General features: G+C 71.1%; 53 protein-coding genes, 2 pseudogenes and 2 riboswitches (2 of these 57 cut by a window edge). Of the genes and pseudogenes, 17 read left to right on the plus strand and 38 right to left on the minus strand.

Annotation, left to right across the window (positions count from 1 at the left end; genetic code table 11):
- From ACH4G3_RS39630 to ACH4G3_RS39640, 3 genes are all read right to left on the minus strand, one after another.
- Nucleotides 1-63, minus strand: the start of a protein-coding gene (locus ACH4G3_RS39630) for a cysteine desulfurase family protein (RefSeq protein ID WP_397629002.1). The gene continues 1,107 nt to the left of window position 1, outside the view; the window shows 63 of its 1,170 coding nt (coding positions 1-63); it begins with the start codon at nt 61-63; the stop codon falls past the left edge of the window.
- Nucleotides 64-212: 149 nt separating this feature from the next.
- Complete coding sequence (locus ACH4G3_RS39635) at nt 213-479, minus strand: DUF4190 domain-containing protein (RefSeq protein ID WP_397629003.1); 267 nt, start codon at nt 477-479, stop codon at nt 213-215.
- Between the two features lie 59 nt (nt 480-538).
- Entirely contained in the window at nt 539-706 is a 168-nt protein-coding gene (locus tag ACH4G3_RS39640; RefSeq protein WP_010041793.1) for a hypothetical protein, read from the minus strand.
- Nucleotides 707-822: 116 nt separating this feature from the next.
- On the opposite strand from ACH4G3_RS39640, the gene ACH4G3_RS39645 reads away from it, so the two are divergent.
- Nucleotides 823-1,461: a TetR family transcriptional regulator gene (locus ACH4G3_RS39645; RefSeq protein ID WP_397629004.1), complete on the plus strand. Its 639-nt coding sequence runs from the start codon at nt 823-825 to the stop codon at nt 1,459-1,461.
- A gap of 47 nt (nt 1,462-1,508) precedes the next feature.
- Here ACH4G3_RS39645 and ACH4G3_RS39650 read toward each other — a convergent pair.
- Nucleotides 1,509-1,993 (minus strand): annotated as a pseudogene (locus tag ACH4G3_RS39650) (WYL domain-containing protein); the annotation flags it as partial.
- Here ACH4G3_RS39650 and ACH4G3_RS39655 point away from each other — a divergent pair.
- Nucleotides 1,932-2,270: pseudogene (locus ACH4G3_RS39655) on the plus strand (TIGR03086 family metal-binding protein); the annotation flags it as partial. The pseudogenes ACH4G3_RS39650 and ACH4G3_RS39655 sit on opposite strands and share 62 nt — an antisense overlap.
- A gap of 131 nt (nt 2,271-2,401) precedes the next feature.
- Here ACH4G3_RS39655 and ACH4G3_RS39660 read toward each other — a convergent pair.
- Entirely contained in the window at nt 2,402-3,262 is an 861-nt protein-coding gene (locus tag ACH4G3_RS39660; protein WP_397629005.1) for a thioesterase family protein, read from the minus strand.
- A gap of 135 nt (nt 3,263-3,397) precedes the next feature.
- Here ACH4G3_RS39660 and ACH4G3_RS39665 point away from each other — a divergent pair, with 135 nt between their 5' ends.
- The gene (locus tag ACH4G3_RS39665) at nt 3,398-4,633 is read left to right on the plus strand and encodes an alpha/beta hydrolase (RefSeq protein ID WP_397629006.1); all 1,236 of its coding nucleotides are present in this window, start codon (nt 3,398-3,400) and stop codon (nt 4,631-4,633) included.
- Here the strand turns inward: ACH4G3_RS39665 and ACH4G3_RS39670 are convergent.
- The 9 genes from ACH4G3_RS39670 to ACH4G3_RS39710 form a co-directional block, all read right to left on the minus strand.
- Entirely contained in the window at nt 4,524-5,198 is a 675-nt protein-coding gene (locus tag ACH4G3_RS39670; protein WP_082320062.1) for a trimeric intracellular cation channel family protein, read from the minus strand. The genes ACH4G3_RS39665 and ACH4G3_RS39670 overlap by 110 nt on opposite strands.
- Before the next feature lie 64 nt (nt 5,199-5,262).
- Nucleotides 5,263-6,402, minus strand: coding sequence for an ABC transporter ATP-binding protein (locus tag ACH4G3_RS39675; RefSeq protein ID WP_397629007.1), 1,140 nt, complete (start codon nt 6,400-6,402; stop codon nt 5,263-5,265).
- On the minus strand, nt 6,399-7,481 hold the full coding sequence (locus tag ACH4G3_RS39680; RefSeq protein ID WP_397629008.1) for an ABC transporter ATP-binding protein: 1,083 nt from the start codon (nt 7,479-7,481) through the stop codon (nt 6,399-6,401). The genes ACH4G3_RS39675 and ACH4G3_RS39680 overlap by 4 nt, the downstream gene beginning before the upstream one ends.
- Complete coding sequence (locus ACH4G3_RS39685; protein ID WP_397629009.1) at nt 7,478-8,488, minus strand: ABC transporter permease; 1,011 nt, start codon at nt 8,486-8,488, stop codon at nt 7,478-7,480. The genes ACH4G3_RS39680 and ACH4G3_RS39685 overlap by 4 nt, the downstream gene beginning before the upstream one ends.
- A gap of 91 nt (nt 8,489-8,579) precedes the next feature.
- Nucleotides 8,580-10,349 (minus strand): ABC transporter substrate-binding protein, encoded by a 1,770-nt coding sequence (locus ACH4G3_RS39690; RefSeq protein ID WP_397629010.1) that lies wholly within the window; start codon nt 10,347-10,349, stop codon nt 8,580-8,582.
- An 8-nt stretch (nt 10,350-10,357) separates the two neighbouring features.
- Nucleotides 10,358-11,356 carry an ABC transporter permease gene (locus tag ACH4G3_RS39695; RefSeq protein WP_397629011.1) on the minus strand — a complete coding sequence of 333 codons (999 nt, stop codon included), beginning with the start codon at nt 11,354-11,356 and terminating at the stop codon, nt 10,358-10,360.
- A gap of 353 nt (nt 11,357-11,709) precedes the next feature.
- Nucleotides 11,710-12,510 carry an enhanced serine sensitivity protein SseB C-terminal domain-containing protein gene (locus ACH4G3_RS39700; protein WP_397629012.1) on the minus strand — a complete coding sequence of 267 codons (801 nt, stop codon included), beginning with the start codon at nt 12,508-12,510 and terminating at the stop codon, nt 11,710-11,712.
- Between the two features lie 137 nt (nt 12,511-12,647).
- Nucleotides 12,648-13,436 (minus strand): enhanced serine sensitivity protein SseB, encoded by a 789-nt coding sequence (locus tag ACH4G3_RS39705; protein WP_397629013.1) that lies wholly within the window; start codon nt 13,434-13,436, stop codon nt 12,648-12,650.
- 67 nt (nt 13,437-13,503) lie between these two features.
- Nucleotides 13,504-14,172, minus strand: a complete 669-nt coding sequence (locus ACH4G3_RS39710) for an AAA family ATPase (RefSeq protein ID WP_397629014.1) — start codon at nt 14,170-14,172, stop codon at nt 13,504-13,506.
- 182 nt (nt 14,173-14,354) lie between these two features.
- Nucleotides 14,355-14,454, plus strand: a riboswitch (glycine riboswitch).
- Nucleotides 14,455-14,577, plus strand: a riboswitch (glycine riboswitch).
- Between ACH4G3_RS39710 and gcvT the strand changes: the two genes are divergently transcribed.
- The 5 genes from gcvT (at nt 14,568) to ACH4G3_RS39735 (ending at nt 19,749) form a co-directional block, all read left to right on the plus strand.
- Nucleotides 14,568-15,734 (plus strand): glycine cleavage system aminomethyltransferase GcvT, encoded by a 1,167-nt coding sequence (gcvT, locus tag ACH4G3_RS39715; protein WP_397629015.1) that lies wholly within the window; start codon nt 14,568-14,570, stop codon nt 15,732-15,734. (Overlaps the previous riboswitch by 10 nt.)
- Nucleotides 15,735-15,831: 97 nt before the next feature.
- On the plus strand, nt 15,832-16,209 hold the full coding sequence (gene gcvH, locus ACH4G3_RS39720; protein ID WP_020276709.1) for a glycine cleavage system protein GcvH: 378 nt from the start codon (nt 15,832-15,834) through the stop codon (nt 16,207-16,209).
- A 14-nt stretch (nt 16,210-16,223) separates the two neighbouring features.
- On the plus strand, nt 16,224-17,486 hold the full coding sequence (glyA, locus tag ACH4G3_RS39725; RefSeq protein ID WP_397629016.1) for a serine hydroxymethyltransferase: 1,263 nt from the start codon (nt 16,224-16,226) through the stop codon (nt 17,484-17,486).
- A 95-nt stretch (nt 17,487-17,581) separates the two neighbouring features.
- Nucleotides 17,582-18,949, plus strand: coding sequence for an L-serine ammonia-lyase (locus tag ACH4G3_RS39730; protein WP_397629017.1), 1,368 nt, complete (start codon nt 17,582-17,584; stop codon nt 18,947-18,949).
- Nucleotides 18,950-19,191: 242 nt separating this feature from the next.
- On the plus strand, nt 19,192-19,749 hold the full coding sequence (locus tag ACH4G3_RS39735; RefSeq protein WP_397629018.1) for a glycoside hydrolase family 25 protein: 558 nt from the start codon (nt 19,192-19,194) through the stop codon (nt 19,747-19,749).
- A gap of 7 nt (nt 19,750-19,756) precedes the next feature.
- On the opposite strand, the gene ACH4G3_RS39740 is transcribed toward ACH4G3_RS39735, so the two are convergent.
- The 3 genes from ACH4G3_RS39740 to ACH4G3_RS39750 all read right to left on the minus strand — a co-directional run bounded on the left by ACH4G3_RS39740 (nt 19,757) and on the right by ACH4G3_RS39750 (nt 22,947).
- The gene (locus tag ACH4G3_RS39740) at nt 19,757-20,980 is read right to left on the minus strand and encodes a beta-ketoacyl-[acyl-carrier-protein] synthase family protein (protein WP_397629019.1); all 1,224 of its coding nucleotides are present in this window, start codon (nt 20,978-20,980) and stop codon (nt 19,757-19,759) included.
- A complete protein-coding gene (locus tag ACH4G3_RS39745) occupies nt 20,977-21,285 on the minus strand; it encodes an acyl carrier protein (RefSeq protein ID WP_397629020.1) in 309 nt (102 codons plus the stop codon). The genes ACH4G3_RS39740 and ACH4G3_RS39745 overlap by 4 nt, the downstream gene beginning before the upstream one ends.
- A gap of 114 nt (nt 21,286-21,399) precedes the next feature.
- Nucleotides 21,400-22,947 (minus strand): MFS transporter, encoded by a 1,548-nt coding sequence (locus ACH4G3_RS39750; protein ID WP_397629021.1) that lies wholly within the window; start codon nt 22,945-22,947, stop codon nt 21,400-21,402.
- Between the two features lie 132 nt (nt 22,948-23,079).
- Between ACH4G3_RS39750 and ACH4G3_RS39755 the strand changes: the two genes are divergently transcribed.
- The gene (locus tag ACH4G3_RS39755; protein WP_397629022.1) at nt 23,080-24,285 is read left to right on the plus strand and encodes a cytochrome P450; all 1,206 of its coding nucleotides are present in this window, start codon (nt 23,080-23,082) and stop codon (nt 24,283-24,285) included.
- A 13-nt stretch (nt 24,286-24,298) separates the two neighbouring features.
- Here the strand turns inward: ACH4G3_RS39755 and ACH4G3_RS39760 are convergent, their stop codons facing one another.
- The gene (locus ACH4G3_RS39760) at nt 24,299-24,961 is read right to left on the minus strand and encodes an NADPH-dependent F420 reductase (RefSeq protein ID WP_397629023.1); all 663 of its coding nucleotides are present in this window, start codon (nt 24,959-24,961) and stop codon (nt 24,299-24,301) included.
- 78 nt (nt 24,962-25,039) lie between these two features.
- On the minus strand, nt 25,040-25,732 hold the full coding sequence (locus ACH4G3_RS39765) for a FadR/GntR family transcriptional regulator (protein ID WP_397629024.1): 693 nt from the start codon (nt 25,730-25,732) through the stop codon (nt 25,040-25,042).
- Between the two features lie 195 nt (nt 25,733-25,927).
- Between ACH4G3_RS39765 and ACH4G3_RS39770 the strand changes: the two genes are divergently transcribed.
- Nucleotides 25,928-27,640 carry a 2-isopropylmalate synthase gene (locus tag ACH4G3_RS39770; RefSeq protein ID WP_397629025.1) on the plus strand — a complete coding sequence of 571 codons (1,713 nt, stop codon included), beginning with the start codon at nt 25,928-25,930 and terminating at the stop codon, nt 27,638-27,640.
- Nucleotides 27,637-28,428, plus strand: a complete 792-nt coding sequence (locus tag ACH4G3_RS39775) for an ABC transporter ATP-binding protein (protein ID WP_397629026.1) — start codon at nt 27,637-27,639, stop codon at nt 28,426-28,428. Before ACH4G3_RS39770 ends, ACH4G3_RS39775 begins: the two co-directional genes overlap by 4 nt.
- A 64-nt stretch (nt 28,429-28,492) precedes the next feature.
- Here the strand turns inward: ACH4G3_RS39775 and ACH4G3_RS39780 are convergent, their stop codons facing one another.
- The 8 genes from ACH4G3_RS39780 to ACH4G3_RS39815 form a co-directional block, all read right to left on the minus strand.
- Nucleotides 28,493-28,705 carry an EF-hand domain-containing protein gene (locus ACH4G3_RS39780; protein WP_020271014.1) on the minus strand — a complete coding sequence of 71 codons (213 nt, stop codon included), beginning with the start codon at nt 28,703-28,705 and terminating at the stop codon, nt 28,493-28,495.
- A gap of 48 nt (nt 28,706-28,753) precedes the next feature.
- Nucleotides 28,754-29,668, minus strand: coding sequence for a MerR family transcriptional regulator (locus ACH4G3_RS39785; RefSeq protein WP_397629027.1), 915 nt, complete (start codon nt 29,666-29,668; stop codon nt 28,754-28,756).
- 45 nt (nt 29,669-29,713) lie between these two features.
- Nucleotides 29,714-30,349: an ADP-ribosyltransferase gene (locus ACH4G3_RS39790; RefSeq protein ID WP_397629028.1), complete on the minus strand. Its 636-nt coding sequence runs from the start codon at nt 30,347-30,349 to the stop codon at nt 29,714-29,716.
- 93 nt (nt 30,350-30,442) lie between these two features.
- Complete coding sequence (locus ACH4G3_RS39795; RefSeq protein WP_397629029.1) at nt 30,443-31,621, minus strand: YncE family protein; 1,179 nt, start codon at nt 31,619-31,621, stop codon at nt 30,443-30,445.
- A 108-nt stretch (nt 31,622-31,729) separates the two neighbouring features.
- Nucleotides 31,730-32,233, minus strand: coding sequence for an ATP-binding protein (locus tag ACH4G3_RS39800; RefSeq protein ID WP_397629030.1), 504 nt, complete (start codon nt 32,231-32,233; stop codon nt 31,730-31,732).
- 272 nt (nt 32,234-32,505) lie between these two features.
- Nucleotides 32,506-33,273 carry an enoyl-CoA hydratase/isomerase family protein gene (locus ACH4G3_RS39805; protein ID WP_397629031.1) on the minus strand — a complete coding sequence of 256 codons (768 nt, stop codon included), beginning with the start codon at nt 33,271-33,273 and terminating at the stop codon, nt 32,506-32,508.
- An 87-nt stretch (nt 33,274-33,360) separates the two neighbouring features.
- The gene (locus ACH4G3_RS39810) at nt 33,361-34,587 is read right to left on the minus strand and encodes a L,D-transpeptidase (RefSeq protein WP_397629032.1); all 1,227 of its coding nucleotides are present in this window, start codon (nt 34,585-34,587) and stop codon (nt 33,361-33,363) included.
- A 161-nt stretch (nt 34,588-34,748) separates the two neighbouring features.
- On the minus strand, nt 34,749-35,993 hold the full coding sequence (locus tag ACH4G3_RS39815; RefSeq protein WP_354746388.1) for a L,D-transpeptidase: 1,245 nt from the start codon (nt 35,991-35,993) through the stop codon (nt 34,749-34,751).
- A gap of 186 nt (nt 35,994-36,179) precedes the next feature.
- Here ACH4G3_RS39815 and glgX point away from each other — a divergent pair, with 186 nt between their 5' ends.
- Nucleotides 36,180-38,432 carry a glycogen debranching protein GlgX gene (gene glgX, locus ACH4G3_RS39820; protein WP_397629033.1) on the plus strand — a complete coding sequence of 751 codons (2,253 nt, stop codon included), beginning with the start codon at nt 36,180-36,182 and terminating at the stop codon, nt 38,430-38,432.
- A 79-nt stretch (nt 38,433-38,511) separates the two neighbouring features.
- On the opposite strand, the gene ACH4G3_RS39825 is transcribed toward glgX, so the two are convergent.
- Entirely contained in the window at nt 38,512-39,195 is a 684-nt protein-coding gene (locus ACH4G3_RS39825) for a TetR/AcrR family transcriptional regulator (protein WP_397629034.1), read from the minus strand.
- 131 nt (nt 39,196-39,326) lie between these two features.
- Entirely contained in the window at nt 39,327-43,181 is a 3,855-nt protein-coding gene (locus ACH4G3_RS39830) for a type I polyketide synthase (protein WP_397629035.1), read from the minus strand.
- Between the two features lie 254 nt (nt 43,182-43,435).
- Between ACH4G3_RS39830 and ACH4G3_RS39835 the strand changes: the two genes are divergently transcribed.
- On the plus strand, nt 43,436-44,254 hold the full coding sequence (locus ACH4G3_RS39835) for an AfsR/SARP family transcriptional regulator (protein WP_397629036.1): 819 nt from the start codon (nt 43,436-43,438) through the stop codon (nt 44,252-44,254).
- A gap of 8 nt (nt 44,255-44,262) precedes the next feature.
- Here ACH4G3_RS39835 and ACH4G3_RS39840 read toward each other — a convergent pair whose 3' ends face one another.
- The 4 genes from ACH4G3_RS39840 to ACH4G3_RS39855 all read right to left on the minus strand — a co-directional run bounded on the left by ACH4G3_RS39840 (nt 44,263) and on the right by ACH4G3_RS39855 (nt 47,678).
- Nucleotides 44,263-45,018: a thioesterase II family protein gene (locus ACH4G3_RS39840; protein WP_397629037.1), complete on the minus strand. Its 756-nt coding sequence runs from the start codon at nt 45,016-45,018 to the stop codon at nt 44,263-44,265.
- Between the two features lie 114 nt (nt 45,019-45,132).
- Nucleotides 45,133-46,365: a beta-ketoacyl-[acyl-carrier-protein] synthase family protein gene (locus tag ACH4G3_RS39845; RefSeq protein ID WP_397629038.1), complete on the minus strand. Its 1,233-nt coding sequence runs from the start codon at nt 46,363-46,365 to the stop codon at nt 45,133-45,135.
- Complete coding sequence (locus ACH4G3_RS39850; RefSeq protein ID WP_020272690.1) at nt 46,365-46,604, minus strand: acyl carrier protein; 240 nt, start codon at nt 46,602-46,604, stop codon at nt 46,365-46,367. Before ACH4G3_RS39850 ends, ACH4G3_RS39845 begins: the two co-directional genes overlap by 1 nt.
- A 63-nt stretch (nt 46,605-46,667) precedes the next feature.
- Nucleotides 46,668-47,678, minus strand: coding sequence for a beta-ketoacyl-ACP synthase III (locus ACH4G3_RS39855; RefSeq protein ID WP_397629039.1), 1,011 nt, complete (start codon nt 47,676-47,678; stop codon nt 46,668-46,670).
- A gap of 355 nt (nt 47,679-48,033) precedes the next feature.
- Between ACH4G3_RS39855 and ACH4G3_RS39860 the strand changes: the two genes are divergently transcribed.
- The 4 genes from ACH4G3_RS39860 (at nt 48,034) to ACH4G3_RS39875 (ending at nt 52,202) form a co-directional block, all read left to right on the plus strand.
- Entirely contained in the window at nt 48,034-49,026 is a 993-nt protein-coding gene (locus ACH4G3_RS39860; protein ID WP_346139686.1) for an aldo/keto reductase, read from the plus strand.
- 59 nt (nt 49,027-49,085) lie between these two features.
- Nucleotides 49,086-49,784: an HAD family phosphatase gene (locus ACH4G3_RS39865; RefSeq protein WP_397620311.1), complete on the plus strand. Its 699-nt coding sequence runs from the start codon at nt 49,086-49,088 to the stop codon at nt 49,782-49,784.
- 129 nt (nt 49,785-49,913) lie between these two features.
- Nucleotides 49,914-50,621: an HAD family hydrolase gene (locus tag ACH4G3_RS39870; protein WP_397629040.1), complete on the plus strand. Its 708-nt coding sequence runs from the start codon at nt 49,914-49,916 to the stop codon at nt 50,619-50,621.
- A 126-nt stretch (nt 50,622-50,747) separates the two neighbouring features.
- On the plus strand, nt 50,748-52,202 hold the full coding sequence (locus ACH4G3_RS39875; protein WP_397629041.1) for an MFS transporter: 1,455 nt from the start codon (nt 50,748-50,750) through the stop codon (nt 52,200-52,202).
- 75 nt (nt 52,203-52,277) lie between these two features.
- Here the strand turns inward: ACH4G3_RS39875 and ACH4G3_RS39880 are convergent, their stop codons facing one another.
- From ACH4G3_RS39880 to ACH4G3_RS39900, 5 genes are all read right to left on the minus strand, one after another.
- Nucleotides 52,278-53,288: a ScbA/BarX family gamma-butyrolactone biosynthesis protein gene (locus ACH4G3_RS39880; protein WP_397629042.1), complete on the minus strand. Its 1,011-nt coding sequence runs from the start codon at nt 53,286-53,288 to the stop codon at nt 52,278-52,280.
- A gap of 97 nt (nt 53,289-53,385) precedes the next feature.
- The gene (locus ACH4G3_RS39885) at nt 53,386-54,075 is read right to left on the minus strand and encodes a response regulator (protein WP_397629043.1); all 690 of its coding nucleotides are present in this window, start codon (nt 54,073-54,075) and stop codon (nt 53,386-53,388) included.
- A complete protein-coding gene (locus tag ACH4G3_RS39890) occupies nt 54,068-55,318 on the minus strand; it encodes a sensor histidine kinase (RefSeq protein WP_397629044.1) in 1,251 nt (416 codons plus the stop codon). Before ACH4G3_RS39890 ends, ACH4G3_RS39885 begins: the two co-directional genes overlap by 8 nt.
- Nucleotides 55,319-55,343: 25 nt before the next feature.
- A complete protein-coding gene (locus ACH4G3_RS39895; RefSeq protein ID WP_397629045.1) occupies nt 55,344-56,093 on the minus strand; it encodes an ABC transporter permease in 750 nt (249 codons plus the stop codon).
- Nucleotides 56,090-56,540, minus strand: the 3' end of a protein-coding gene (locus ACH4G3_RS39900) for an ABC transporter ATP-binding protein (RefSeq protein ID WP_397629046.1). 455 nt of this gene lie beyond the right edge of the window; 451 of the gene's 906 nt are visible here — the last part of the coding sequence; its start codon lies beyond the right edge, outside the window; its stop codon occupies nt 56,090-56,092. Before ACH4G3_RS39900 ends, ACH4G3_RS39895 begins: the two co-directional genes overlap by 4 nt.

A 56,540-nucleotide genomic window follows, 5' to 3' on the forward strand; every position in this document is an offset into this window, starting at 1 on the left:
GGTGAGCGCCTCTGCCGCCTCCGGGAGCATCGGGGTGGTCGCGGCGTGGTCGAGGTAAGCCATGGTGAGCCCGATTCTACGGCTCCCCTCCGGCGGTCCTCAGATCAAGGTTGGCCGAACCTGGAAGGAAGTGAACCGCTTTCCCGCGCGGCTGCGGCCCGTCGTCCCCGGGCCGGCCGCGGCTCGTCGGTGAGGGACGGTCCGACGGCGGCTCAGAAGCTCCACGAGATCGTGTTGTCGGCCTGCACGAACGCGGCCAGGACCAGCAGGTCGGCGACGCCGAGACCGAGCCCCAGCAACGCGCGGCCGCGGCGCTGGGTGCCGCGCCACAGGGCGACGCTCGCCAGCACGATGGCGATCGGGCCGAGGAAGACGTTCAGCACGAGGAGGCCGAGCAGGCCCAGGATGAAGGACGCGACGGCCATGCCGTCGGTGTCGCGGATACCGGTGCGGCGCGTGGCCGGAGCGGTGAGCTGCATGGTGATCGACTCCCGGTGTCGGGTCGGTGGTGCGGTGGTCGGTGAGGGACGTGCGGCCGTCAGTGGGCCTGGGTGTGGCGCCGGCGGCCGTGGCGCTCGCGGAGCGCGAAGATGCCGAGCCAGACGGCGATGACGACGCCCGTGGCGACGGAGAAGGTGAGCGGCGCGTGGGCCACGGTGCCCAGGACGAAGCCCAGCAGCAGGAGTGCGGCGACGATGAACAGCACGGGAAACAACCCCCAGGGTTTCGGTGAACGATTGTGGTTACAGTTGTTCACTGACTTCCCAGTCTAGCCCGTCTCACGACTTTCCAATTACAGAGAACAGTTGTTAACTGCATGGTATGAGTCACACCCTCGGCATCCGGCAGGCCCAGAAGCAGAAGACCCGGCAGGCACTCCTGGACGCGGCCCTCGGGCTGCTGGAGGAGCAGAGTCTGAGCAGCCTGGGGCTGCGCGAGGTCACCCGCGCCGTCGGTGTCGCCCCGACCGCCTTCTACCGCCACTTCCGCTCCACGGCGGATCTGGGCGTGGCCCTGGTCGAGGAGGCGCTGGGCAGCCTGCACCCGATGATCCGGACGACGGTGTCCACGACGGGCGACCATGAGGAACGCATCACGCGCACCATCGAGCTGATCGCCCGTCATGTCGACGGGTACCCCGCACATGTCCGGTTCATCGCCCGTGAACGACATGGCGGAGTTCAGCCGGTCCGCGCGGCGATACGGGACCAGCTCGCCCGGTTCGCCCAGGAGGTCAAGGACGAACTGGCCAAGGACCCGGTGTCCGCGGGCTGGAGCGAGGACGACCTGCTGATGCTCGCGCACCTCTACGTCGACCAGATGCTGATCACCGCGTCGCTGTTCCTGGAGGCGCTTGAGGGGCCGGAGCAGGAGCGCGAGGAACGGACCCGGCACGTCGCGCAGGTGGCGACCCGGCAGATGCGGCTGATCGGCCTGGGCCGGCACCACTGGCTGGACTGACCGCGCGACAGGACGCGCCGGGACGAGGGCCGGGGCGGCACACCCGTTCACCTCGGGGCCTCGCCGGAGCGCTGGTACAGCTCCGTGACGGAGGCGGCCGCCCGGGCCAGTTCCTCGCGCACCCGAGGGGGCGAGACAACCTCCACCTGGCGGCGCAGGCCCTCCCAGACGCCGGCGAGTTCGAGGCCCGGCTGGCGCCGTACGGGCTCGTCGAGGAGCCCGGGCGGAGCGCACCCGGTCCGCCCGGAAGAGCCGGGGTTCGGCCCGCCGGTCGGCGACCAGGTACCAGACACCCGCCTTGGCCCCGGTAGCGCAGCCGCAGCCGGCGGTCGGCGAAGACCGCGTCCCGCAGCACCTCCAGGTCGACGACCTGCTGCGGCCCGCCGCCCCAGCGGGTGGCGTCGACGGGGATGCGGCGGGAGGCCGTCTCGGCGGCCGGGCGGTGCGGGGCGGGCAGCGCGGCCATCACCTTGCGCAGGGCCGAGCCGAACGCCGCGTCCAGGCCGAACGCGGCGTTCGGCCGCGCCGCGGAGCAGGCCGCCGAGCTCATCCGGTCCGTCCGCGCGGAGCAACTGGACGGCCCCACGCCGTGTACCGAGTTCGACGTGCGCACCCTGCTGAGCCATCTCACCGGCGCGACCCACCGGGTGGCCGTCGTCGCCGAGGGCGGTGACGCAGTCGCGGTACGGCCGTTCGCCGAGGGCGTGCCGGACGACGGCTGGACGGCCGCGTACGACGAGGCCAGGACCCGGGCCGTGAAGGCCTGGGCCGGCGACGGCCTGCTGGACGCGGTGGTGCGCCTGCCGTTCGGCGAGATGCCCGGCCGGGCCGCCCTGTTACGAACAGCGCGACGAGAACACACCGTTCGCCACGGCCCGGCCGTTCCCCGAGGGCGCCGACGTCTACCGCAGGCCGGCGGCCCGGCTGGGGCGCGAGCCGCTCAGGCGAGCCTGACGCGTGCGAGCTGTCGGGATTGCGCCACCAGCCGGTCGGCGCTGTCCCACACCTCGGCGTCCTCCTCCAGGAAGCCGCCGGCGAGGTTGCGCGTGGTGATCGACACGCGCAGCGGGCCCGGCGCCGGGCGGCAGCGGACGTGCACGGTCAGCTCGACGGTGGGGACCCAGCCCTTCAGCCCGAGTTCGAAGGCGGTGGGCGGCAGGGCGTCCACCGCCAGCAGCAGCGAGAGCGGGTCGTGGTCCCGGCCGTCCGCGAGCCCGAACCAGGCCCGCATCTCGCCCTTGCCGGACGGCTTGCCGAGGGCCCAGCCCAGGGTCGAGGGGTCCAGCTTCAGCATCAGCCGGTCGGCGATGGCCGAGCTGCCGTCGACGGGGGCGGGCCCGTCCTCCGGGCCGAAGCAGTGCTCCAGCGGCGGGATCGCGGGCGGCCCGGCCGTCGTCCGGACGTCGTCGGGCAGGGTGTCCAGGTTGCCGTAGGAGGCGAGGACGCGGATGCGTTCCACCTCTCGGCCCTCGTCGTCGTACTGGAAGAGGGAGGCCTGGCCGGTCGACAGGGTCCGGCCGGTGCGGACGACGTCCGTGCGGACGACCGCAGGGCCGGGCTGGGACGCGGTCAGGTAGTGCGCCGAGATGGTGAAGGGGTCGGCGTGCGGCAGGGTGTCCGCGAGCGCGCGGCCGAGGACGGCCAGCAGATAGCCGCCGTTGACGGCGCTGATGATCGTCCAGCCGGCGGAGAGGTCGATGTCGTAGACGCCGGGCGCGCGTCGGGTGAGCGCGGTGTCGCGGTCGAACTCGCTGTCCCCGATCGTGGCCCGGACGGCCGGGGCGGAGGCTGCTTCTGGCATGGCTGAACAGTACAAGAACTAACTACTAAGCGGTAGCTTTGGTTGGTTCGGGCTTCGGTGAGGCCCGGGCAATTTCTCGGTAAGTGTCCGCACTCGTCCGTAAACCCGGAAGGCCGTCCGCTCCTCTGAAGAGACATGAGCCTCACCGGGACTCCGTTCCTCTACACGCTGATCGCGCTGTCGGTCGTCGCGCTCGCACTGCCGCTCGCCCTGTGGTCGCGCGTCCGCGGCCCCCGCGCCCTGCGCACCGCGACGCGCGCACTGATGCTGCTGTTCGCCCAGGGAACCGCCGTGGCGCTGGTCTTCACGCTGGTCAACAACGCCAACAACCTGTACGACAACTGGGCCGACCTGCTCGGCACCGGCGACCACGTGCAGCAGGCGGCCGACCTCGGCGCCGACGGCACCGGAGGCATCGCGCTGAAGCGGCTGCCCAAGGTGCGCCAGACCTTCCGGCCGGCCACCGGGCCCGGCATGCGCGCGGCCGGCGGGGTGCGCGTCACCCAGCTCAAGGGCCGGGTGTCGGGCGTGAACGCCGAGGTCTACGTCTGGCTCCCGCCCCAGTACGACGAACCGGCCTACCGCCACCACAGGTTCCCGGTCGTGGAGCTGCTGCCCGGCTACCCCGGCTCGGCGAAGGCCTGGTTCGGCTCACTGCACGCGCACGAGCAGCTGGAGCCGCTGATGCGGGACGGGCAGGTCGCCCCGTTCATCCTGGTCGCGCCGCGCACCAATCTGCTGGCCGGGGTGGACACGGGCTGCGCCAACATCCCGGGCACGGTCAACGCCGACACCTGGCTGAGCGTCGACGTGCCGATGATGGTCATGGACAACTTCCGCGCCGAGTCCGCCCCGCGGGGCTGGGCCGTGGCCGGTTACTCGGCCGGGGCACACTGCGCGGCCAAGCTCGCCGTCGCCCACCCCGACCGCTACCGGGCCGCCGTCAGCCTGTCCGGCTACAACGACCCGATCGGCGAACGCGACTCGCTCGCCGCGCAGACCCCCGCCCTGCGGGACGAGAACAACCCCTACCTGCTGCTGCGCAACGCGCACGTCCCCCCGCGCGTCTCGCTCTACCTCTCCGGCCAGCCGCACGACGGCTACGAGGCGGCCGTCGCCCTGGAACAGACCGCGAAGGCCCCGACGACGGTGCACGTCGTGTACATCCCGAAGAGCGCGGGCGGTCACACCATGGCGCTGTGGCGGCCGCAGGTGGTGCCGGCGTTCCGCTGGCTGACGGAGTTGACGGGCCGCGGCCACGTCACGGCAGGACGGGCTGCTCCTCCTCGCTCACCGTCGACCGCCGGTGCCACGCCCGCGGAGCTCGCCAGTGGAACCGCATCGCGAGCAGGCGCAGTACGAAGGCGGTGATCACCGCGAGGGCGCTGGTGAACGGGTTCAGGGCGTCGTAGCGGAGGCACAGCGCGACCAGGGCGGCGCCGACGATCGCCGGGACCGCGTACAGGTCCCGGTCCCAGCGCAGCAGCGAGGGCACCTCGTTGGCGAGGACGTCGCGCAGCACACCGCCGCCCACCGCGGTGGTCAGCCCCAGACCGGCGGAGGCGGTCAGGCCCAGCCCGTACTCGTACGCCTTGATCGTGCCGGCGACACAGAACAGGCCGAGGCCGGCCGCGTCGAAGACGTTCACGGCGACCTGGATGCGCTCCACCTGCGGGTGCAGGAAGAAGACCAGGAGGGTGGCGAGCAGCGGGGTGAGGAAGTACCCCAGGTCCGTGAAGGCGGCGGGCGGTACGGCCCCGATGACCAGGTCACGGAAGAGCCCGCCGCCCAGCGCGGTGACCTCGGCGAGCACGGCGATGCCGAACACGTCGAAGTTCTTGCGCACGGCCAGCAGGGCGCCGGAGATCGCGAAGACGAAGATGCCGATCAGGTCGAGCGTGTGCTGGACGGACGGGCTGAAGAGTTGCTGGAGCACCCGAACATTTTTACCCACGGGTGAGCCCCCGCCCCGAGGCGCGGGGACGGGGGCTCGGGCGGGGTCACTTCTCGACGGGGGTGGCGCCGCCGTTGTCCGCCGCGACCTCCTTGGCCGAGGACAGCAGCTTGGTGTCCTGCGGCTGCTGGTCCTCGAAGTTCTCCGGGTGGTGGCAGGCGACGCGCTGCCCGGCCCGCAGCTCCACCAGCGGCGGCTCCGTGGTCTTGCAGATCTCCGTCGCCTTCCAGCACCGGGTGTGGAAGCGGCAGCCGCTCGGCGGGGCGATCGGCGAGGGCACGTCGCCCTTGAGCAGGATGCGCTCGCTCTTGACGCCCCGGCGCTTCGGGTCGGGGATCGGCACGGCCGAAAGCAGCGCCTTGGAGTACGGGTGCATCGGCGACTTGTACAGCTTGTCGCGGTCGGCCAGCTCGACGATCTTGCCGAGGTACATCACCGCGATCCGGTCCGAGACGTGCCGGACGACCGACAGGTCGTGCGCGATGATCACGTACGTCAGGCCCAGCTCCTCCTGGAGGTCGTCCAGCAGGTTCACCACCTGGGCCTGGATCGACACGTCCAGCGCGGAGACCGGCTCGTCCGCCACCACGAGCTTGGGGTTGAGCGCGAGCGCGCGGGCGATGCCGATGCGCTGGCGCTGACCGCCGGAGAACTCGTGCGGATAGCGGTTGTAGTGCTCGGGGTTGAGGCCGACCACCGACAGCAGCCGCTGGACCTCCTTCTTCACCCCGCCCTCGGGATCGACGCCCTGGAGCCGGAAGGGGGCGCCGACGATGGTGCCGATCGTGTGCCGGGGGTTCAGCGAGGAGTACGGGTCCTGGAAGATCATCTGCACGTCGCGGCGCATCGGGCGCAGCTCGCCGGTCTTCAGGTGCGTGATGTCCCTGCCCTCGAACTCGACCGAACCGCCGGTCGGTTCGAGCAGCCGCGTGATCAGCCGGCCCATGGTGGACTTGCCGCAGCCCGACTCACCGACGACACCGAGCGTCTCGCCCTTGCGGACCTCGAAGTCGATGCCGTCGACGGCGCGCACAGCGCCGGTCTGCCGCTGGAGCAGGCCCTTGCGGATCGGGAAGTGCTTCTGAAGGCCGGTCACCTTCAGCAGGACCTCGCCGTCGGCGGCGGTGTCCTGGGTGAGGGTGCTCCCGCTCGTGTCCGGTGTGGTCACCGCTTTGTCGTCGCTCACAGCTTCGGCGCAATCTCTTCGGTCCAGATACGCTCCCGCTGCTCCTGCGTCATGTGGCAGGCGGCCCAGTGCGAGCCGCCGACCTCGGTCAGCTCGGGGCGGACCGTGCGGGTGACGTTGTCCTTCGGGATGTCCGCGTACGGGCAGCGCGGGTGGAAGGCGCAGCCGGACGGGAGGTTGATGAGTGAGGGCGGCGCGCCCTTGATCGGGATGAGCCGGTCGGTCTCCTCGCGGTCCAGGCGCGGCATCGAGCCGAGCAGGCCCCAGGTGTAGGGGTGCCGGGGCTCGGAGAACACGTCCTCGGCGGGACCGCGCTCCACGCACCGGCCGCCGTACATGACCAGCAGGTCGTCGGCCATCTCCGCGACCACGCCCAGATCGTGGGTGATCATGATGACCGCGGAGCCGAACTCCTTCTGCAGATCGTGGATCAGGTCGAGGATCTGCGCCTGAACGGTGACGTCCAGGGCCGTGGTCGGCTCGTCGGCGATGAGCAGCTCGGGGTTGTTCACCAGCGACATGGCGATCATGGCGCGCTGGCGCATACCGCCGGAGAACTCGTGCGGGTAGCCGTCGACGCGCTTGGCGGGCTCGGGGATGCCGACCCGGTCGAGCATCTCGATCGCCCGCTGCCGGGCCGCCTTCTTGCTGACGTCGTTGTGGACCCGGTACGCCTCGACGATCTGGTGCCCGACCGAGTAGTAGGGGTGCATCGCCGACAGCGGGTCCTGGAAGATCATGGCCATCTTCCGGCCGCGCAGCCGCCGTACCTCGTCGGGGTCGGCCGCGATCAGCTCCTGGCCGTCCAGCCAGACCTCGCCGGAGACGTGAGCGCGCGCCGAGCGGTGCAGGCCCATCACTCCGAGGGAGGTGACGGACTTGCCGGAGCCGGACTCGCCGACGATGCCCAGGGTCTTGCCCTTGCGCACGTCGAAGCTGACGCCGTCGACGGACTTGACCAGGCCGTCGTCGGTGTCGAAGTGGATGCGCAGATCACGGACGGACAGGAACACGTCGTCCGGGACGGACGGGGCGGTGGTGTCCGGTTCGCCGAGCGCGGCTTTGTCGAGCTTGCTCACGAGTACCTCACCCGGGGGTCGATGGCGGCGTACACCAGGTCGACGATCAGATTGCAGAAGACGATGAAGAACGCGGCGACCAGGGTCACGCCCATCACGATGGGCAGGTCGTTGTCCTTGATGGCCTGCACCGAGTATGCGCCGATGCCCTGGAGGGAGAACACGGTCTCGGTGAGCACCGCGGTGCCGACCAGGGTGCCGAAGTCCATGCCGAAGATCGTGACGATCGGGGTGAGCGCGGAGCGCAGGCCGTGCTTGGCCACGACCGTGGTCTCCTTCAGACCCTTGGCCCTCGCCGTCCTGATGTAGTCCTCGCTCATCGTCTCCAGCATGCCCGCCCGGGTGAGCCGGGCGTACAGCGCCGAGAAGAGGAAGGCGAGGCTGATCCAGGGCAGCATCAGGTGCCAGGCCCATTCGGCGGGGTTCTCGGTGAACGGGACGTAGTCGATGCTGTCCCAGACGGGGATCTCGTAGACGAAGAGCGCGAGCAGGATCTGGCCGGTGAAGAAGATCGGGAGCGAGACACCGGCGAGCGCGATGAACATGGAGAAGCGGTCGATCGGCTTGCCCTTGCGCAGTGCCGAGATCACACCGGTCGTCACACCGGTGATCACCCAGATCACCGCCGCACCGATGGCCAGCGAGAAGGAGACCGGGATCCGCTGCTCCAACTGCGGCCACACCTCGATGTGGCTCTTGAAGGAGTACCCGAAGCAGGGTGCGCTGCAGTGCGTCGCGTCGGGACCGAACTTGTAGTCGGCGCCCACCACGAGGCCCTTGATGAACTCCCAGTACTGGACGTAGACCGGCTGGTCCAGACCCAGGTTCTGCTTGATCGCGGCGACGGATGCGGGGTTCGCGTCCTTGCCGACGTACTGGGTGGCCAACTGGTCGGCCGTCTGCCCCCCGAGGCGGGGGACCAGGAAGAAGATGGCGAAGGTGACTGCGCTGACCACCAGCAGCAACAGCACTGCGCCCATGACGCGTCGGAGGATGTACGCAGCCACAGCTGTACGGCCCCGGGTGGCCGCGGCGGGATCGTCCGCCGCGGCCACCCGGTGCCTTCACCTGCCTTTCGAAAGGATCCGGCCTGCTGAGTTACTTCGCGGAGCTCATCAGCAGGTAGTCGTACATGCCGAGGTAGGCCTGCGTGACCGTGACGTTGTTCGCCGACGCCGGCCGGAGCAGCAGGTTCTTGCGGTAGATCAGCGGGACGACCGAGGCGTTGTCGAGCACCATCTTGTCGATCTCGCCCCAGGCCTTGGTGCGGGCCGCGTCGTCGGTGTTGGCGATCGCGTCCGTCAGGGCCTTGTTGATCTTCGGGTCGTCCAGCTCCATCAGGTTGTTGCCGCCCGAGGGCTTGATGGCCGCGCCGTTGACGATCTGGTCGAGGAAGCCGTAGCCGGTCGGCCAGTCGGCGCCCCAGGCCATCGAGAGCATGCCGAGCTTGTTGTCGTGGACGTAGCTCGGGACACCGGCGAAGTTGGAGAAGTACTTGCCGGAGGGGAACTGCTTGATCTCGATGTTGATGCCGATCTTCTTCAGCGACGCCTGGACGGCGGTCGCCGCCGCGACCTCGGCGGGCCGGTCGGAGCGGGCCGTCAGGATCGTGTTGAAGCCGTTCGGCTTGCCGCACGCCTTGAGGGCAGCCTTGGCCTTGGCCACGTCACCCTTGTGACCGTCGGTCGCGTAGGTGTCGAACTTGGTGTAGCCGTTGACCGACGGCGGCAGCAGCGTGGTCGCCACGTCGCCCTTCGGCGAACCGCCCATGGCGTCGAGCACCGACTGCTTGTCGAGGCCCCACTGGACGGCCTTGCGGCAGTCGGCGTTGTCGAACGGCTTCACGTTGACGTTGAGCGCGATGTACTGCGTCGCGCCGGCGTAGGAGCTGTCCGTCTGGTTGGCGTACTTGCCCCGCAGCACCTTCGGCTGGGTCTGCGGCTGCACACCCGTGCCGGCCGCGTCAGCCGTGATCTTGTCGGCGAGCAGGTCGTTGTCGACCGTGACCGGGTTGACCTTGAACTTGATCGTGACCTTGTCCGGCAGCGCCTTGCGGATCGGGTCCGTCTTCGCGTCCCACTGCGGGTTGCGCACCAGGGTGGCGCCGCGGCCCTCCTCGTAGGACTGGAACTGGTACGGGCCGGAGGACACGATGTTCTGCACGTACTTCGCGCCGTTGTCCTTCGCCTTCGGCACCGGCGCCGTCTGCGAGAACGTGGCCAGGTAGTCGAAGTCGGCGAACGGCTGCTTCAGCTTGAAGACGATCGTCCGGTCGTCCGGCGTCTCGATCGACTTGATGCCCTCGGCGGACTTGTCCTTGTAGGGACCCTGGTACTTGTCGCCGCCCTCCAGGTACGACTTGAAGTACGTCGGGCCGTTGGACAGGGCCTCGGGCGCGAAGTTGGAGCGCTCGATGGCGTACTTCACGTCCTTGGACGTCACCGGGGTGCCGTCCTGGAACTTCACGCCGGCGCGCAGCTTGTACGTCCAGGTCTTGGCGTCCGGGCTGGACTTGCCGAGGGACTCGGCGAGGTCCGGGACGACCTCCAGGCCTTCCTTGCCCGCCGCCGGTTTGAACGTGGTGAGCGTTCTGCCGTAGAGGCGGGAGAAGTTCTGCACCCAGCCGTAGTACGTGTTGCCCGGGTCGAGGGAGTCGGGCACGTCCGAGTGCTCGTACGTGACCGTCCCGCCCTTCTTGCTCGACGGGTTGACGATCGAGGTCAGCGCGGCGTCCTTCTTGCCGTTGCCTCCGTTCCCGTCGTTGTCGTCGCCTCCGCCGCCACATGCGGCAGCGCCCAGCGACAGTGCCAGGACCGACGCAACGCCGGCGGTCACCCTTCTCGTCTTCACCTGAGGAAGCCCCCTCATTCGATGGATCACTTGCTGCGAGGGTCGAGGGCGTCACGCAGCCCGTCACCCAGCAGGTTGAAGGCCAGGACGGTGATGAAGATCGCCAGTCCGGGCACGAACATGTACTGCGGATCAGCCGTGTAGAGATCCACAGCGTTGCTGAGCATGCCGCCCCAGGAGGCCTGCGGCGGAGCGATACCGACGCCGAGGAAGCTCAGCGCGGCCTCGAACAGGATGTTCGTCGGGATGATCAGCGTCGAGTAGACGAGGATCGGCGCGACGAGGTTCGGGAGCAGTTCCCGGAACAGGACGTACGGGCCGCGTGCCCCGAGGCTCGTGGCGGCCTCGATGAACTCCCGCTTGCGCAGGGTCATCGTCTGGGCGCGCACGATGCGGCCGATGTACGGCCAGCTGAAGAAGCCGATCACGAAGATCAGCACGCTGATGCGCAGGGACAGGCCTTCGAGACCGAAGAAGCCGTCCTGCACGGAGGCGGAGATCGAGATGGCGAACAGCAGCAGGGGGAAGGCCAGGAAGGTGTCCATCAGCCTGCTGATGACGCTGTCGATCCAGCCGCCGTAGTACCCGGCGATGACACCGAGCACAGTGCCGATGCACACGGACAGCAGCGTGGCGCCGCCCGCGACCAGGAGGGAGACCCAGGAACCGTCGATGATGCGGGCGAGCATGTCCCGGCCGTACTGGGGGTCCACGCCGAGCGGGTGGTCCCAGCTCATGCCTCCCCAGCCGCCCTTGGGGGCGAGCAGCGCGGGGTCGATGAGGTCCTGGTTGAACTTGTTGGGATCGAGGTTGAAGATCCATTGGATCGGCTTGGAGAGCACCGCCATCAGCGTGAGCAGGATGACGACGACGCCTCCCGCCATCGCCACCTTGTCCCGCTTGAAGCGCATCCAGGCGATCTGAGTGAGCGAGCGCCCTTCGATCTGGCTCTTCTTGACCCCGGAGAGCACGGCCTCGGGCTGTGCTCCGGCTTCCGCCCCGGTGGTCTCGATCGGTGCGGTCACGGTGCGATTGACCCCTCTCGGGCCGGCGATCGCCGAGCCCCTGGCTGCCGCTGTAGCGGTTTGTTTGTCTCGTACACGCGACCGACCCGGCCCGTGTCTTGCGGGGAGTCTTCAACGCTTTGGCGATCTGTTGCCAGACTTGGCGGTGAAAGGATGCGTAAACGTGATGCTGTCTGCGGGGTTCCGTTATCCGGACAGTGGGTAACGGCGGTCGGACGCGCTGAGACAGGGGCATATTAGGGCAAAGCCGCCTTTTTCAATCCCATCTACGCGCGAAGAGCTGAGAGCCCGTCGCGTTCGAAGGTGGGGAAACAGGGACCGTCGGCCGGCCTGCGGGCGGCCCGCCGGATGGGTCAGTACCGGCCCTGGACCGGGGGGTAGCCGTAGCCCGAGGCCGGGGCCTGGACGGGGGCGGTGGCGTGGGCCTCGCGGTCGTAGAAGGGGCGGGCGCTCGCGCGCAGCCACATGGCGACCGGGTCGTGCTCGTCGGACATGGCCACGGTCGAGACGGGCAGCCCGTCCGGTACGGCACCGAGGGACTGCTGCATCATCGCGCGCACGGAATCCACGGCCGGCGGCGAGGTGTCGTACACATCCAGTCCGATGGCGAGGTACGGCGCGCCCAGCGCGGGCTGCACCCAGGCCCGGCGCAGCGAGCGGACGGCCGGGGTGCGGTGGGCGTTCTGCGCGAGCAGGGCGTAGAACTGCGGGAGCTCGATGGCCGGTTCGGACAGCCGCAGCGGGCCGGCCGGCTGGCGGTCCAGGCCCGTGGCGATCCGGCGCAGGTCGAGCCAGGGGATGCCGACGCCGCCGCCGGGGGCGTGCGGGTTGAGCCAGAGGCCGTAGTGGTCGGGGTAGAGGGCGCGGGCGACGTCGACTCCGTCGACCACCTCGTAACTGCGGTTCCAGCCGCTGGCCGAGAGCTCCTGGGCGGAGGTCACACAGGGGGCGTAGCCGCAGCCGTCGACCTCCATGTTCCCGTACTGGGCGTCGGGGGAGCCCGCCTGGCCGTGCCAGAGGAGCATCCAGATCTGGCCGGTGTGCGGGGTCGCGAGCGCGCGCAGGAGTGCCTCGTAGGCGTCGTAACGCCCGGGCGTGACCTGGCGCAGCATGTGCTCGACCTGTCCGGCCGCGGCCGTGCCGCTCGCGCTCACCTTTACCGCCCCTTCGTACAACGCCTCGACCGTGACCTAGCTTAAGCCCGCCCACCGACTCCGGACTTGCCCTCGTCCGGCGGGTGCGGCCCGTCTGTTGCTGGTCGCGCGGTTCCCCGCGCCCTGGGGAACCTGACCTACCGCTGGTAAAAGGGCCGGACCCGGTCCCTCATCCAGGTGCCCACCGGGTCCTCCGCCACGTCCAGGAGGACCAGGTTGACCTGCCAGGGGGCCGGGCACCGGGTCACGGCTCGGGACAGAGCCTCCAGGGGGAGGGCCCGCAGGTCGCCCTCCCACTGGGAGAGTTCGACGCCCACGAACATCACCGGGTCGGCCGTCTCGATCTCGGCGAGGCAACGGCGGGCGGTGAGGACGACGCCGACGGCCTCGAACTCGGCGGAGGCGGCGGCGAGGAAGTCCACCGGGTCGTCCTGCCAGTCGGGCTCGAAGAGGCGGACCCGGCCGCCGCTCGCGGGGCCGTCCAAGGGGGTCCGGCCGGCCCGGCACAGCTCGGCCACGGCGGGCGGCGGGAGCGGGATGCCGACCACACCGCCCGGGTTGACGGCTATCCCGGCGTGCGGGGGCAGGCCGCGGGCGAACTCCACGGCGGGCGCGATCGTGTACGACATGTGGGAGCCGACGACCTGGCGGAACTGCTCCTCGGAGCTGAACACCGGGACGTACGCCTGGCCCTCGATCTCGATGCCGGGCAGGTCGAGGGGACCGCTCTGCGGGCCGCCGCCGTTCGGCAGGGGGATCCAGACGAAACTCCGGCCGAGCACCTCGACGATCCGCCCGCCGGCCGACGGCCCGGCGCCGAGGGAGGCCGAGAGCACCTCCTCCAGTTCGTTGCCGGGCCATCCGCCGTGCGGGTGGGTCTGCGTGTGCGCCGGGAAGTCCGCGGAGAAGTCCGCCGGGAAGTCCATCTGCCTACCGCCTGCCTGGAACCACTGCTGTGGCTCAAAAGGCTAGCGGCTCATCGGCCCTCGGCGGTCAGCCCGTGAAGCCGATCCGGCGCAGGGTGCCCGCCGCGTCCCGGTCGACGAGGATCGCCGAGCCGCAGCCCGCGGGCAGTTCGCCCCGCTCCACGGAGCGCAGCAGGCGGTTGGCCGCCGCGCGGTGGCGCAGGAACGCGTACCGCGAGACCCCCCGGCCGCGGTCGCGCTGGCCGGCCAGGGCCTCCTCGGGCGTGACGTCGAGCATGAGCAGATGCAGGGTGCCGCCCCGGCGGCGGGCCTCGCGGGCCAGCCAGCGGCGGACCCAGGCCTGGGTGCCGCAGTCGTGCACGACGACGCCCTCGCCGCCGCGCAGGGCGCGGCGCAGCCCGGCGTAGTGGGCGAGGCGGACGAGCGGGCGGTAGACCCCGTACGGCAGGAAGCGCGGCATGCGGCTGTCCCAGCGGTCGCGGGTGTCCTGGGAGTCGATGCGCCGGCCGGGCACGGTGCGCCGCATCAGCGTGGACTTGCCACTGCCGGGCAGGCCCGTGACCACGACGAGGTCGCGGGGGCCGAAGAGCAGCGCGTGCGGGCCTCGGCCCTCGCGCTCGCGCAGATCGCGGACGACCGGCACCGGCAGCGGGCCGCAGGCCGCCCGTGCCGGAGCGGCCGGCTGCCCGGGCAGCGCGACGCCCGATGTCGTGGCGTACGCGGTGGTCCTGTTCACCGTGATCGTCCTCCCCTGGGGCCAGGTACTTCAGTCCCATCCCCGCCGAGTGTAAAGAGAAGGTAATGCCCGATGTCTCTGGTTTTAGTCCTCTTCCCGCAACAGCCCTGCTACAGGTGGTGCCCCTGCCGCCGCGCGACGATGCGTGCAATGATGTGCGCGCCAACTGCATACCGGCCGTTTGAATCCGCGCGGGAGAGTCCCCAGCACCGCTGACGCTGGGGCGCCGAAGGAGCAAGTCCCTCCCTTGAATCTCTCAGGCCCCGTTACCGCGCGGGCGAGGCACATCTGAAAAGCGGGCCGTTTCCTGTCGTCGAGACGACGGGTGCGGCTCCACCCAAGGTGCAAGCCGTGTCCCGTGTGGTCATGGCGAACCTCTCAGGTTCCGATGACAGATGGGGAGGAACGACCTCGCCCGTCATTGCCCTGGGAGACGACCGACTGTGAGCAGTACAGGAGAACTCCGTCACACCGCGCTCGATGCCCTGCATCGTTCGCTCGGCGCGACGATGACCGACTTCGCCGGCTGGGACATGCCCCTGCGCTACGGCTCCGAGCGCGACGAGCACAACGCCGTGCGCACGAAGGCCGGGCTCTTCGACCTCTCGCACATGGGCGAGATCACCGTCAGCGGTCCGCAGGCCGCCGCCCTGCTCGACTTCGCCCTGGTGGGCAACATCGGCGGCGTGAAGCCGGGCCGCGCCCGCTACACCATGATCTGCCGGGCCGACGGCGGCATCCTCGACGACCTGATCGTCTACCGGCTCGCCGAGACCGAGTACATGGTCGTCGCCAACGCCTCCAACGCCCAGGTGGTCCTGGACGCGCTGACCGAGCGCGCCGCCGGCTTCGACGCCGAGGTGCGCGACGACCGGGACGCCTACGCGCTGATCGCCGTACAGGGCCCGGAGTCGCCGGGGATCCTGAAGTCCCTCACCGACGCCGACCTCGACGGGCTGAAGTACTACGCCGGGCTGCCCGGCACGGTCGCGGGCGTCCCGGCCCTGATCGCCCGCACCGGCTACACCGGCGAGGACGGCTTCGAGCTGTTCGTGAAGCCGGAGCACGCGGTCGAACTGTGGCAGGCGCTGACCAAGGCGGGCGAGGGTGCCGGGCTGGTCCCGTGTGGGCTGTCCTGCCGCGACACGCTGCGCCTGGAGGCGGGCATGCCGCTGTACGGGCACGAGCTCTCGCGGGAGCTGACGCCCTTCGATGCCGGGCTCGGGCGGGTCGTGAAGTTCGACAAGGAGGGCGACTTCGTGGGCCGCGCGGCCCTGCGTGAGGCCGCGGAGGACGCGAACCACGAGCCGCGCGTCCTCGTCGGACTCGTCGCCGAGGGCCGCCGGGTCCCGCGCGCCGGGTACGCGGTGGTCGCCGGCGGCGAGGTGATCGGCGAGGTCACCTCCGGCGCCCCCTCCCCCACGCTCGGCAAGCCGATCGCGATGGCCTACGTCGACGCTGCGCACGCCGCCCCCGGCACGCCCGGCGTGGCCGTGGACATCCGGGGCAGTCACGAACCGTACGAGGTCGTGGCGCTGCCGTTCTACAAGCGCCAGAAGTAGACACTGGCCGTCGGGCCGCACCGGCGGTCCCCGGCACATCGCGCTCACCAGCAGTCCCCTTCATCAGCACTCCCGCGCGTACAGGAGAATCCAGGCCATGAGCAACCCCCAGCAGCTGCGTTACAGCAAGGAGCACGAGTGGCTGTCGGCCGCCGAGGACGGCGTCTCGACGGTCGGCATCACGGAGCACGCGGCCAACGCGCTCGGCGACGTGGTCTTCGTCCAGCTCCCCGAGGTCGGTGACACCGTGTCCGCGGGCGAGACCTGCGGCGAACTGGAGTCGACCAAGTCGGTGTCCGACCTCTACTCCCCCGTCTCCGGTGAGGTCACCGAGGTCAACGAGGACGTCGTGAACGACCCGTCGCTGGTGAACTCGGCCCCCTTCGAGGGCGGCTGGCTGTTCAAGGTGCGGGTCGCCGAGGAGCCGGGCGACCTGCTCTCCGCCGACGAGTACACCGCGTTCTCCGCCGGCTGAGGAGTCGTAGCCGTATGTCCGTCCTGAACACCCCCCTGCACGAGCTCGACCCGGCCGTGGCCGCCGCGGTCGACGCCGAGCTGCACCGGCAGCAGTCCACGCTCGAGATGATCGCCTCGGAGAACTTCGCTCCGGTCGCGGTCATGGAGGCGCAGGGCTCGGTCCTGACCAACAAGTACGCCGAGGGCTACCCGGGCCGCCGCTACTACGGCGGCTGCGAGCACGTCGACGTGGTCGAGCAGATCGCGATCGACCGCGTCAAGGAGCTGTTCGGCGCCGAGCACGCGAACGTGCAGCCGCACTCGGGCGCCCAGGCCAACGCCGCCGCGATGTTCGCGCTGCTCAAGCCGGGCGACACCATCATGGGTCTGAACCTCGCGCACGGCGGGCACCTGACCCACGGCATGAAGATCAACTTCTCCGGCAAGCTCTACGACGTCGTCGCCTACCACGTGGGCGAGGACGGCCGGGTCGACATGGCCGAGGTGGAGCGGCTCGCCAAGGAGTCCAAGCCGAAGCTGATCGTGGCCGGCTGGTCGGCGTACCCGCGGCAGCTGGACTTCGCGGAGTTCCGCAGGATCGCGGACGAGGTCGGCGCGTACCTGATGGTCGACATGGCCCACTTCGCCGGGCTCGTCGCGGCGGGGCTGCACCCGAACCCGGTGCCGCACGCGCACGTGGTCACCACGACCACCCACAAGACGCTGGGCGGCCCGCGCGGCGGTGTGATCCTCTCCACGGCCGAACTCGCCAAGAAGATCAACTCCGCTGTCTTCCCCGGTCAGCAGGGCGGTCCGCTGGAGCACGTGATCGCCGCCAAGGCGGTCGCGTTCAAGGTCGCGGCCTCGGAGGACTTCAAGGAGCGCCAGCGCCGTACGCTGGAGGGTGCCCGCATCCTGGCCGAGCGTCTGGTGAAGGACGACGTCCGGGCCGTGGGTGTGGACGTCCTGTCCGGCGGCACGGACGTGCACCTGGTCCTGGTCGACCTGCGCCACTCGGAGCTGGACGGCCGGCAGGCCGAGGACCGCCTCCACGAGGTGGGCATCACGGTCAACCGGAACGCGATCCCGGACGACCCGCGCCCGCCGATGGTGACGTCCGGTCTGCGGATCGGCACACCGGCCCTGGCCACCCGGGGCTTCACGGCCGAGGACTTCACGGAGGTCGCGGACGTCATCGCCGAGGCGCTGAAGCCGTCGTACGACGCGGAGGCCCTCAAGGCCCGGGTGAAGGCCCTGGCCGGCAGGCACCCGCTCTACCCGGGTTCGCGCACATAACGAAGAAACCTTTCAGGGCGCCCCGTTCCGCGTGGGGCGGGGCGCCCTGTCCCCCTGCACCACCCCTTGCACCACCCCCGTAGTCAGGAGTCCCCGTGGCCATCTCGGTCTTCGACCTGTTCTCGATCGGCATCGGCCCGTCCAGCTCCCACACCGTCGGGCCGATGCGCGCGGCCGGGATGTTCGCCCGGCGGCTGCGCAACGAGGAGCTGCTGGCCCCGACCGCCAAGGTCCGCGCGGAGCTCTACGGCTCGCTCGGCGCCACCGGCCACGGCCACGGCACGCCGAAGGCGGTGCTGCTCGGCCTGCAGGGCGACTCGCCGCGCACGGTGGACGTGGAGACGGCCGACGAACGGGTGGAGACCATCAAGGCTGGCGGCCGGCTGAACCTGCTGGGCGAGCGCGAGATCGCGTTCTCCTACGACGACGACATGGTCCTGCACCGCCGCAAGGCCCTGCCGTACCACGCCAACGGCATGACCCTCTGGGCGTACGACGCCTCGGGCGCGGAGCTGCTGACGAAGACGTACTACTCGGTCGGCGGCGGCTTCGTCGTCGACGAGGACGCGGTCGGCGCGGACCGCATCAAGCTCGACGACACCGTGCTGAAGTACCCCTTCCGCACGGGCGACGAGCTGCTGCGCATGGCCCAGGAGACCGGCCTGTCCATCTCGGCGCTGATGCTGGAGAACGAGCGGGCCTGGCGCACCGAGGAGGAGATCCGCGAGGGCCTGCTGGAGATCTGGCGGGTCATGCAGGCGTGCGTGGCGCGCGGCATGTCCCGCGAGGGCATCCTGCCGGGCGGTCTCAAGGTACGCCGCCGGGCCGCGAACACCGCCCGCAAGCTGCGCTCCGAGGGCGACCCGAAGGCGCTCGCCATGGAGTGGATCACCCTCTACGCGATGGCGGTCAACGAGGAGAACGCGGCCGGGGGCCGGGTCGTCACCGCACCGACGAACGGCGCGGCCGGCATCATCCCCGCGGTCCTGCACTACTACGTCAACTTCGTGCCGGGCGCCGACGAGGAGGGCGTGGTCCGCTTCCTGCTCGCCGCGGGCGCGATCGGCATGCTCTTCAAGGAGAACGCGTCCATCTCCGGCGCCGAGGTCGGCTGCCAGGGCGAGGTCGGCTCCGCCTGCTCCATGGCGGCGGGCGCGCTGGCCGAGGTCCTCGGCGGCTCGCCGGAACAGGTCGAGAACGCCGCCGAGATCGGCATGGAACACAACCTCGGCCTGACCTGCGACCCGGTCGGCGGCCTGGTCCAGATCCCGTGCATCGAGCGCAACGGCATGGCCGCGGTGAAGGCCGTCACGGCCGCGCGCATGGCGATGCGCGGCGACGGCTCCCACAAGGTGTCCCTGGACAAGGTCATCAAGACGATGAAGGACACCGGCGCGGACATGTCGGTGAAGTACAAGGAGACGGCGCGGGGCGGGCTGGCGGTCAACATCATCGAGTGCTGAGAAGGACCCTCCGGACCGGTGTCCCGGTGACCGGCGCCATGCCGCGGCCGCCGGAGCGGTGCGCGGGGCTTGGGCAAGCGCTTTCGAGCGTCCGTCATGCGGTCGGATCAGACGTCACCGGTCACAGCGACGCATCCCCCGTGGGCCGCCGAAGTTGACATTTCCACGTCAGTCCGGGAGAGGCCGTGTCATGGTGGTGAGCACAACTCCCCTTCCCCCACCAGCACTTCAGGGAGCCCCCCATGCTGCGCGGCATCGACGTGAGCGCCTACCAGTCCTCCTCCTACGACACCGACGGCCTGTCCTTCGTCTTCGTCAAGGCGACAGAGGGTCGTTCCTACGTCAACCCCAGACTCGCCGCCCAGACGAAGCGGGCCCGCGACGCCGGTCTGGTCGTCGGCTTCTACCACTTCCTGTGGCCCGGCAACCTCACCGCCCAGGCCGAGTACTTCCTCGCCAAGGCCCCGGACCGGCCGGGCGACATCCTCGCCGTCGACTGGGAGACGACCAGCGACGGGACGCACGCGAGCAACGCGGAGAAGGACCTGTTCATCCGGAAGCTGAAGGATCTCCGGCCGAACAACCAGGTCGTTCTCTACGCCAACCGCAACTTCTGGCTCAACATCGACACCACCTCCTACGCGGGCGACGGCCTGTGGATCGCCGACTATGTCAGCGCGGGCAAGCCCCGCATCAAGGCGAAGTGGCGCTTCCACCAGTACACGGACGACCCGCTGGACAAGAACGTGGCCGACTTCGCGAGCAAGGCGGCACTGCGGAAGTGGGCGGAGGACGCCTGATCGCCTGTCAGGGGGTCTGGAAGACGAGGGCGGCATTGTGTCCGCCGAAGCCGAACGATGTGCTCAGGGCCGTGTCGATCCGGCAGGGCCGGGCGACCTTGGTGACGATGTCGAGGTCGATGCCGGCTTCGGGGACGTCGAGGTTGGCGACTGGGTGAACGGTCTGGTGGTGGAGGGTCAGGACGCACACGGCGGCTTCGACGGCGCCTGCGGCGCCCAGCGAGTGGCCGAGGATGCTCTTGGTGGCGGTGACGAGCGGCGGCTGGGCGAAGACGCGGTGCAGCACCGCGGCTTCCATGCGGTCGTTCAGTGGCGTCGACGTGGCATGGGCGTTGACGTGGTCGATGTCGGCGGGCGCCAGATCGGCCTGCCGCAGCGCGTCGTGCACCGCGCGTACGGCTCCCTCCCCCTCCGGGTGGGGAGTGGTGGAGTGGTGGGCATCGCTGGTGGCCCCGAATCCGGACAGGACGGCTTTCGGCCTGACCCTGCGGGCACGGGCGTGTTCCGCGCGCTCGAGTACGAGGACGCCGGCGCCTTCTGCCAGGACGAACCCGTCTCGTTCCGCGTCGAAGGGCCGCGAGGCGCCCAGCGGATCATGGCAGCGGGTCGACAACGCGCCCAGCCGCCAGAAGCTCATGCTGGACAGTGGGCCGCAGGCACTCTCCGCGCCGCCGACCACGGCGATGTCGCACATGCCGCTCTGCAGGAGCTGCCTTCCGATGCCGATGGCGGTCGCGCCGGAGGCACAGGCGGTGCTGACGCCGAGGCCCGGCCCTTTCGCGCCCAGATCTGCCGCGATCTCACCGGCGGCCATGTTGGGCAAGGCCCGCGGGACCGTGGTCGGCGAGATCTTCTGATACTGACCTGAGGTCATGCACGCGGCAACGCGCAGGTCGGTGTCGCGGCTGCTGCTGCCCACCCCGATGACGACACCGACTCGGTCACCTTCCCAGTCCGTGGGCTCCAGGCCGGAGTCCCGGACGGCTTCCCGTGCGGCGGCGACGGCCAGGTGGATGAAGCGGTCGGTGCGCCAGCGCAGACCGCGCCCCAGAGCGGCGGCGAGGTCGTCGTCCGGGACCCGGCAGCTGAAGTCCACCGGCAGGCCGGCGAGCCGGTCGTCAGTGGTCGCCGTCGGTCTCCCCTCGCACAGCCGTCGCCAGGTTGCGTCGGCTCCGACACCGCCCGCGGTGGCCAGTCCGATGCCGGTGACGACGGTCCGGGATCCGCTCACACGTCTGCTTCCTCAGGCACGGTGGCCAGGATCTTCAGCACGGCGAGAGCGGACTCGTCGGCGAACCGGGCGACGTAGTCGGCCACCTGTGCCACGGTGACTTCGGGGCCTGCCGGCATGGCTTCACTGGTAAGGGGGACGTCGATGCCGGTCTCCTCTTCCACCACGACGAGAAGTTCAGCCAGGGCGATCGAGTCCAGACCGAGGGGCTGCAACTTGCTGTCGGCGGTCACCTGACCGGGGTCCATCTCGAAATGGCGGACGATGAGACGAATGATGGCGTCAACGAACAGCTGTTCAGCCAAGGATCACTCCGGAGTGATGGAAGGAAAGTCCGTTCGACCGGCCCAGCAAATCGCACTCACGGCACGGCGGCTGTTGAAGCGAGAGTGCGTGTCGGAAGAAATGCCCGGTGTGGTCTATCGCGAGGCACCCGGTTCGGTGCGCACGCTGAGGTGCGGGGGTGGAGACAGGGCGGGGCGGTGCGGCAGGCATCGCCACGCGGCCGCCGCAGCCGTGAGGGCGACAGCGGCTGCCACCCAAGCGCTGCGGTTCAGACCCGCGACGAACGCGTCCGTCGCCGCGGTCAGCAGGTGACTTCTCACGGCAGGGTCGGCATGCCTGCCGGCCAGGGCAGCGGCGGCGACACTGTCGGTTGCGGCGGACGGCACCTTGGTCAGTCCCGTGTGGGCGAGCGCGTCACGCATCTTGTGCGTGTAGGCGGTGGCCAGGACAGAGCCCTGGACAGCGACGCCCAGTGTGGCACCGACCTGGCGGGCGGCGTCGTTGACGGCGGATCCGACGGCGGCGTGGGACTCACCCACGCTGTCCATGACGGCGGCCGTACCGGATGCGGCCGTCACCCCCGCCCCCATACCCGCGATGACCTGGACGAGGGCCAGGTGCGGGTACCCGGATTGCGCCGTAGTGCCGGCCAGCAGCAGGAAAGAGCCGGCGACGACCAGCAGGCCGCTCACCATCAGGAACTTGTGGGGCAGCCGGTTCGTGAGCACGGCCGCCAGCACCGCCCCGGCGATCAGAGCGGCAGGCATCGGCAGGGTGCGCACGCCGGCCTGCCAGGGGGTGCAGCCCAGCACTCCCTGGAGGTACAGGGAGATCACGAAGAGCGCACCGAACATGCCGAACGACATCATGGCGAGTGCCGCTGCCGCGATGGTGACCGGACGCCGCATCACATGCCGGGGCACCATGGGCGCCGCAGCCCGTCGCAGCCACCAGCCGAACGCCGCCAGCGCAGCGGCGGCGACGGCGAAGACCGCGAGGACCGACGGGCTGGTCCATCCCCGGCCGGGGCCTTCGATGATCGCCCAGACCAACGCCAGCAATCCGGTGGCGGACAGCACGGTCCCCGGCAGATCGACGCGCTCAGTGCGGGAAGGTCTCGGTGCGGGGACCAGCAGGAGCGACAGCACGATGACCGCTGCGGCGAGGGGAATGTTCAGCCAGAACACCGCCCGCCATGAATGCCGGCTCACCATCCAGCCACCGATCACCGGCCCCAGGGCACCACCCACCCCGCCGACCGCGGCCCACAACGAGATGGCCCGGTGCCGAAGGCCCGGTTCCGGAAAGAGCTGCGTGATCAGCGAGAGCGTCGCCGGCATGATCAGCGCGGCGCCCGCGCCCATGGCACCGCGCGCCGTGATCAGCTGCCACGGTGCGGAGGCCACCGCACCGGCCAAGGAGGCAAGTCCGCATACCGTCAAGCCGCTGAGGAAGGCACGTCTGCGGCCGATCCTGTCGGTGACGCTCCCTGCCGTCAGCACCAGGCCACCCAGGACCAGGGCGTAGGCGTCGACGATCCACTGCGTCTGCCGGGCCGAGGAGCCGAGGGCCCTCTGCAGGTCGGGGATGGCGACGTTGAGCACGGTGAGGTCCATGCCCAGCAGGAACAGCCCGCAGCAGAGTGCCCCGGCGCCGGCCCAGCGTCTTCGCGTCTTTCCCACAGCCGCGTGAAAAAGGGAAATATCCGTTCCGTGTTCACCGCGCATGTGCACTATCTACCAGAGCGTGTACGGGGCATCGGAGAATGGATTTTCCGGTGTCTTTGAAATGCATAACAACGCGAGGACACCTGAATGGACGCATCCGAAACTCTTGTCGATGTCCTGATGAGGCAGTTTCCCTTCGACGTGAGCACCGAGGAGTTCGTGCAAGACCCGTATCGCTTTTTCGAGCAGGTACGCCGCACGAGCGGTCCTGTTCACCGGACCCGGTCGGGGGATGTGGTGGTTCTGGGCTATTTCGAGGCCATGGCGGTCCTGCGTGATCCGCGTTTCGGGCACGGAGCGCAGACGGCTCAGGAGCAGACCAACTACGGTGTGCCCGCCCGTACGTTCCTGCTGACCGACCCGCCCGGCCACACGTGCCAACGCGCTCGCGTACGACGAGCCTTCACCGCGCGTGAAGTCCTCCGTCTGCGCGTAAAGATCAACGAGTTGACGGCGACCCTCGTCCGCGCGGCGGCACAGGCAGGCGAAGCGGACATCGTCGCCGATGTCGCGCGGCCGCTGTCCGCGACAGTGATCGCCGACCTGATCGGCGTACCGGAACACCTCCGCGACCGGTTCGCCCAGGCAGCCGCGCTCCTTATCCGAGCCATGGACCCACCCCAGCTGATCGACGCCGAAACCCGTGAACGCATCGCGCGGGCGCGAGTCAGCCTGGCGCGGGACATCAACGTCGCACTACGGCATCCGGTCGGCACGGGACTCCTGCGCGCCATGGCCCGCGGCCCTGCGGATCCCACGGCCCGTGCGGAGACGGTGGCCACCTGTGCCCAACTCGTCGCAGCCGGATACGAGACGACCGTCGGCCTGATCGCCAACGGCATGCACGCTCTCCTCCGGCACCGCGACCAGCTGGCACAGCTTGCCGCCACCGGCCCCTCGGAGAAGGCGGCAACGGCGGCGGTGGAGGAACTCCTCCGCTACGACCCACCCATTCAACTCGCTCCCCGCAGCGCCCTGGTCGACGCCGACATCGCCGGCACTCCCGTTCCCCGCGGCACCGTCGTCTCCGTACTCCTCGGCGCGGCCAATCGGGACCCACGCGCCTTCCCCCAACCGCACCTGCTGCGCTTCGACAGGCGGACACGGCATATCGCCTTCGGTCTGGGCACCCACTACTGCCTCGGCGCTGCGCTGGCCCGTCTCGAAGCCACCGCAGCGCTGAGGCACTTGCTCACCCACAGTCCTCGGCTGGTCGAGCCCCGGATTCTCTACAGTCCCGCTCGAGTCGCCAGAAGCGTCCAGAGCCTGCGCGTGCGCCTCAGCGCCTCCTGAAAACAATCACGCTCTAGCCGCTGAACTCCGGGGTGCGTTCGCGGGACGCCTCCGTCAGGGCCTTGCCGACCGCCTCGACGCCGCCGCGCAGGCCGTAGACCGGGGTGCCGGGCTGCTGGCGCCAGGAGTCGTCGAGGCCGCCGGCGTCGACGGTGTCGAAGCCGAGTTCGTCGATCAGGTCGCGTACCTTGCGCTTGGCCGCCTCGTCGTCGCCGGCCACCGGCAGCGCGATGCGGTCGGGGTCGCCGGCCGGCAGCGGGCGGTCCAGGATGTCCTGGGCGTACGTGCCGTTGAAGGCCTTGATGACGGGGTGGCCGAGCTGCCGCTGTGTCCAGCGGCTCTCGGTGAGGCCCTCGTCCTCGATCGCGGCGATCCTGCCGTCCCGCTGGCGGGGGTAGTAGTTGCCGGTGTCGATGACCGCGACGCCGTCGGCCGCCTCGCCGAACAGGCCGGACGGCAGGTCCGGGACCGCCTTCAGCGGAATCGTGACGACGACGATCTCGGCGCCCCGCGGTGCCTCCTCGACCGTCACGGGTGTCGCGCCGGTCTCCTCCGCGAGGGCCGTGAGCGTGTGCGGGCCGCGGGAATTGGCCACGTACACGTCGTGACCGAGGGCGGTGAGCCGCCGGGTCAGATTGCCGCCGATGTTGCCCGCTCCGATGATGCCGATCTTCATGTCCTCGCCTCGCCCTTCCAGGGGGTCAGGAGTTCCTGGCCAGCTTCGTGATCAGGGTCAACCTGCGGGGCGCAGGAGCTATTCCGGCTTCCGGGAAGGTGCGAACGGGTCCTCCAGTTCCGCCCGCAGCACCTCCGCCGCCCCCTCCGCGTCCCCATCGGCCACCGCCCGGACGAGTGCCTCGTGCGCCTCGTCGCCGGTGTCCGGGTCGTCGGCGCGCAGGCCGGTCAGGGACAGCAGCTCGATCAGGCCCTCGCGCAGGACGGGGCTGAACTCGGCGAACAGGTCGGCGAGCACCGGGTTGTGGGCGGCGGCGATCACGGCCGCGTGGAAGGCGATGTCCGCGTCGACGAAGGCGGCGTCGTCGGCCGCACCGGCGGCTCGGCGGCCCTCCAGCGCCGCCCGGAGCGCCGTGACGTCCTCGGGGGTGCGGCGGCGCGCGGCGAGCCGGGCCGCGTGCACCTCGACCGCCATCCGGACCTCGTAGACGTCGGTCACGGCGGCCCGGCGCAGACGGGTGGGCCAGTCCTCGACCGGCTCGGTCGCGATGACGAAGACGCCGGCGCCCTGGCGGGGCCGGACGAGCCCGGCTCCGGCGAGCGCGCGCAGCGCCTCGCGGACGGTGGAGCGGCCCACGCCCAGCTCCTTCGCCAGCGTCGTCTCACCGGGCAGCCGGGTGCCGACCGGCCAGGCGCCGTCGGCGATCTGCTCGCGCAGCCGGGCGGCGGCCTGTTCGACCAGAGGGCTGGGGCGGACGGCGGACAGCGGCATGCGGTTCACCAACTTGTCTGAGGAGTGGGAGGTTTCCACTTGTCTGAGGACCTGAGTGGTGGATAGCGTACTGCGCATGATCTTCCGCGGTCTTCTTCTCGGCTGCCGCGGCGGGGCCTGACGCGACCGGCACCCCGCCGCGGGGCGCCGTGCTGCCGGTCACCGTACGACCGAGCCGGAAGGCCACAGCCGACGATGACCACCACCCCTGCCCCGGTCTGGAACCCCCAGCGCCCGGGCCCCATGCCCTTCCACCGCTACCGTCCCTTCCAGGAGCGCGTGCACGTGCCCGCCGCGGACCGCGACTGGCCCGCCGCCCGGATCGAGCGCGCTCCGCTCTGGGTCCCCGTCGACCTGCGCGACGGCAACCAGGCCCTCGCCGAACCGATGGACACGCCCCGCAAACGCCGCTTCTTCGACCTGCTGACCGGCATGGGCTTCAAGGAGATCGAGGTCGGCTACCCGTCGGCGAGCCGCACGGACTTCGACTTCGTACGGCACCTGGCGACCTCCGGTGCCGTACCGGACGATGTCACGCCGGTCGTGTTCACCCCGGCCCGCCGGGACCTGATCGACCGCACCTTCGAGGCGATCGAGGGGCTGCCGAGGGCCGTCGTGCATCTGTACATCGCGACCTCGCCGGTGTGGCGGGACGTCGTCCTGGGGCGGGACCGGGCCGAGGTGTGGCGGACCGTGCGGGAGGCCGCCGAGCACATGGCCCGCCGGGCGGACCGGGCCTCGTACGTCCGCTTCCAGTTCTCTCCGGAGACCTTCAACCTGACCGAGCCCGACTTCGTCCTGGAACTGTGCGACGGGCTGACCGGGCTGTGGGACGCGAGCCCGGACCGGCCGGTCACCCACAACCTTCCGGCGACCGTCGAGATCGCGACACCGAACGTCTACGCCGACCAGGTCGAGTACATCCACCGCCACCTGTCCCGGCGCGACAGCGTGATCCTCTCCGTGCACCCGCACAACGACCGCGGCACCGGCGTCGCCTGTGCCGAACTGGCCGTGCTGGCCGGTGCCCAGCGCGTCGAGGGCTGCCTGTTCGGCAACGGGGAACGCACCGGCAACGTCGACCTGGTGACCCTGGCGCTCAATCTGTACGCCCAGGGCGTCGACCCGATGATCGACTTCCGGGACATCGACAGCGTCAGGGAGACGGTCGAGCACTGCAACCGGCTGCCCGTGCACCCGCGCCACCCGTACGCCGGGGAGCTCGTCCACACCGCCTTCTCGGGCACCCACCAGGACGCGATCAGCAAGGGCCTGGCCCGGCACGCCGAGCGGGCCCGGGAGCTGGAGGTGCCGGAGCGCGAGGCGCCCTGGTCGGTGCCGTACCTGCCGATCGACCCGGCGGACGTGGGCCGCTCCTACGAGGCGGTGATCCGCGTGAACTCGCAGTCGGGCAAGGGCGGCACGGCCTATCTGCTGCGCACCCGGCACGGCGTCGACCTGCCCGCGCGCATGCGGCCGGACTTCTCCCGGGCCGTGCAGGAGGCGACGGACGACAGCGGGCGGGAGATGACGGCGAAGGAGCTGTACGCGCTGTTCCGGGCGACGTACCTGGTGGAGGACGGGGAGGTGGCGCTGGAGGCCTGGTCCGTGCACCCGGACGAGGCCGGCGGCCATCGCTTCGTGTGCACGCTGCGCACCGGCGACCGCACCGGCGACTACGAGGGCACCGGCGGCGGTCCGGTCTCCGCGTTCGTCGACGCGCTGGCCGGCGCCGGCATCGGCGTCGACGTGCTCGACTTCTGCGAGCAGGCCGGCGACGGGGGCACGGACGCCTTCGCCGAGTGCCGTGCCGGGGGCAGGACGTGCTGGGGCGCGGGCCGGGACTCCTCGGCCCTGGGCGCCTCCGTCAAGGCGGTGCTGTCCGCGGTGAACAGGGCGCTGCGGTGACGCCGGTCGTCCTGCGCGCCGAGGACGTCCACGTCGTACGCGACGGCCGGCCGATCCTGGCGGAGGTGTCGCTGACCGTCCGGGCCGGTGAGCACTGGGCACTGCTCGGCGCGAACGGCGCGGGCAAGTCGACCCTGCTCGGCCTGCTCGGCGCGCATCTCCACCCGACCCGGGGGTCCGTGGAGGTGCTGGGCCACCGGCTGGGCCGGGTCGACCTGCGGGAGCTGCGCGCGCACGTCGGGCACGTCGACCCGCGGCATCCGCTCACCTCTCCGCTGCGGGTACGGGACGTCGTCCTGACTGGCCTGACCAACTCGGTGGAGCCGCTGCCCCGGTGGCGTCCGGCGCCGGAGCAGCGGGAGCGGGCGGAGCGGCTGATCCGGACGCTGGGGCTGGCCGGGCACCGTGAGGCGCGCTGGCCGACGCTGTCCCAGGGGCAGCGCGGCCGGGCCCTGATCGCCCGGGCCCTCATGCCGGAGCCCCGGCTGCTCCTCCTGGACGAGCCGGCCACCGGCCTGGACCTGCCGGGCCGGGAGCAGCTGATCGAGGCGCTCGGGGAGCTGCGCCGAGAGCATCCGCGCCTGGCGACGGTCCTGGTCACCCACCACCTGGAGGAGCTGCCGGCGCACACCACGCACGCCCTGCTGCTGCGCGAGGGGCGTCCGCTGGCGGGCGGCCCGGTCGCCGGGGTGCTGACCGCCGACCAGCTCGGCAAGTGCTTCGACCTGCCGCTGGCCCTGGAGCGGCACGACGGCCGCTGGAGCGTACGCACGGCTCGGCGGGCATGACGAGGGGCCCGGTCCGTCCGCGGACGGACCGGGCCCCACACCGCGCGGCACCTGAGCGCCGCCGTCACTTGTTCAGGTAGGCCCAGAACTCGTCGAAGCTCAGCTTCTTGTCGCCGTCGAGGTCGCGGGTCTTGATGACGACCTCGGCGACCGACTCGGTGACGTTCCAGTCGCCGGAGCGGGCCAGGGCGGTCTTGAACTCGGCAGCGGTGATGAATCCGTCACCGTCCGTATCGATCCGCTCGAACTGCTTGCGTGCTTCCTCGATGTCCGCCACCGGTCCGCCCCTACTCTCGTGTTCTGGGTCTTGCTGACGCAGGTCAGATTAACTGGCCGTACGTGCCTCCAGCGCGGCGACCACCCAGGCGAACTCCTCGCGGTACGCCGCCCCGGGCCCGGTTCCCTTCACGACGGCGAGCAACTCACGGTAGCGGGCGACCCGGTTGGTGGCGTGCGACCGCAGCCGGTCCAGCACGGCGGCGGGATCGGCATCGCCCAGCAGCTCGCCCAGCACCTCCGCGGCCTCCGCCGAGTCGGGGGCGATACCGCGCTCACGGGCCCGGGCACCCAGTTGTACGAGCCGCCGGGAGAACCACAGGGAGGCCCCGGCGGGCGCGTCATGACCGCGGTCGGCCGCGTTGAACTCGGCGACCTTGCGCATCTCGGCCCTGAAGTCCGGGTCCTGGAGCATCTCGGCCAGCTCCAGCCAGGCGTCCACCTGCTCGGGTGCCGGTTCCTCGGGCAGGTCGGCGGCGGTGTTCCGCATGCGTTCACGGATCACCGGGTCCGCCGTGTCCAGCCCGTCGAACACCTCGTCCACGAACTCCTCCACGATGCGTCGCCGTTCGGCCGCCGACAGCCGTGCCAGTCTGTTCACAAGCGTCATCTCCTCCGCGCCGGAACCACGTTTCGCCACTGTCGACAGCACCGCACGGGTCACCTTGAGCGACCGGATCTGCGCGTCGAGCGCCACCACGTGCGCCGCGGCCACCCGCGCGACGGTCGTCTCCCCGGCCAGCACCCGGCGGACGTCCGCCAGCCCGAGGCCGAGTTCGCGCAGGGTCCGGATCAGCTCCAGACGGGCCACGGACGCGGCGTCGTACAGCCGGTAACCGCCCGCGGACCGGGTCACCGGGGGCAGCGCTCCCTCGTCGGACCAGTACCTGATGGTGCGCACGGTCAGTCCGGTGACCCGGGCCAGTTCGCCGATGGTGAGCAGTCCGGTGCCGTCGTCGGTCATGTCCGCGAGTCTGGGCCTTCCAGCGGGTGGAGACTCAAGCCCCGCTCAGTGCCAGGGCTCGTAGTGCGGGTTGCTCTCGCACTCGCTCATGATCTCGGTCCTGGTCCGCTTGTCGACCGGGCAGACGCCGACGATGTACTCGCGGGCGATGCCGCCGGGGAAGGCGACCTCCTGCTGGTCGGCCCACTTGTGGGTGTCGCCGATCGTCTTGTTGACGTCGATCCCGCCGGGGGCGTCGACGTAGTAGTTGAAGGCGGACTTCCACTTCTTGAACAGGTCGTGGTCGTACGTGGTCGACACATACGGGGAGGGCTGGTTGACCAGGACGTACTTCTCCAGGTCGTACTGGCCGTTCACCACGTCCTTGGGGTAGAAGCCCTGCTCGAAGACGACGGACGGGCCGCGGCCGTCGGCGCGGTAGAGGGTGCCGCAGCCGGTGCGCCAGGACGGGTCGGGAGTGATGCGGGCGACCTGGACCCGGCGGTCGGCGGCGGCCTTGGTCTTGTCGTGGAACTGGACGGGACAGGCGGCCGGACCGGGGGCGGCGGCCGTGGCGGCCGTTGTCGCGGAGGCAGTGGCAGCCGCGGGAGCCTGGCCGGGCGTGGCGGCCGTGGTGGTGAGGACGGTCGCGAGACAGAGGGCGGCGGCAGCGGTGCGCCGCCGCATGCTGGTGGTGATCACGAGGGGTACGATCGCGGGTCCGCGGCGCCGGGCCGGGGACCCTCACCCGATCAGGGGCGTGTCAACTGCCCCTCGGTGGACGGCCGATGACCGTCACCGGAAGATGCCCGTGTGGCCGAGCGAGTAGCGGCCGGGCTGCGGGTAGACCGCGAGGCCGTGCGGGCCGCTGCCGACCGGGATGCGGGCGAGCTGGGTGCCGGTGCGGGTGTCGACGGCGTACACCTCGCCGTCGTAGCGGCCGGACAGCCACAGCACCTTGCCGTCGGCGGAGACACCGCCCATGTCGGGGCTGCCGCCGTCGGGCAGCTGCCACTTCTTGGTCAGCTTGCCCTGCGTGAAGTCGAAGACGGAGATCGTGCCCTCGCCGCGGTTGGACACGTACATCTCCCGCGAGTCCCGGCTGACGTACAGGCCGTGGCAGCCCTTGCCGGTGGGCATCAGGGTGGGCTCGGTGAACTTGTCGCCGTCCAGGACCCACATGCCGTGGGCCATCATGTCGGCGATGTAGAACCTCTTGCCGTCGGGTGAGATCTTCACGTCCTGCGGCATGGCGCCCTCGAACGGCAGCCGCTGCTGTCCGACGACCTTCATCTTCTCGGTGTCGACCTTGAGCAGTTCGCCGCTGAACTCGCAGGAGACGATGAAGTAGCGGCCGTCGAGGGAGAAGTCGGCGTGGTTGACGCCGTAGCAGGAGACCGGGACGGTCTTCCTGACCGCCATGGTGTGCGGGTCGCGGAAGACCAGTTCGCGGTCGAGGGAGGCCATGACGACGGCGTACTTGCCGTTGGGCGTGAAGTAGAGGTTGTACGGGTCGTGGACCTCGACCTCCTTGCCCGCCTTGCCGGTCTTCGGGTCGATCGGGGTGAGGGTGTGGCCGCGGTTGTTGTTGACCCAGAGCGTCTTCAGGTCCCAGGAGGGGACGACGTGCTGGGGCTGCCGGCCCACGGGGATCGTCTCGATGATCTCGTACGTCTTCGGGTCGATGACGGAGACCGTGTCGGACTCAGTGTTGGGGACGTAGACCCGGGACGGGAAGTCCTTGACCACGGGCGACAGTTTGTTCGGGCGGTCGGCCGCGTACACGTCCTCGGGGTCCAGGACGGGCGGCATCCCGGGCAGCCCCTGAACGGGCTTCTTCTCGCGCGGCGCGGGCACGGCGGCCTTGGTGCCGCGTGCCTCGGGGGTCCGTTCCCCGCCCTGCGTGCCGCAGGCGGCGAGACAGGCGAGGGCGGCGCCCACGACGAGGGCGCTCTTGACAAGGTGGCGGTGCATTGCACCATTTAAGGTCCGCCTCGCGGGGAAACCGGTGATTCGCCCGATCGGCGGCCAGGCGAGCTGTCGCAGGTCACACCACTCGTCGCGCCCGGCCGGTGGCGGTCCTCAGCGGTCGTTGACCCGCATCTCGAACCACGTGGTCTTGCCCCGGGGCAGCAGATCGACCCCCCAGCGGTCGGCCAGCTTGTCGACGAGGAACAGGCCCCGGCCGCTGATGTCCAGCTCCTGGACCGGCATCAGACAGGGCAGCCCACGGGACGGGTCACGGACCTCGACACGGATCCAGCCGCGGCGCCGGTGCAGACTCAGCCCGAAGACCCGGGCGCCGGTGTGGCGTACGGCGTTGCCCACCAGCTCGGAGACGAGCAGGACCGCGTCCTCGGTGATCTTGGGGGTGAGCCCCCAGTGGCGCAGGACCACGACCTGGGTCAGTCGTCTGGCGGTGGCCGCGGACTCGGGGCGGGACGGCAGTGAAACCTCTGCCTCCGTCGGATCGCCGTACAACTCCAGCGCCTTCAGCGCGTGTTCGTCCTCGACGGTCGGCGACCAGCGCGCCGCGGCCGCATGTGCGTGTCCCCGCGGCTGTTCCATACCCTCCAGCCCCGCCATGCCCCCCATCATGGCCGCCCGGAGCGGCCTTGGGGGCCGTTCCGGGGGAAAACGCCCCCGGGAACGGGGTACGGACCGGCGAGCCGATGGCATATGCCAGAGGCGATTCGAAATCACTCACGGCCCTGTGACCTGCGCCGACGTCCCGTTTCGCGGCAACCGACGCAGAGACGCGACCGGACACGCTCAAGGCTGCCTCAAGGCCGGCATGAACCGCCCCATCGGGGGACGCGGATCAGACGCCGCGTCAATTGCAAGCCCCAGGAGGGGGATCAGAGGAACTTCGCCTTGCCCGGCCCCTCCTCCACGAAGCTGCGCATGCCGCGCTCGCGGTCCTCGGTGGCGAACAGGCCCGCGAACCAGTTCCGTTCGATCGCCAGACCCGTGTCGAGGTCCGTCTCCAGGCCCGTGTCGATCGCCTCCTTGGCGGCGCGCAGCGCGAGCGCCGGGCCCTGCGCCAGCTTCGCGGCCCAGGCGTGCGCCTGCGTGTACACCTCCTCGGCGGGCACGACCCGGTCGACCAGGCCGATCTCCTTCGCCTCGTCGGCCTTCACCATCCGGCCGGTGAAGATGAGGTCCTTGGCCTTGGAGGGGCCGACCAGGCGGGCCAGGCGCTGGGTGCCGCCCGCGCCGGGGATCAGGCCGAGCAGGATCTCCGGCTGGCCGAGCTTGGCGTTCTCGCCGGCGATGCGGAAGTCCGCGCACAGCGCGAGTTCACAGCCGCCGCCGAGCGCGTAGCCGGTCACGGCCGCGACGACCGGCTTGGGGATCCGGGCCACCGCCGTGAACGAGTCCTGCAGAGCGCGGGCGCGCAGGACCATCGCGGTGTGGTCCATCGCCTGCATCTCCTTGATGTCCGCGCCGGCCGCGAACACCTTCTCGCCGCCGTAGACCACCACGGCCCGCACGTCCTCGCGGCGCGCGGCCTCCTCGGCGAGTTCCTTCAGCCGGTCCTGCGTGGCGATGTCCAGCGCGTTCATGGGCGGGCGGTCGAGACGGAGCGTGCCGACGCCTTCAGCGACTTCGAGAGAGACGGTCATAGGCAGCAGGTTAACGGGGACTAACGACGAAGGCCCTGGTGCGGTCCGTCACACCAGGGCCTCGTCGTCAGGGCCGTCAGGCCGGGGTCACTTCTTCCACTTCTCCCACGACATGTTCCAGCCGTTGAGCCCGTTGTCCGGGTCGACGATCCGGTCCTCGGAGTTCTTGACGACCACCACGTCGCCGACCATCGAGTGGTTGAAGAACCACGCGGCCGGCACCTTCTTGTCCCAGCCGCCGCGCACGTCGCGCAGGCCGATGCAGCCGTGGCTGGCGTTGTAGTTGCCGAAGGCGCCGCCCGCCCAGTAGTTGCCGTGCAGGAAGGTGCCGGAGGTGGTGAGGCGCACGGCGTGCGGGACGTCCTTGATGTCGTACTCGCCGCCGTAGCCGACGGTCTCGCCGTTCATCCGGGTCACCGTGAGCATCTCGCTGATGACCATCTGGCCGTTCCAGGTCTCCATGCCGGGCTTGCCGGTGGTGACGGGGATCGTCTTGATGACCTTGCCGTCGCGCATGACCTTCATCGTGAGCTTCTTGGCGTCGACGACGGAGACCTGGTTGCGGCCGATGGTGAACTCGACCTTCTTGTCCTGCTCGCCGTAGACGCCGGGGCGGCCCTGGACGCCGTCGAGGCCGAGGTCGACGGTCACCTTGGTGCCGGGCTTCCAGTACTTCTCGGGGCGGAAGTCGAGCCGGTCGTTGCCGAACCAGTGGCCCTCGACGTCCACGGCCGGTTCCGTCCTGATGCGGATGGCCTTCTCGACGTCGTCCGGGTTGGTGATGCCCCTGCTGAAGCGGATGGAGAACGGCATGCCCACGCCGACCTTGGAGCCGTCCTCGGGGGTGAAGGTGCCGATGAAGGTGTTCTTCGGCGTCAGGGTCGTGAAGCCCGCGTCCTCCGCTGCCGTGCGGCCCTCGGAGTCCTTGGCGACCGCGTGGACCGTGTACTTGGTGGCGGCGGCCAGGTGGGTGGACGGCGTCCAGGTGGCGCCGTCTCCGGATATCTCGCCGTCGACCTTCTTGCCCTTGGCGTCCTTGACGACGACCTCGGTCAGCTTGCCCTTGGCCGCGGTCACCTTCAGCGCCCCGCTGGTGTCGACGGACTTGGCGCCGTCCTCGGGGGTGATGCCGACGACGGCCTCGGACTGCTTGCTCTGCGCGGCGTCCGCGTCCTTGCCGGCGCCCCCGCCGGAACCGGAGCCGGTCCCCCCGCCGCCGCACGCCGTGACGGCGAGCAGCAGCACTCCCAGTATCAGTGCGAGCAGTCCGTGCCTGCCGCGGGCCGACGCCCCCGATATCGGTCGCCCGTTCAAGTTGTTCTCCCCTCCCAGGGCCTGGTCAGGCCCGCACCCCTGCGCGTCCCCCGCGCACCGGCGAATATTAACCACAAGGCTCCGGGCCCCGGCGGCCTGCGATTGTCACTGTTCAGTCCCAACTTCCACGGAAAGTTGAAGCAGCTCGCCCCCCTGTCGGGTTACTTCACCGCACTGCCCGCTTTCCATGCGTTCCAGCCCATGTTCCAGCCTCCGAGCCCGTTGTCGGGAGCGACCTTCTTGTCGTTGCTGTGGACCACCTCGACGACGTCCCCGATGAGGCTGCGGTCGAAGAACCAGCCGGCCGGGGTGTCCGAACCGCCGCCCTTCACATCGCGCAGTCCGACACAGCCGTGACTGACGTTGGTCCGTCCGAAGACGGAGTGGTGGGCCCAGTAGTTGCCGTGCAGGAAGGTGCCGGAGTCGGTCAGGCGCATGGCGTGCGGGACGTCCGGGATGTCGTACTCGCCCTTGCCGTCGCGCTTCTTGAAGCCGACCGTCGCGCCGTTCATCCGGGTGACGTCGAGCATCTCGGTCACCACCATCTTGCCGTTGTACGTGGTGTTCTTGGGAGCCCCGGCCGTGACCGGCACGGTGGCGAGCACCTCGCCGTCGCGCCGCACCTCCATGGTGTGCCGGGCGGCGTCGACCACGGAGACCTGGCTGCGGCCGACGGTGAAGGAGAACGTCTTGTGCTGGAGGCCGTAGACCCCGGGCGCCCCCTCGACGTCCCGCAGGCGCAGGTCGACGGTGACCTGGGTGCCGGGTTTCCAGTAGTGCTCGGGGCGGAAGTCGAGGCGGGTCCGGCCGAACCAGTGCGGGCGGATCTCGACGGCGGGGCGGGCGGTGACCCGCACCGCGCGTTCGACGGCTGCGCGGTGGGCGATCTCCCGGTTGAACTCCAGCGAGACGATCATGCCGGTGCCCACCGTGGCCCGGTTCTCCGGGCTGACGTAGCCGATGAAGCGTTCCTCCGGGACGTACGTCGTGAACGTGGTGTGCCGGGCGGAGCGGCGTCCGTCGCCGTCCACGGCCACCGCGTCGACCGTGTACTTGGCGGCCAGCGCGAGCCGCTTCTCGTCGGGCTCCCAGGTCAGTCCGTCGGCGGAGAGGTGCCCGGGCACCGGGGACTCCTGGGCGTCCTGCGACCGGACGACCTTCACCGACTCCAGCCTGCCGTCGGGCACACGCACCCGCAGCTTCTTCCCGGGGCGCACACCCCTGCTGCCGTCGTCGGGCGAGACCCGGATGACGTCCTCGGGCGCCGGGGGCGCGCCGAACGCCCCGGCGATCCCGCCCGCGTCGTCCGAGGTACAGCCGGTGGCCCCGGTCAGGAGCCCTGCCCATGTCACTACGGCGGCCAGCGCGGCCCTCGCGCGCCGCGCGCGCCCTTGTACGTGCCTCACGAGGTGCCCAACGACCGGCCGCGTCCCCGGGAAACGACCATGCCCGCCCCCGGGGAAACGTGAGTGCGACCCACCCTCTGGGCAGAACAGTGGGGAGGACGACGCGCAGGGGAGCCGCGACCCGGGCCGCAGCAGAGCCGCACCCCTCTGTCCCCCGTCGTCCCACGAGCCGCGGGAGGCTGACAGGTGTCCAGCGCAGCCGAGCAGGAGGCGGTGGCCGGTCATCAGGCCACCGGGAACGGGCGCCAGGCCGCCGCCGTGAACGGCGCGCGGCAGGCCGCGCCGCCGCCCGCGGTGCCCGCCCGGCCGGGCGCGCCGACGCCGCTGGGCGCCCGGTACCGGGTCGGCCCGGACGGGGTGGCGGGAACCAACTTCGCCCTGTGGGCGGGCGGTGCCGAAGGGGTCGAGCTGTGCCTCTTCGACGAGCGGGGCAAGGAGTCGCGGGTCCGGCTCGCCGAACTGACCCACGAGATCTGGCACGGCTTCGTGCCGGGCGTACTGCCCGGGCAGCGCTACGGCTACCGGGTGCACGGCCGCTGGGACCCGTGGACCGGCGCCCGCTGGAACCCGGCGAAGCTGCTCCTCGACCCGTACGCCCGTGCCGTGGACGGCGACTTCACGCTGCCACCGGAGGTGTACGGGCACGTGCGCGACTGGCCGCAGCAGCACGTCGCCGACACCGTGCGCGACGACCGGGACTCGGCGCCGTACGTCCCCAAGGGAGTCGTCGTCCACGATGACGACGACTGGGCGGACGACCGCCGCCCGAAGACGCCCTGGGCGGACTCGGTGATCTACGAGCTGCACGTCAGGGGCTTCACCCGGCTGCACCCGGGCATACCCGAGGAGCTGCGCGGCACCTACGCCGGTCTCGCGCACCCGGCGGCGATCGAGCACCTGGTGAAGCTGGGCGTGACGGCGGTGGAGCTGCTGCCGGTGCACCAGTTCGCGCACGAGGACCATCTGCTGCGCAGGGGCCTGAGGAACTACTGGGGTTACAACTCCATCGGCTACTTCGCCCCGCACGCGGCCTACGCGGCCTCCGGGACGACCGGCCAGCAGGTCGGCGAGTTCAAGCGCATGGTGCGCGCCCTGCACGCGGCCGGGATCGAGGTCATCCTCGACGTGGTCTACAACCACACGGCTGAGGCGGGTGAGCTGGGGCCGACGCTGTCCCTGAAGGGCATCGACAACCGCGGCTACTACCGCCTCCAGGACGACCCCCGCCGCTACGCCGACTACACCGGCTGCGGCAACACCCTGCACGTGGTCCAGCCACATGTGCTGCGGCTCATCACGGACTCCCTGCGGTACTGGGTGACGGAGATGGGCGTGGACGGCTTCCGCTTCGACCTGGCGGCGGCGCTGGCCCGCTCCATGCACGACGTCGACATGCTCTCCCCGTTCCTGGCGGTCATCGCCCAGGACCCGGTGCTGCGCCGGGTGAAGCTGATCGCCGAGCCGTGGGACGTGGGGTCGGGCGGCTACCAGGTGGGGGCGTTCCCGCCGCTGTGGACGGAGTGGAACGACCGGTACCGCAACGCCGTCCGGGATTTCTGGCGGCACGCGCTGCCGGACGTACGGGAGATGGGATACCGCCTGTCCGGCTCCAGCGACCTGTACGCCTGGGGCGGCCGCCGGCCGTACGCGTCCGTCAACTTCATCACCGCGCACGACGGTTTCACCCTGCGCGACCTGGTGAGCTACGAGCGCAAGCACAACGAGGCCAACGGCGAGGGCAACCGCGACGGCACGGACGACAACCGGGCCTGGAACTGCGGCGCCGAGGGCGAGACGGACGACGAGGGCGTCACCGCGCTCAGGCGGCGGCAGCTCAGGAACCTGCTGACCACGCTGCTGCTGTCGACCGGTGTGCCGATGCTGGTCGCGGGCGACGAACTGGGGCGTACGCAGGGCGGCAACAACAACGCCTACTGCCAGGACAACGAGATCAGCTGGGTGGACTGGGGCCTGCTCCAGGACCCTGGCTGGAAGGCGCTGTTCGAGCTGACCTCCCGGCTGATCGAGCTGCGCCACCGGCACCCGGTGCTCCGGCGCCGGGCCTTCTTCTCGGGCCGCGCCCAGACCGCGGACGGCCTGCGCGACCTGGCCTGGTTCACGTCCCGGGGCACCGAGATGACGGAGCAGGACTGGTACGCGCCGGCCGCCACCTTGGGCATGTACCTCTCCGGCCGGGACATCCCGGGGCGGGACGAGCACGGAGACCAGATCCTCGACGACAGTTTCCTCGCCGTCCTGCACGCGGGCGAGGGGCCGGTGAGTTTCGTGCTGCCGGGGCCGCCGTGGGCGGAGCGGTACGAGGTCGTCGTCGACACCAGCCTGGAGGAGCAGGAGGGGGCGCCGGGGGTGGAGCACCCGGCGGGGGCGGAGATCACGATGCCGGCGCGGGCGGTGCTGCTGCTGCGGGTGACGGGCTGAGGGACCGTTTCGCCGGACCCCGGCGACAGCGGCCCGCCGACCTGACGGTCGGCGGGCCGGTCCGCGCCCTGGCCGGTTTCTACGCCTGCGACGCCGGTGCGAGCGGAGTCGCGGCGGGAGTCGTCGACGCCGGAGTGCCGCGACCGTGCTGGGAGTACGACAGGACGCCCGTGAGGACGATCCGGAGGACCTCGCGCAGTTCGATGTGGAGCGGCAGCCGCCCGTCCGGGTTCTGCGACCAGCGGTAGAGCAGGCCCAGGTACGAATCACGCAGGATGTTGCCGACTCTCATCGGATCGATGTCGAAGGTGACCTCCCCGCGCCGGCGCCCCGCTTCGATGATGTCGGCGAAGACCTGGCCCGCGTAGGGCTCTTCGAGGAGTGGCTGGCCGGCCTTCACCCAGGCCTGGAGCATGGCGGCGGTGATCTCCCGCTCGGACTCGTTGAACTCCGCCAGTGCCGCCATGCACCTCTCCAGGTGCACCGTCACATCGTCGTTCCGCGATTTCATCGACTCTTCCATGCACAGCTCCAGGCGCCGCTTGCGGGCCTCGGCCCAGGCGGTGACCAGGTCTTCCTTGCGCTGGAAGTAGTTGAAGAAGGTACCCCGGGCCACGTCGGCGTGCTCGGCGATCTGGTCGATCGTGGTGCGGTCGTACCCCTGCTCCGCGAAGAGGGTCAGGGCAGAGGTGTAGATGCGGTCCCGAACCCGCTGCTTGCTGCGCTCTCTGCGCCCGAGGGGGCGGGCAGGTTCAGAGGCCATGTGCTTCCTCGCCTTCTCACGTCGTTGTGCGGGCTCCCCCGGCCATGAAAAAATTATACCACGGTACATCTATGAGTCATGGTCTTCGTTTTCTGAGGTGACGTCAGGGTGGTGGCTTCAGGGCTGTGACGTCAGGGCTGTGACGCCACGGAAGCGGCGATCACGCCGATGGGTTCGCGGCCCAGCAGTCGTCCGGCGGATATGTCGACACCCGCCGTGCGGTGCAGACGCACCCTGAGCTCGGTCGCCAGCAGCGAGTCCAGTCCCAGGGTCCGCAGCGGTCTGCGCGGATCGAGCCGGGTCGCCGAGAGGCCGAGCACGGTGGCGGCCTGCTTCAGTACGTCGTCGGGCGTGGGAGCGCGCCCGGTGGTCGTGGTCGCGGGAACCGGCAGCGGCACCGGGCCTTCCGCGTCGAGCGCCTCGCGGGCGGGGCCTGCCGCCCGGCGACGCAGTCGTATGTCACGGAACTCCGCGATCACATGGCCGTCCTCGGCCGTCAGCCACACATCACAGCGCGCGTCGTCCGTACCGTCCGAGGGCGTGAAGCGGGCCACGCACCAGTGGTCCTGGCCGACTCCCGCCTCGTCGCGGACCAGGACGCGGCCGAAGGACACCGGCACGTAGCCGTCCGGCCTCCCCCCTGCTCCCGTGGCGTGCGGCCACGCGGCGAGCATCGTCAGCAGCCCCGCTTCCAGACCCGTCGTCCCCGCGCCGGGCGAGCGGCGCATGCGGGCCACCGACTCGCCTTCGGAGCACCACAGTTGCGCCACGGTGCACAGCGCCGCGTCGATGGTGTAGCCGCGGGCCCGGGCACGGCGGTAGAACTCCGCCGCCGGCACGTACGCGGTACACCGCGTCAGGCCGGCGTCCAGCAGCTCCCGGCCGTACGGCCCGGCCGTCCCGCTCCGGCCGGGGGTGCCCTCCCCCGCGTCGGCGGCCGGGGCGGCCGTGCGGAACCTGCCGGTCATGCACAGCTCACCGTCCCGGGTGCCGCCCGCGGTGCGCAGCGCGGTGACGGTGAACACGAAACAGCCCTGCTGTGCGGCGGGCGTCAGGCACACACGTACCGCGGCATCGCGGGCGTGTGCCAGCTCCCAGGGCCGGTCCCCGAACTCGACGTCCTCCAGCACGCCTTCACCGCGTGGCCCGATGCCGTCCGCCGCCCGCAGGACCGCCTCGACGTAGAGCACCGGCGGTACGACGGCTGCGCCGTCTCCGATGCGGACGCTCCGGCCGAGGTCGTCCAGGCCCAACTCGCGCAGTTCGACCTCCCGTACGTGCTCGGCCGGCGCGGCGGGCACCGGAGCGGGGGCCGGCTCCTTCCTGAACTGTTCCTGGTCCCAGGCGTACGCCGGCAGCGGCACGCGGGGCGCGGTCCCCTGGAAGTAGCGGTTCCAGTCGATGCGTCCGCCGTGGGAGAAGAGCTGCCCGAGCGCCCGGGTGAGGTTCTCGCCGTCGTCCTGGTGACGCTTCAGGGTGGCGACGGCCGCCGGTGCGGCGCCCTGCTCGTCGAGGACCGCCGTGACGGACTGGACGAGCAGCGGGTGCGGGCTGACCTCCAGGAACACCGTGTCCTCCTTGGTGGCCGCGCGCACGGCCTCGACGAAACGCACGCGCTCGCGGAGGTTGTCCACCCAGTAGGCGGCGTCCAGTTCGGGGCCGTCGACCGGCTCGCAGCGGGTGGTGGAGAACATCGCGGTACGCGCGGGCAGCGGCGTGAGGTGGGCGAGGGCGTCGGCCAGGTCGTCCCGCAGTTCCGCCATGTACGGCGAGTGGGACGCCACGTTGACCTTGACGTACCGGCAGGACACCCCTTGGGCCTGGAGGCGTTCGGCGATGAGGTGCAGAGCGCGCGCGTCCCCGGCGAGGACGGTGCTTCCGGGGGCGTTCTCCGCCGCGACGCACACCGCGTCGCCGTGGGGCGCCGCCGCGTCCGCCGCGGCCTGCGCGTCGAGTTCGACGGCCAGCATCGCGCCGCGCCCCGCCTGACCCTGCATCAGGGAACTGCGCCGGCAGATGACCGAGGCGGCGTCCCTCAGCGACAGTGCCCCGCAGACCTGCGCGGCGGCCACCTCACCCATGCTGTGCCCGACGCACAGGCCGGGTTCGACTCCCTTGGCGCGCAGGAGCGCGGCCAGTGACACCTGCACGGCCCACAGCAGGGGTTGCACCACGGCGACGTCGTCGGGGAGTTCCTGCGCCGGTGCGTCCTCGCCGTCGCCGGTCAGCAGGCCGATGACCGACCACCCCAGCTCCTCCCGGACGGCCGCGTCGCATTCCGTCAGGGTCCGGCGGAACACCTCTTCCGAGGCCAGCAGGCGGCGCCCCATGCCGAGCCATTGCGAGCCCTGCCCGGGAAAGACGAACGCGGTCCGGCGGTCGCCCGTGAAACCGGCGTCGGCCGTCCCGCCGTCCGGTGTCTCCTCGCCGGCGGCCAGGGCGCGCAGGGCGGCGGCGAGTTCGCCGTGGGTACGGCCGACGGCCCACAGGCGGTGGGGGTGGGCGTCTCGTCGCGTCGCGGCGGTGTGACAGATGTCGCGCAGGGGGAACGCGCGGCCTTCGTCGCGGTCCAGGAAGTCGGCGTAGCGCGCGGCGAGCCGGCTCAGGGCGGCCGGGGTGCGGGCGCTGAGCAGCAGCAGCTGCGCCTCTCCGGGAGCGTCCGAAGCGCCGTGCGGGAGCCTGCCTGTGCGCGGCTCGGGCACGTACTCGCCGACGATCACGTGCGCGTTGGTGCCGGAGAGGCCGAAGGAGCTGACACCCATGAGTGCGGCCCGATCGCCGGGCACGAGCGGGGTGTTGCGCGTGACGACGGCGAGGGCGGCGGCGTCACCGGCCAGGGCGGGGTGCGGCGTGCGCAGGTGGAGGGACGCGGGGATGGTGCGGTGCCGGGCGATGAGCACCGTCTTGATCAGGCCCGCGATTCCGGCGGCGGCTTCGGCGTGGCCGATGTTGGTCTTGACGGAGCCGATGGGCAGCGGACGGGGCCGGGACCGTCCTTCGTCGCCCACGGCCTGTGCCAGCGCGCGCAGTTCGACGTCGTCCCCGACGGGCGTGCCGGTGCCGTGTGCCTCCACGTAGTCCAGCTGGTCCGGGGTGATGCCGGCGCTGCGGCAGGCGGAGCGGATCATCTCGGTCTGTCCGGACACGGCGGGCTGAAGCAGCGTTCCGCTGCCCTGGCCGTCGTTGGTGACGGCGCTTCCGCGCAGTACGGCGAGGACCTCGTCGCCGTCGCGCAGGGCGTCGGGCAGCCGCTTGAGCAGGACGGCCCCCACTCCTTCGCTGCGGACGAAGCCGTCGCCGGAGGCGTCGGCGAACTTGCAGCGCCCGTCGGGGGCGAGCATGCCGCCCTGGGAGTAGGTGATGGCGTCGGACGGCGAGAGCACGGCGTTGACTCCGGCGGCGACGGCCAGGTCGCTCTCCCCGGTCAGCAGACTCTGCCGGGCCAGGTGCACGGCCACCAGGGACGAGGAGCACGCGGTGTCGACCATCAGGCTGGGCCCCCGCAGGTCGAGGGCGAAGGACAGGCGCCCGGCGGTCATCGTCCGTAGCCGGCTGCCCGCCATCCCGTGCACGTCCTGATGCCCGTCGGACTCCGCCAGGTCCGCGTACTCGGCGGTCGCCTGCCCCACGAAGACACCGGTGCGGCTGCCTGCCAGCGAGGACGGGAGGATGTGCGCCTCCTCCAGTGCCTCCCAGACGACCTGGAGGAGGACCCGCTGCTGAGGATCCATGGCCAGCGCCTCGCGCGGGGCGATCCCGAAGAAGGCGGCGTCGAAGCCGTACAGGTCGTCGATGAACCCGCCGTGCCGGGAGACGGTCGTGCCCGGTTCGCCCGGCCGCGCCGAGTGGTACCGCCGCACGTCGAACCGGTCCTCCGGCACGGGTGTGACGGCGTCGGTGTTGCGCTCGAGCAGGTGCCAGAACTCCCGCACCCCGGGCGCTCCCGGAAATCTGCATCCCATCCCGACGATCGCGATGTCAGGCATGCCGCCTTGCTGCACGAAGCCCCCCTTGGTTTCTGCGGTGTGAGGTCCAAAAGTAAACCAGAGGCTAAGTTTGACTTCCAGTTGACTCGATGAACGAGAGGAGAAGAGTGCGTCACAGGCGCATTTCCCCTGACTTCGCAAGGTTGATGACGTGCTGCTTCCTTGAATAGGGCGAGCAGTTCGCGAACGACAGCGGTCAAAACATGAGCTACAGTCCATTGATACACCGCTACACACCTGAGCGAGGAGGACGGATGATCGCCAGAGTGCTGGGCCCCCTGCGCGTGACCATGAACGGCGTGTCGGTGGTTCCCACGGCGCTGAAGGCCAGAAAGCTCCTCGCCGTGCTCATCCTGAACCGGGGCCGCGTGGTGCAGCGGGCCGCCATCGAGCGCGAACTGTGGGGCCTCGACGTGCCCATGAGCGCCTCGACGGGCATCCAGAACTGCGTCATGCAGATCCGCAAGAGCATCGGCCACGCCCTCGCCGGCGGCCCCTCGGACCGTCTCCCCAAGGAGACGCTGATCACCGAGGCCACCGGTTACCGGCTCGAAGTCCCCGGTGAGCAGTTCGACATCGTCGGCTACCACCGGCTCGTGTCGGCGGCGAGTGAGGCGGAGGCCAGGGGGGACCTGTCACAGGCGTCGGCGCAGTTGAACAACGCGCTGAAGCTGTGGCGTGACGCGCCCCTGGCCGATGTGCCGGCCGGGCCCGTACTGCACCCGCACGTGCTGCGGCTGGAGGAGGACCGCAAGGCGGTGCTGAGCCAGCGCGTCGGCCTGGACCTGCGGCTGCGCCGTTACGCCGAGGTCATCGGCGAACTGCACGCCCTCGTGGCGCTCAATCCCTACGACGAGGTGCTGCACGAGTACCTGATGCTGGCGCTGTACCTCTCCGGGCGCCGCAACGACGCGCTGGCGGCCTACCAGGGCGTCCGCGCCGCGATGACCGACGGGATCGGCCTGGAACCCTCGCACCGGCTGCGTCGCCTCCAGCAGCAGATCCTGAACTGCGACGACGCGCTGGAGCACACGTTCCTGGGCGACCGCTCCCCCCATCTCGTCGGGGCGTAGCGCCCGTCTCAGTGGGCGAGTGCCCCCGTGTGAGCGGCCGTCAGGGACGCGCGGAGCTCTTCGAGCAGGACGCCCTGACCGTACGGGGTGAAGGGGAAGAAGTGCCCGCCCCGGGCGAACCGGCAGCGGAACGGGCCCGACGTGAAGCGGGCCCACAGGGGCAGCGCGTCCGGCGGGACGAGCGGATCGTCCGTACCGGCCAGCGCGGTCACCGGCACGGTGAGCCGCAGCGGTTCCACGGCGCGCAGTGCGTCCCGCGCGAGCGCGAGGTCATGGGCCAGGATCCGTCGCGCGGGGCTGAGCGAAGGGTCGTGCAGGGCGTCGGCGGGCAGGCGGTGGGATGCGAGGATCTCGGCCAGTTCGGCGGCCGTGCCCGGGAGTTGCGGGCGCGGCCGGCTGTGCGCACCCGGTTGCGAGCAGCTGACGACCAGGCCGTCGCAGTGTCCGCCGGCGTCGGCGACGGCGAGCGCCAGCAGCCCTCCCAGGCTGTGGCCGTAGAAGACGGTGGGGGCGGGGTCGAGGGCGCTCAGCTCCTGGCGGATGCCCGGCACGGCGGCCGCCAGCGTCGTACGTGGTGCGAGGCTCGCGCGCCGCTCCCGCCCCGGCAGGGTGACACCCACGACCTCCACCGTCTCCGGCAGACCGGCCAGGACGCTCGCGTAGCGCTGCGCGCCGGCGCCCGCGTGGGGGAAGACGACGACGCGGCCGCCGCGGTCGGCGGAGGGCCGCAGCACATGCGTCCAGTCCTCGCAGTGGGAAGCCATGCTCATTCCTTGGTGGGTCGGGGACCGTGGGAGCGCCGTACACAGGGCGCGTGCAGCGCCCGCGCCGGGCGGGGAGCGTGCTCCCCGCCCGGCGCGGACCTCGCGGCGTCGGACTCAGGCCGACGTGATGACGAGCGCGGCGTTGTGGCCGCCGAATCCCAGCGACGTGCTGACGGCGACGTCCACCGGGGTGGTGCGGGGTTCGCCGCTGACCACGTCCAGCTCGATGGCGGGGTCCGGGTTCTTCAGGTTCGCCGTCGGCGGCACCGTGCCGTGCTGCACGGCCAGCACCGTGTACGCCGCCTCGATGGCGCCCGCGGCGGCCAGCGCATGGCCGGTGACCCCCTTGGTCGACGTGACCAGGGGCGTGCCGCCCAGAACGCGGCGCAGCATCCTGCCCTCGACGAGGTCGTTCATCGCGGTGGCGGTGCCGTGCGCGTTGACATGGCGTACGTCACCGGAGTCGGCACCCGCGTCCGCCAGGGCGGCGCGCAGGGCCCGCTCGATGCCCTCCCCGTCGGGGTGCGGGGCGGTGGCGTGGTGGGCGTCGGAGGAGGATCCGTAGCCGCTGACGACGGCGCGGATCCTCGCACCCCTGGCCCGGGCGTCCGCCTCCCGTTCCAGGACCAGCACGCCGGCCGCCTCGGCGGCCACGAATCCGTCCCGTTCCGCGTCGAACGGTTTGCCGGCGTGCTCGGGCGCGTCCCCCGACTTGGACAGAGCGCCCATCTTGCACAGCCCGGCCATCACGGTCGGGGTGAGCGCGGACTCACTGGCACCCGCCAGCACGATGTCGCAGGCACCGGAGCGCAGCAGGTCCCGGGCGGTGCCGATGGCGGTCGCCCCGGACGCGCACGCGGTGGCGGTGACCAGGCTCGGCCCCCGGGCACCGACGTCGATCGCCACATAGCCGGCGAGCATGTTCGGCATGTACTTCGTCACGAGCAGGGGCGAGACCTTGCCGGCGCCGCGCTCGCGCAGCGTGTCGTGCTGCTCCGCGAAGGTGGCGGCGCCGCCGAGCGAGTTGCCGAGCACCACCCCGACCCGGGTGCCGTCCCAGGTCGTCGAGTCCCATCCGGCGTCGGCGACGGCCATCCGGGCGGCCACGAGGGCGAGTTGGACGAAGCGCTCCAGCTGCCAGCCGGCGAAGCCGCCCAGCAGTTCACCGGCGTCGAAACCCGGTACCCGGCAGGAGAAGTCGACCGACAGCTCGGTGAGCGCGGGGTCGCGGGTGGCGCAGGAGCGTCCGGACAGCACCCGCTCCCAGTTCTCCTCCAGGCCGATTCCGGCCGGGGTCACCAGGCCCAGGCCGGTGACGGCCGTGCCGTGTGCGGGACCGTCCGCCATCAGACCGCCGCTCCCTTGGCCGACAGCAGCTGGACCAGGTCGTCCAGGGTGTGCTCCTCGGTGAGCTCACCGTCCGCTATCTCGACCCCGAACTCCTTGTCGAGGACGAGGCCGAGCTCGATCAGGACCAGGGAGTCGAAGGACAGTTTGCCGAGCGTCACCTCGGACGCGATGATCTCCGGCTTGACCTTGAACTGGTCGGAGAGAAGGACCGAGACCCGCTCCGCGATCGCCTGCATGGTGTTTCTCCTTGTGGTGCGGTGAGTGGTGAGAGGTGAGGGTGGCTGTGAGGGGGGCCGGCGTCAGGCCGCCGTGATGTCGGGCCATACGAGGGCCACCGACCCCCAGGTGAGTCCGCCGCCGAACCCGCCGAGCACGACGCGCTGGCCGGGGAGCAGTTCACCGTCGGCCGACGCGTCGGCCAGGGCCAGCGGGATCGAGGCCGCGACGGTGTTGCCGACCCGCTCGATGTTGGCGGGGAACCGTTCGAGCGGTACGTCGATGCGCTCGGCGACCGCTGCCAGGATGCGCGCGTTGGCCTGGTGGAGGACGACCTTGTCGATGTCCCGGACCGCCCAGCCCGCGGCGTCGGCCGTCGTCGTCACGGAGGCCGCCATGTGGCGCACGGCCTCCGCGAACACCGGGCGGCCCTCCATGGTGAAGTAGGAGGCCTCCGGCGCGGCCGGACGTCCGGTGGACCGCTGCCGTGAACCGCCGGCCGCCACCTGGATGAGGTCGCTCTGGCCGCCGTCGCTGCCGAGGTGGAGTCCCTTCAGGGCACCCGGCTCCGTCGCCGCGCCGGCGCGCAGGTACACCGCTCCGGCGCCGTCCCCGAAAATGGCCCGGGTCGTACGGTCGGCCGGGTTGAGGATGGTGGAGAAGGTGTCCGCCCCGATGACCAGGACGGAGCGTGCGAAGCCCGCCTGGACGAAACCGGCCGCCGCCCCCAGGGCGTAGACGAAGCCCGTGCACACGGCGGCGATGTCGAACGCGCCGACCCCGCCGAGACCCAGCCGCTCGGCGACCTCGGGCGCGGTGGCCGGGCAGGGGCGGTCCGGGGTGCTGGTTGCGACCACGACGACGTCGGCCCGCTCCTCGCCCGCGGACTTCAGGGCCCTGCGCCCGGCCTCGACGGCGAGGTCGCCCGTCGATCCGCCCGGGTCGATGACGTGCCGCCGGCGGATCCCGGTCCGGCTGCTGATCCACTCGTCCGAGGTGTCCAGTTGCCGGGCGAGGTCGTCGTTGGTGACCACCGTGGGCGGGACCCAGGCGCCCAGGCCGGCGACGACCGCCGCGCGGTCCGACCCGGTCATCCGGCGTCTCCGTCACCGTGGGAGTCGTTCGGGGTGTCGCTGTCAGCCACAGCCGTTGTCGCTGTCGTAGCCGTCACTGCGTCGTTCCTCCTGGCTGCTGTCGTGGTGCACCGATGTGCTGTGGCGCCGTCGGAGTTCTCACCCTGACAACGCGGGCTCCGCTTTCCCTCACGAGCGGCCCACGCAGGGGACATGTGCCGCTCACGTCGGCCGTGAGCGGCACATGAGTGGCGCGTAAGTACGCGCTGCCAGCCTGGAATGCGTCCGGCGGCGGCCCCGCGCCGCGGTGCAGGGGACCGCGCTCCGGACACGCCTTCACACGACCCCGCTCAAGACCGCGCACGAGGAGAACTGAGTGCAGCAACGCAGGATTGGCACGAACGGCCCGGTGGTCTCCGCCATCGGTCTCGGCTGCATGGGGATGTCGGAGTTCTACGGTCCGACCGACGAGGCCCAGAGCCTGGCGACCCTCCAGGCGGCCCTGGACAGCGGGGTCACGCTGCTCGACACCGCCGACATGTACGGCAAGGGCCACAACGAGAGCCTGGTGGGCCGGGCCATCGCGGGCCGCCGCGACCAGGTGGTCCTCGCGACCAAGTTCGGGATCCGGCGCGACGACAGCGACCCGAGGCAGGGCCGGAACATCGACTCCAGCCCGGAGCACTGCCGGCGGGCCGTCGACGCCTCGCTGAAGCGCCTGGGCGTCGACCACATCGACCTCTACTACCTCCACCGCAAGAGCCCCGACATCCCCGTCGAGGAGACGGTCGGAGCCATGGCGGAGCTGGTGCGGGCCGGCAAGGTCGGGCACCTGGGGCTGTCCGAGGTGACCGCGCAGACCCTGCGCAGGGCGCACGCCGTCCACCCCATCGCGGCCCTGCAGACCGAGTACTCGCTGTGGACCCGCGAGGTGGAGGCCGAGGTCCTGCCGGTGGCCCGGGAGCTGGGCACCTCACTCGTGGCGTACTCGCCGATCGGGCGGGGCTTCCTGACCGGTGCGATCAGCCGGCCCGAGGACCTGGACCCCACCGACTTCCGGCACTCGCACCCCCGCTTCCAGCAGGAGCACCTGGCGCGCAACATCCGGATGGTCGAGCGGCTCCGCGAGCTCGCGGAGCTCTACGGCTGCAGCCCCGTACAGCTGGCCCTGGCCTGGCTGCTGGCCCAGGGCGACGACATCGTCCCCATCCCGGGCACGCGCCGGATCGGCTACCTGCGCGAGAACGTCGCCGCCGCGGAACTGCGGCTCACCGACGAGCAACTGGCCGCCGTGTCGGCCGCGGTGCCCCACGACGTCGTCTCCGGCGAGCGCTACGACCCGGCGGGCATGGCGACCGTCGGCCACTGACTCCTTCGCTCGTCCCTCCCTTCGCTTTTCACCCTCCTGACCACGTAACGAGGAATCCCATGGCAGACAAGCTCAAGCAGCTCAAGCTGGCCGCCGTCAACATCGACGGCGTCCTGCTGAACGACACCTTCAGCCCCGTCATCCACAACTTCATCGTCAGTCGTGGCGGCGAGTACACCGCAGACGTCGAGCGCAGCATCTTCTCCCAGCCGCAGCTCGTCGGCGGCCAGGGCATGGCGAACGCGGCGCGCGTTCCGTGGACCGCCCAGGAGGCGATCGACGTCTACTTCAAGGAGCGGGAGGAGTACACCCGCGAGCACCCGGTCGAGCTGCTCGACGGCGCGATCGACCTGCTGCGCCGGCTGCGCGGACTGGGGCTGAAGACGGTCAGCTACGGCGGCCTCGACAAGTCGCACTTCGACCACTTCCTGGGCGAGCACGCCGACCTCTTCGACGAGCCCGGCTACGTCTGCACCAACGACTTCCGCCCCGGCCTGCGCGAGATCACCACCGAGGTCTTCGGCCTGAAGTACGACGAGGTGCTGTTCATCGACGACGTGGCCCGGGTGGCGGAGGTCGCCAAGGCCCTCGACATCCCCTTCATCGGGCACCCCAGCTCCTTCGAGCACAGCTTCCAGCCCCAGCTGATGCGCGAGAGCGGCGCCCGGCACATCGTCGACTCGCTGCACTCCATCGACGAGGAGCTGCTGCGCACCCTCGACACCGAGGCCGCCGCGCACTCCGTCTGGCGCGACTGAGTCCACGCGCCGCCGCGCGTGCCGGACCGCCCTTCCCCCGGCCGGTCCGGCGCCGCCGGCGCCCCTCCCCTTCCCGCGCGGTCCCGGCCCTTCCGGCCGCGCCCCCTCATCCCACCCAGGAGTTACGCCTTGGACCGCGCCGCTTCCCCGCACACCGTGCTGCTGGACTTCGACGGAGTGCTGAGCCTGAACGCGTCGAGCCTGCTGCTGCTCGCCCTGCACGAAGGCATCAACCGCCACACGGAGTTGCCGATCGAGGCGACGGTCACGCAGTTCAAGGCCATCAGCACCTTTCCCCAACGGGACAGCCTGCGCGTACTGTTCGCGGGCCTCGGCATCGAGCAGCACCTCAGCGCCGAGATCGACGCCCTCAGGTCGCTGACCGCCGTCCGGGGCACGCCGCTGACCCTCGGCGAGGGCGTGGAGGCCTTCTGCGCGCAGCAGCGTGCGCGGGATGTGCGGTTGCGGGTCTTCTCCACGATGGACCGCACCACCGCGCGCCGCTCGCTGCTCGACGGGCTGTTCGGGCCCGAGGACTACGTGGCGCTCGACCACGCATCCAAGGCCGACCCCGACACCTACGCGGCGCTGCTCGCGGCCGAGGGCGAAGTGGACCCGGGGCAGTGGCTGCTGGTGGACGACTCCCCGCTCGCCCTGCGCGCGGCCAAGATCGCGGGGCTGCGTACGGTGCTGATGCGCGGCGCGGTCTTCTCGGACGACGACGTGTCGGCGTTCGGGTCGTTCATCGACGCGCAGGTGACCTCGTTCGCGGAGCTCGGCGCTCTCCTCACCGCCGAGGACGACCGGCCTGCCCCGCTGCCGGCCTCCCGGCTCTGACCACGCACCCGACCCAAGTCGCCCCAGGATTGATAGGTTTCGATGTCCCAGTCACTTGCTGATTCCGAGCTGTCACCACCCAGGACCGTCCCTGCGGAGACCGCCCCCAATCCCACGCGTGTACTGGTGGCCATCGCTCTGGCCGCCGTGATGCTGCCCATCTCCGTCACGGGGCCGGGAGTCGCCCTCGCCGACATGTCCGGCGCGCTGCACGCCTCGGCCGCCTCCACCCAGTGGGTGCTGAACGCCTACAACGTGGCGTTCACCGCCTTCATGCTCGCGGCCGGTTCCGCGGCGGACCTCTTCGGGCGCCGCCGCCTGTTCCTGAGCGGCACGGCCGTCTTCGCGCTGGCCTCGCTCGTCGCGGGCACCGCGCCCACCATCCTGCTCGTGGACCTGGCGCGCTTCGTCCAGGGCATGGGCGCGGCCGCGGTGCTGACCAGCGGTTCCGCGCTGCTCGCCCACACGTTCAGCGGGGCTGCCCGGGCCAGGGCCTTCGGCATCTTCGGCGCCTCGATCGGGTTCGGCCTGGCGATGGGCCCGTTCGTGTCCGGTCTGCTGGTGGGCGTCGCGTCCTGGCACGCCGTGTTCCTGGTCAACGTCGTGCTCGGTGCGGTCGTGCTCGTCCTGGCCCGGCCGCTGCCCGAGTCGAAGAACCCGGGTGCGCGGCGCATCGACCTGCCCGGCGTGCTGACCTTCACCCTCGCCCTCATGCTGCTCGCCCTCGGCTTCGTCGAGGGACCCGCACAGGGGTGGGGCGGCATCGTCACGCTCGGCTCCTTCGCGGGTGCGGCGCTGTTCCTCGCCCTGTTCGTCGTGGTCGAACTGCGTGTCGCCGAGCCGATGTTCGACCTGAGCCTGCTTCGGCGTCCCACGTTCGTCGCCATCATCTGGCAGCCGGTGAGCATCGTCTTCGCGTTCGCGGCCCTGCTCGTCTACCTGCCGCCCTACTTCCAGGGCGCGGGCGGCGCGGGCTCGACGATGTCCGGAGCGATGCTGCTGCCGCTGACGCTGCCGGTCTTCGTCCTGCCGCTGTTCACCCCCGCGCTGGTGCGGTTGCTGTCCGTGCGGACGCTGCTGGCCGTCGGACCGGCGGTGCTGGCCGTCGCGCTGCTGCTGATGACGTTCACCGACCCGGTGTCGTCCCGTACCGGGCTGTACGCGGCGCTGCTGCTGGCCGGTGTCGGTATCGGTCTCGCCTTCGGCGTCATGGACAACGCGGCGGTCAGCGTGGTGCCGGCCGAGCGCAGCGGTATGGCGTCGGGCATGTTCAACACCCTGCGGGTCGCCGGCGAGACGATCGGCGTGGCGTGCGTGGGCGGGCTGCTGCTCACCTCGACCCGTCAGCAACTGTCCGCGGGCGACGGTGCGATGGCCGACGACGTGGTCCAGGGCCGGCTGGGTTCCGTACGCGCGAGTGGCGGGCAGGACCTGGTGGACCGGGCGGTCCAGGGTCTCCAGCACGGCTGGGGCGTCGTCTACGTGGTGCTGGCCTGCGTGGCCCTCGCCGGGGCGATCGCCATCTTCACCATGGTCCGTGACCGTGACCTGGACCAGTCCTCCACCGCTCAGGAGGGATGACCCCTCCCCGCTCCCCCCACGGACGAGAAGACCGTCCGGACCCCACCTCGGGGAGTCCGGACGGTCCTTCTTGTGTCACCGTCCCGCGCTGCCGCCGGGCTCCAGCCTGAAGGCGGCCCGAGCGACGCTGCGCCCGCCCTGTTCGAACGTCACGGGGATCGAGACGGTCCCGGCGGCGTCGGCCGCCTGCTCGTGGCCGTCGCCGACCACCGTCAGGGGCTCGTCGAGTTCCGCGTAAGCGCCGAACGAGGCCTCGAGACCGGTGAGCGACCAGGACGCCGCCGGGGCCCCGAAGAGCTCCTCGGCGGTCAGCAGGGCGGTCTGCCGTCCCGCCTCCATCAGCACCATGCCGGGCACATGGTCCTGGGCGTGGTCGAACAGGCTGGGGTGCCCGCCGGCCACCAGCAGCCGTGCCCGGACCTGCCGGCCCTCGGTGACCGGGTCGAGCAGCACCACGTTCTCCGGCCGCTCCCGGCCCACGCGCCCGGGCCTCACAAGGCCCTGTGTGGCCGGCCGGCGGTACGACTCGGACGTCGGCGTGCTCCCGCCGTCCCGTCGGCCGCGGAGCATCCCGTACACGCTGTCGGCGACGTACTTCACCCTCATCGTCACCTCGCCCACCGGCTGCCCGGACACGCTGATCGCCATGCGGTACCGCAGACCGCGCAGCGACCCCCCGACCCACTGGGCGTCGTGCGTCGTGGCCGCGACCGTCACCTCGGCCGGCCCGTGGGCCCGCTCCAGCGCGCTCAGGCCCGGCAGGTCCATCGACCACTGCTGGAGGACGAACTTGGTGCCGTCCGGCGCCCCGAAGTGCGCGTGCACCGCGTGCGTCTCGGCCTGGCGGCAGCACTCCAGCAGGAACAGCGGATCGACCGCGGAGCCGGTCGTGTGGTCGGTGTAGTAGGCGTGGGACGGCGGCAGTTGCGCTCCGGCCACGAAGTGGTCGTCGTCGACCGCCCTGCTGTCGGTCAGGAACACCTCCGACAGTGCCCGCCGGTGCACGAGTCCTTTCGCCACGGTGTGCTCGAACGTGAGCGCACGCAGCGCGGCTCCCACACGGTCCGTCTCGGCCGTCACGGTCACGCGAATCCCCTTTGTACAGACTGTGCTTGACGACAGCCACGCTCCCAGCGACCGCTCACGCACACCTCACGCGCCCATCACGCCTCGCCGAGGACGGCTAGCCGAGGATCCCCCGGTCGTACGCCACCGCCACCGCCGCCGCGCGGTCCTTGACGCCGAGCTTGGCGTACAGGTGGGTGAGGTGGGTCTTCACGGTCGCCTCGCTGATGAACAGTTCGCGGGCGATCTCGCGGTTGGACGTGCCCTTGGCGACCAGGGCCAGCACCTCGCGTTCGCGCGCGGAGAGCGGCTCGTTGCCGGGGGCCCTGGGAGTGCGGACGGCGGAGACCAGGCGGGAGGCCACGGCCGGGGAGAGGACCGTACGGCCCTGTGCCGCCGCCCGTACGGCGGTGAACAGCTCCTCGCGGGGCGCGTCCTTCAGCAGGTAGCCGGTGGCGCCCGCCTCGATCGCGGGGAGGGTGTCGGAGTCGGTGTCGTAGGTGGTGAGGACGAGGACCTTGGCGCGGGCGCCGGTGCGGGTCAGGGCGCGGATGGCGTCCACTCCCCCGCCGCCCGGCATGCGCAGGTCCATCAGGATCACGTCCGGATCGAGGCCGGCGGCGAGCGAGAGCGCCTCGACGCCGTTCGACGCCTCCCCCAGGACCCGGAACCCCGGCGCGGACTCGAACATGCCGCGCAGTCCGTCCCGTACGACGGGGTGGTCGTCGACGATGAGCAGGGTGATCGCGGCGTCACCCGCAGCGGCGTCACCCGTTGCGGCGTCACCCGTAGCGGCGTCTTCAGTCATGGCGGACCAACGGTACGCGAGCGGAGACCGCCGTACCGTGGCCCGGCTCGGACTCGACGGTGAGGGAGCCGGCGATGCGTTCGGCGCGGGCACGCATGCCGTCGAGGCCGAAGCCGCCGGAGCGGGTGCGGGCGGGGACGGTGAGGGGGTCGAAGCCGCTGCCGTCGTCACGGATGTCGAGGATCACCTCGTCGCCGAGGAAGGACAGCGTGACGCCGACGCGGCCGGCGGACGCGTGCCGGGAGGCGTTGGAGAGGGCCTCCTGGACGATCCGCAGGAGGGTGGCCGCGACCTCCTCGTGGAGCTGCTCGGCGGTGCCGGTGACCGTGAACTCGGCGCGTACCCCCGTTCGTTCGCCCCACTCGGCGACCGTCTTCTTCAGGGCTTCCGGCAGCCCGGCGTCGGTCAGCGCCACGGGGGCGAGGTTGTGCACGGAGCGGCGGGCCTCGCCGAGGCTGTGCCGGGCCAGGCCGGAGGCGCGTTCGAGGTGCGTGCGGGCCACGGCCAGGTCGGGGGCGTTCGCGACGACCTGGAGCTGGGCGATGATGCCGGTCAGCCCCTGGGCGATGGTGTCGTGGATCTCGGCGGCCAGCCGCCGGCGTTCGTCGGCGACGCCGGCCTCCCGGGCCTGGACGAGGAGCTGGGCGTGCAGGGCGGCGTTCTCGTCGAGGGCCCGTTGCAGGGCGGCGTTGGTGCGTTCGAGTTCGCTGATGGTGACGGCCCGCTCGCGGGAGCGCTGTTCCTCCTGCTGGGCGATGTGGCCGACCACCGTCAGCAGACCGAAGTTGGCGACCAGCAGCCCGCAGAACAGCAGCCACTGGGTCGGGCTGCGGATCGGCATCCCGCCGGACTGCGAGCCCGCCACCACGACGACGGTGGCCAGGAGACCGAGCCACTGCCGGCGCCTGCCGGGGATCAGTTCGTCGCTGTCGAAGTAGCCGGTGGACGCGTAGAACCCGAAGAACGGGTTCAGCCACGTGAGGACGAAGGAGACGGCCCAGCGCAGCGCGTAGTAGACGGTCCCGCGGGCGGACGGCGTCCGGCGGCCGCGGCGGGGCCCGTGCCACAGCTGGAGGAGCACCGCGGCGACGACCAGCGCCCCGGCCGCGTACCACTCGGCCGGGCTCGTCATCAGCTCGTGCGCGGCGACCGAGAGGAGGGCGGAGACGGCGAGCAGTCCGTAGACGCCCCAGGTGTGGAACTGGTTCTGACGGTGCTCGATCTGCTCGTCCGCCGAGGTCATCTCCCCAGTGTGCACGGCCCTTCGCCTACTCCCAGCGGAACCAGCGCGAGGCGCCGGCCGTCAGCAGCACGGTCCAGGCCACGAGCACTCCCAGGTGCCCCCAGCCCGGCCAGTCCCCCGCGGCGGCCCGGTTCAGGGCCTCGGCCGCCGCGCCGAACGGCGTGAGGCCGACGGAGCGCGCCAGTACGTCCGGCATGGTCTGCACCGGCATCCACACCCCCGCGCAGAACATCGCCGGGAAGAACACCGCCGACCCGACGGCGCCGGCGATCTTCGTGGACCGGGACAGCGCGCAGATCACCGCGCCCAGCGCGAGGGCGGCCAGCACGGCCAGCAGCAGGGCCAGCGCGTATCCGAAGGCCTGCCGTGGCAGACGTACGGCGAAGGCGAGCCGGCCGACCGTGAGGGCGAGCAGCGCCGAGACCAGGGCGGCCCCGCCGTACAGCAGCATCTGCGCGGACAGCAGGGCGGCGGGGCGGACCGGGGTTGTGGACATCCGGCGCAGGATGCCGCGCTCGCGGTAGCCCGTGAGGGTCTGCGGCATCGCCTGGATGCCACCCATGATCAGGCCGAGCAGCACGCTCACCGGGACGTAGCCGTCGACCGGGCGCAGCCCGCCGAAGGACGGGTCGGCCTCCCGGAAGGACGGGATGGAGCCGAGGATCACCAGCAGCAGGGTCGGGAACACCAGGATCCAGAAGAGGCTGCCGGGCTCCCGGCGGAACAGGCGGATCTCGCTCTTCAGTACGGCGGTGTTGACCAGAGCCGTGCTCATGCCGCTGCCTCCTTCGTGAGGTCGAGGAACGCGTCGTCCAGGGTGGCGTCGGTGACCCGGAGCTGGTGGGCCGTGACGCGGGTGCGGGCGAGGAGGGAGATGACGGCGTTGACGGTCTCGTCGGTGCCGGCCAGGGTGACGCGGCCGTCCCTGTGCTCGACCGACGCGAGCGCGGGCAGCGCGTTCAGGTCACGGTCGTCCAGCGGGGCGGACGGGGTGAAGCTGATGACGGTGGAACCGGCCGAGCGGCGGATCAGGCCGGCCGGGGTGTCCAGGGCGGCCACCCGGCCCTTGTCGATCACGGCGATCCGGTCGCACAGCCGCTGCGCCTCCTCCATGAAGTGGGTGACGAGGAGGACGGTCACGCCGTTGGCCCGGATGTCCTCGATCAGCTCCCAGGTGTCGCGGCGGGCGCGCGGGTCGAGCCCGGTCGTCAGCTCGTCCAGG

This window comes from Streptomyces afghaniensis (assembly GCF_044327915.1).
GTDB classification, from domain to species: Bacteria; Actinomycetota; Actinomycetes; order Streptomycetales; family Streptomycetaceae; genus Streptomyces; species Streptomyces afghaniensis.

Coding starts and splice junctions, on each gene's coding strand:
- ACH4G3_RS39635 (WP_397629003.1), bottom strand. CDS start 479: ATGCAGCTCACCGCTCCGGCCACGCGCCGCACCGGTATCCGCGACACC.
- ACH4G3_RS39645 (WP_397629004.1), top strand. CDS start 823: ATGAGTCACACCCTCGGCATCCGGCAGGCCCAGAAGCAGAAGACCCGG.
- ACH4G3_RS39660 (WP_397629005.1), bottom strand. CDS start 3,262: ATGCCAGAAGCAGCCTCCGCCCCGGCCGTCCGGGCCACGATCGGGGAC.
- ACH4G3_RS39665 (WP_397629006.1), top strand. CDS start 3,398: ATGAGCCTCACCGGGACTCCGTTCCTCTACACGCTGATCGCGCTGTCG.
- ACH4G3_RS39690 (WP_397629010.1), bottom strand. CDS start 10,349: ATGAGGGGGCTTCCTCAGGTGAAGACGAGAAGGGTGACCGCCGGCGTT.
- ACH4G3_RS39705 (WP_397629013.1), bottom strand. CDS start 13,436: ATGGACTTCCCGGCGGACTTCTCCGCGGACTTCCCGGCGCACACGCAG.
- gcvT (WP_397629015.1), top strand. CDS start 14,568: ATGGGGAGGAACGACCTCGCCCGTCATTGCCCTGGGAGACGACCGACT.
- gcvH (WP_020276709.1), top strand. CDS start 15,832: ATGAGCAACCCCCAGCAGCTGCGTTACAGCAAGGAGCACGAGTGGCTG.
- glyA (WP_397629016.1), top strand. CDS start 16,224: ATGTCCGTCCTGAACACCCCCCTGCACGAGCTCGACCCGGCCGTGGCC.
- ACH4G3_RS39735 (WP_397629018.1), top strand. CDS start 19,192: ATGCTGCGCGGCATCGACGTGAGCGCCTACCAGTCCTCCTCCTACGAC.
- ACH4G3_RS39755 (WP_397629022.1), top strand. CDS start 23,080: ATGGACGCATCCGAAACTCTTGTCGATGTCCTGATGAGGCAGTTTCCC.
- ACH4G3_RS39760 (WP_397629023.1), bottom strand. CDS start 24,961: ATGAAGATCGGCATCATCGGAGCGGGCAACATCGGCGGCAATCTGACC.
- ACH4G3_RS39765 (WP_397629024.1), bottom strand. CDS start 25,732: ATGCCGCTGTCCGCCGTCCGCCCCAGCCCTCTGGTCGAACAGGCCGCC.
- ACH4G3_RS39770 (WP_397629025.1), top strand. CDS start 25,928: ATGACCACCACCCCTGCCCCGGTCTGGAACCCCCAGCGCCCGGGCCCC.
- ACH4G3_RS39785 (WP_397629027.1), bottom strand. CDS start 29,668: ATGACCGACGACGGCACCGGACTGCTCACCATCGGCGAACTGGCCCGG.
- ACH4G3_RS39795 (WP_397629029.1), bottom strand. CDS start 31,621: ATGCACCGCCACCTTGTCAAGAGCGCCCTCGTCGTGGGCGCCGCCCTC.
- ACH4G3_RS39800 (WP_397629030.1), bottom strand. CDS start 32,233: ATGGCGGGGCTGGAGGGTATGGAACAGCCGCGGGGACACGCACATGCG.
- ACH4G3_RS39805 (WP_397629031.1), bottom strand. CDS start 33,273: ATGACCGTCTCTCTCGAAGTCGCTGAAGGCGTCGGCACGCTCCGTCTC.
- ACH4G3_RS39825 (WP_397629034.1), bottom strand. CDS start 39,195: ATGGCCTCTGAACCTGCCCGCCCCCTCGGGCGCAGAGAGCGCAGCAAG.
- ACH4G3_RS39830 (WP_397629035.1), bottom strand. CDS start 43,181: ATGCCTGACATCGCGATCGTCGGGATGGGATGCAGATTTCCGGGAGCG.
- ACH4G3_RS39835 (WP_397629036.1), top strand. CDS start 43,436: ATGATCGCCAGAGTGCTGGGCCCCCTGCGCGTGACCATGAACGGCGTG.
- ACH4G3_RS39840 (WP_397629037.1), bottom strand. CDS start 45,018: ATGGCTTCCCACTGCGAGGACTGGACGCATGTGCTGCGGCCCTCCGCC.
- ACH4G3_RS39845 (WP_397629038.1), bottom strand. CDS start 46,365: ATGGCGGACGGTCCCGCACACGGCACGGCCGTCACCGGCCTGGGCCTG.
- ACH4G3_RS39850 (WP_020272690.1), bottom strand. CDS start 46,604: ATGCAGGCGATCGCGGAGCGGGTCTCGGTCCTTCTCTCCGACCAGTTC.
- ACH4G3_RS39855 (WP_397629039.1), bottom strand. CDS start 47,678: ATGACCGGGTCGGACCGCGCGGCGGTCGTCGCCGGCCTGGGCGCCTGG.
- ACH4G3_RS39865 (WP_397620311.1), top strand. CDS start 49,086: ATGGCAGACAAGCTCAAGCAGCTCAAGCTGGCCGCCGTCAACATCGAC.
- ACH4G3_RS39885 (WP_397629043.1), bottom strand. CDS start 54,075: ATGACTGAAGACGCCGCTACGGGTGACGCCGCAACGGGTGACGCCGCT.
- ACH4G3_RS39890 (WP_397629044.1), bottom strand. CDS start 55,318: ATGACCTCGGCGGACGAGCAGATCGAGCACCGTCAGAACCAGTTCCAC.
- ACH4G3_RS39895 (WP_397629045.1), bottom strand. CDS start 56,093: ATGAGCACGGCTCTGGTCAACACCGCCGTACTGAAGAGCGAGATCCGC.